Below are 56,628 nucleotides of genomic sequence, written 5' to 3'. Positions count from 1 at the left end.
GTCGACGGGCTCGCCCCCGGCTCGGTGCCCGGCTGGGCCGGCTACCCGGCCGGGGTGGTGTGGGCGCTGCGCGAGGCCGGGCACCCGGTCGGCGGGGCCGACCTCCGGCTGGACAGCGACGTGCCCAGCGGCGCCGGGCTCTCCTCCTCGGCCGCACTGGAGTGCGTCGTCGCCGCCGCCTACAACGACCTGTACGGGCTGGGGCTCCCGGCCGCGGAGCTGGCGGTGCTGGCCCAGCGCGCCGAGAACGCCTTCGTCGGCGTGCCCTGCGGGATCATGGACCAGATGGCCTCGATGTGCTGCCGCCCCGGGGCCGCGCTGTTCCTGGACAGCCGCGATCTGACGATGCGTCAGGTGCCGGTCGACCTCGCGGACGCCGGCCTCGCCCTGCTGGTCCTGGACACCCGGGTGAAGCACGACCTCGGCGACGGCGCCTACGCCGCGCTGCGGGCCGGCTGCGAACGGGCGGCCGCCCTGCTCGGGCTGCCCGCGCTGCGCTCGCTCCAGCCGTCCGCACTGGCCGACGCGCTCACCCGACTGCCCTCGGAGCTGGTTCCGCTGGTACGGCACGTGGTCACCGAGAACACCCGGGTGGAGGCAGCCGTCGCCCGGATGGACGCCGGCGACCTCGCCGCGCTCGGCCCGATCCTCACCGCCGGGCACGCCTCGCTGCGCGACGACTACCGGGTCTCCTGTCCGGAGACCGACCTCGCCGTCGAGGCCGCCCTGGCCGCCGGAGCCCACGGCGCGCGGATGACCGGCGGCGGCTTCGGCGGCTCGGTCATCGCCCTGGTGGACGCCGCCGCGGCGGAGCGCGTCGCCGCCGAGGTCACCGCCGCGTTCCGCGACGCCGGGTACGCCGAGCCGCGCACCCTCACCGCCGTCCCGGCGGAGGGGGCACGCCGGCTCGGCTGAGCCAGGCCCGGTGGGCGGGCGGGCTCGGCTGAATCAGGCCCGGTGGGCGCGACGGTTCGGCCGGGTCAGGCCCGGTGGGCGGCCGGGCGCTCCGGGGAGGCCTCCGCGAGCGCCCGGGTGACGGCGTCGACGCCCGCGCGCAGCCCGTACACCGGGGTGGCCGGCTGCTGCCGCCAGGACTCGTCGATCCCGCCCGCGTCCACGGTGTCGAAGCCCAACTCGTCGACCAGCGCCCGGACCACCCGCTTGGCCGCCTCGTCGTCCGACGCGACCGGCACGGCGAGCCGCTCGGGGTCGCCCGCCGGGCGCGGGCGCTCCAGCAGGTCCTGGGCGTAGGTGCCGTTGAACACCTTCACCACCCGGTGCCCGAGGTGCTGCTCCGTCCAGCGGCTCTCGGTCAGCCCGCCGTCCTCGATCGCGTCGATCCGGCCGTCGCGCTCCTTCGGGTAGTAGTTGCCGGTGTCGATCACCGCGACGCCCTCGGCAGCGCCGTCCAGCAGCCCGGCGGGCAGGTCCGGCACGCTCTTCAGCGGCACCGTCACCACCACGACCTGGGCGCCCCGCGCGGCCTCGGAGACCGTCACCGCCTTCGCCCCGGTCTCCTCGACCAGCGCCTTGAGCGTCTCCGGGCCGCGCGAGTTGGCCACCGAGACCTCGTGCCCCAGCGTCGTCAGCCGCCGCGTCAGGTTGCCGCCGATGTTGCCCGCGCCGATAATGCCGATCTTCATGGGAAGTCCTTCTTCGCGAGTGCTGTTGGGGACCGTCGCCTTGGCCCAACCACCCGGAGACCGCCCCGGATTCCCGATCGGCAGGGTGGTTTTCCCGGACCCACGGTAGAGGCGGGCCTGGTGCCGCCCCGGCGCCCGTCGCGAGGGTGGACGGCATGAACCACACTTCCTCCGACACCACCGTCTCCTCCGACAGCACCGTCCTCGTCACCGGCGGCACCAGCGGCATGGGCTTCGCCACCGCCCGCCACCTCCTCGCCGCCGGCGCCCGGGTCGTCATCACCGGCCGTGACGACACCCGGCTCGCCCGCGCCGCGGCGCGGCTCGACGCCGGCGACCGCCTGCTCACCGTCCGCGCCGACGCCTCCGTCCCCGCGGACCTCGCCCGGCTGGCCGACACCGTGCGGGAGCGCTACGGCCGGCTCGACGGCGTGTTCGCCAACGCCGGCGTGGCCGGCTTCCAGCCGGCCGGCGAGGTGACGGAGGCCGAGTTCGACCGGATGGTCGCCACCAACCTCAAGGGCGTCTTCTTCACCGTCCAGCACGCCCTGCCGCTGCTGGACGCCGCCGGCGGCGGATCCGTCGTCCTGAACGCCTCCTGGACCCCGCACCGAGGCCTGCCCGGCGCCGCCGTCTACGCCGCCACCAAGGCCGCCGTCCTCAGCCTCGCCCGCACCCTCGGCAGCGAACTCGCCGGGCGCGGCATCCGGGTCAACTCGGTCAGCCCCGGCTTCATCGTCACCGAGATGTTCCACGCCGCCGTCCCGGACCCGGCCGACCACGAGCCGATCCGCGGCCAGGTCCCGCTCGGGCGGCTGGGCACCGCCGAGGACATCGTCGAGACCGTCGCCTTCCTGCTCTCCGACCGCTCCTCGTACATCACCGGGCAGGACATCGTGATCGACGGCGGCCTCGTCCCGGCCTTCCCGTCGCTGACCGGCTGACCGGCTGACTGCCCCGGATCCGCCGTGCCTGGTCCTGACAGGGCCAGGCACGGCGGCACCCGTCCGGGTGAGAATCCATGACGTGAACCCGAGCAGCGCCCTGAGCGAATTCCTCCGCACCCGCCGGGCCGGCCTGCGGCCCGAGGACGTCGACCTCCCCGACTACGGCGGCCGCCGCCGCGTCGCCGGACTGCGCCGCGAGGAACTCGCCCACCTCGCCGGAGTCAGCGTCGACTACTACACCCGCCTCGAACAGGGCCGCGTCGGCAACCCGTCCGACGCCGTCCTCGACGCCGTCGCCCGCGCCCTGCGCCTGGCCCCCGACGAGTCCGGCCACCTCCACCGCCTCGCCCGCCCCACGGCCCGGCCCCGCCGCCCCGTCGTCCGCCAGCAGCCGCGCCCCTCACTGCTGAACCTGCTGCGGCAGCTCCACGACACCCCGGCCGTGGTGATGGGCCACCGGATGGACGTCCTGGCCTGGAACCCCGCCGCCGTCGCCCTGTTCGGCGACTACGGCGCCCTGCCCGTCGAGGACCGCAACATCGCCCGCATCACCTTCCTCGACCCGGCCTCCCGCGAGCTCTACGCCGACTGGGCCGCCTGCGCCCGCGAGAACGTCGCCTTCCTCCACCTGGAGGCCGGCCGCCGCCCCGACGACCCGCTGCTCGCCGAACTGGTCGGCCGACTCTGCCTGGGCAGCGAGGAGTTCCAGCGGATGTGGGCCGAACACCCGGTCGCCGACAAGACCTCGGGCCGCAAGTCCTTCCGCCACCCGTTCGCGGGGACCCTGGACCTCGCCTACGACACCCTCCGGCCGGCCGACGACCCGGGCCAGGCCCTGGTCACCTACACGGCCGACCCGGGCGCGGCCTCGGACGACGGGCTGCGGCTGCTGCTGTCCTGGGCGGCGTCGGACTGAGGGCAATGGATCAGATCACGCAGGTTGCCCATGGCCAGTACGGTGTCCGGATGGTCCGGTCCGAGGACCCGGGCCAGATCCTTCGCCGCCTGAAGGAGCATATCCAGCGCCTGGTCCCGGAGTCCGACCTCCCAGTACATGACGGCGAGGTTGTTGCGGGACATGAGCGTGTCGGGGTCGTCCACGTCGAGGACGCGTCGGCGGTCTGCGACGACCTGTTCCATGAGGTTGACGGCCTCGTTGATGCGTTTGGTCTCCGACATGGCGACGGCGAGGTTGTGGCGGGCGGTGAGGGTGTCGGGATGGTCGTCATCGAGGACGCGCCGGCGGTCCGCGAGGACCTGCTCCATGAGGTTGACGGCGTCGTCGGTACGTCCGGCATCCCGGTAGGTAGAGGCAAGGTTGTTGCGGGCGGTGAGCGTGGCGGAGTGGTCGCGGCCGAGGACGCGTTGGCGGTCCGCGAGGACCTCCTCCTGGAGTCGCAAGGCGTCGTCGGTGTAGCCGGCGTTCGAGTAGGTGGCGGCGAGGTTGTTACGGGAGGTGAGGGTGTCCGGGTGGTCGCTGCCGAGGACCCGCTCGCTCGCGGCGGCGAGACTGCTCCAGTACTGAATGCCGGTGGTGTACAGGCCCGCCTCGATCAGGCTGATTCCGCAGCTGAACAGGACCTGGTGAAGTCCCGTCAACGGCCGGACCAGGTCGGCGGTACCGTGCCCGGCGAGGACGTCGGTGTTGGCCCGGAGCGTCGCGGCCAAGTCCGGCGCAGTGTAATCCGCACTCGGCCACAGTTCGACGAGGGCGTCGGCAGCCGCGAGGCCGGCTTCCGGCGTATCAGGACTGATGTCCAGAGCGGCACGCGCCGTGAGCGCGTGCAGTGTCACCTCCCGGTCGGCCGTCTCCGTGAGCGTGACGAGGCTGTAGTTGTGCAGCACGGCGAGCGCGTCCAGCGCGTCGTCGGCCGTGACCGGCCCGCCGCGAACCCTGCCGAGGTGCTCCAGCACCGCCTCCGTGCCCCACAGTTCCTGTGGATGCCCGGCCGGGTCGAGCAGCGCCGCCAACCCGAGGACCGGCCCCGCGAGCCCGACCGGCTCCTCCTGCCGCGCCGCGTCGAGGGCCAGCAGCAGCGCCGCCGTCACCGGGCCCCGGTAGCCGTCCGCGCCGGCCCGGGCAGGGAGGACGGCGTCCAGGCTGCGCGAGCGGTCGCGGAACAGCTCCAGGTAACGGCCGCAGCTGCGCCGGGTGTTGACCATGTAGGCGGCCGCGTGGGCCAGCGCCAGCGGCAGGTGGCCCAGCTCCTCGGCGAGCTCGCCCGTGTGCTCGTCCAGGAACCGGGCGCACTTCGCGCGCTCCAGCCGCTCGCTCAGGTAGGCGAGGGACTCGGCTTCGGAGTACGTGCTGACGTCGACGAGCCGACGGTCACCGCCGGTACTGGCGGCGCCCCGGTGCCGGGTGGTCGCGATGACCCGTCCGCGCCCGCCCCGGCTGGTGACGGGCCACAGCTCCTCGGGCGTGTGCTCCGTGGTGTTGTCGAGGACGACCAGCCAGCCCCGCTCGGTGGCCGCGAGCCAGGCCAGGAAGCGCTCCGCGTCCTGCTCCGCCGCCTCCCCACTCGCCCCGGGAGCCTGAACCGCCACGGCGGCCCGCGCGTACAGGTCGGTCACGGCGGACGGCTCCGCGGCGTCGGCCCACAGCACCAGATCGGTGCCCGCCTCGACGGCCTCCCGCGCGTAGTGCGCCGCGAGCTGCGACTTCCCGACGCCGCCACCGCCCGCCAGCACCTGGCTGAGCACGACCGTCCCGTACTCCCCGCGCGCCTCGTCGATCGCCTGCCGCAGCTCCGCCCGCGGCTGGAAGGCGGTCGCCTTCGGCGGGATCCGCCCGACCACCACCGGCCACCCCACCCCCGCACCGGCCGGCGCCGCGTACTGGTGGACGGTCATCTCCCCGGCCTGGAAGGCGCCGCCGTGCACGGTGGCACTGCCGTCGATCCCGTTCCTGACCTGCCAGCCCTGCACCCGCTCGCCCCCACTGCCCCGCGTGTTCAACGGACACCATTATGGAAGGCGAAGCCCTGCCGGATCTTTCGCCGTCCATGACAGCGCGACAGCCCTGCCGTACCGTCCCTCCACATGACCCTCGACCAGGCGTACGTGAACCAGCTCTTCCTCCCGGAGACCTACGCCCACGGCGTTCCGTACGGGCTCCTGCGGGAGCTTCGCGAGTCCGCGCCGGTGTGCTGGGTCGAGGAGCCGGCGGTGGGGGAGTGGCCGGCCGGCCCCGGCTACTGGGCGGTGCTGCGGCATGCCGACGTCAAGTACGTGCTGCGCACGCCGGAGCTGTTCTCCTCGCACCTGGGTGCGACCCAGATCCGCGACCCCGACTCCGCGGCCGACCTCGAGTTCGCCCGGGCGATGATGCTCAACCAGGACCCGCCCGACCACTCCCGGCTGCGGCGCGCGGTCGCGGCCGCCTTCACCCCGGCCGTGCTGCGCGAACTCTCGGTCGCCATCGGGGCCCGGGCGGCCGAACTCGTCGCCGCGGTCCGCCCGCTGGGTGAGGCCGACTTCGTGCCGCTGGCCGCCGAACTGCCCGTGTGGACACTGGCCCGGATCCTGGGCGTCCCGGAGCAGGACCGACAGTTGCTGGTCGACTGGTCGAACCGCGTGATCGGCTACCAGGACCCCGACTACGCGCGGTCCAGCACCGCGGACCCGTCCGGGCTCACCGACCTGGGGCGCGCCGCACTGGCTCGCCGCCCCGAGGTTCTCGTGACCCCTGACGGGCGTCCCGTGAACCCGCGCTCGCGGGCCGCACTCGCGGACATGTTCGCCTACGCGCACGCCCTCGCCGAGCAGCCGCCGCCCGGCAGCGTCGTGGCCCGGATGAGGGAAGCCGGACTGGGCGCCGCCGAGTTCGAGACGATGTTCTTCCTCTTCGCGGTCGCCGGCAACGAGACGCTGCGCAACGGTCTGCCCGGTGGGCTGTACTCCCTGCTCACCCACGCCGATCAGTACCGCCTGCTGCGCAGGCGGCCGGGCCTGACCGCTTCGGCGGTCGACGAGCTGCTCCGGTTCTGGCCGCCCGTGCTGGAGTTCCGGCGCACCGCCACGCGGGACGTCGTCCTGGCCGGGCAGTCGATCCGCGGCGGGGACAAGGTGGTGGTGTACCACGCCTCTGCCAATCGCGACGCGTCGGTCTTCGCCGACCCGGACCGTCCGGACATCACCCGTACGCCGAACGACCACGTCAGCTTCGGCTTCGGCCCGCACTTCTGCGTGGGAGCGCAGCTCGCCAAGATCCAGATGTCGGCGCTGCTCCGGCGGGTCGTCGCCGAGCTGCCCGACCTGGAGATCGTTCCGGGTGAACGGCCGGCGAGGCTGGTCTCCAACTTCCAGAACGGGCTGAAGAGCCTGAGGATCCGCTGGCGTTGAGCAGTCCACCTGGTCAGGGCGTCCGGTGAACGGGCCGGTGGCCCGGGGGAGGAGTTCTCCCGGGCCACCGGACTGTCGTCACCTCGCGTTCGGTCAGGGGGCTGCGGTCCCGGTGCCGCTGGGCGATCCCTGGGCGGACGGTGCGGTCTTGGGAGCGGTGTCGGCGACTGCCTTCACAAAGGCCTCCGCCGAGGAGAGCGGACTGTCGGGGAGCGAGGGGTCGAGTCTGTTCCCGTTGAGGAGCATCGTCGGAGTGCCGACGAACTTGCGGTCGTGGAACTCCTGGGTGACCTCGCGCACCCAGCCGTCGTGGACCCCGTTCCTCACGCACTCCTCGAAGGCGGGCGTACGCAGCCCATCGACCTGTTCGGCCAGTTTGAACAGGGCCTCCCGGTTGCCGAACCCGTCGATGGTCTCTTCGGGCTGATTGGAGAACAGGACGGCGTGGTACTGGCCGAACTTGTTCTGGTCCTGGGCGCAGGCGGCGGCGTTGGCGGCCCGTTTGGACCCGTTGCCGCCTCGTCCGGCGTCGATGAGGGCCGCGGTGTGGTACTGGATCCGCAGCAGGCCGCCCTGGACGAGCTTCTGGAAGGCTTCGCCGAGCCGGGCCTCCGCGCCCTTGCACGCGGGGCAGCGGAAGTCCTCGAAGACGTCCAGCGTCGCGGGGGCCGTCGCGGCCCCCACGGAGATGGACCTGCCGTCGGCCGATGCGCCGAGCGGGGCGAGTACGGGGCCGGACGAACGGTGGTTCTGGACGAGCGCTCCGACGATGCCGGTGGTGGCGAGTACCAGGGGCACCGCTCCGTAGGCGAGGAGCCGGCGTCGTCGTCGGGAGAGTTCGGCGGCCAGCACCCGGTCGTGCCGGGTGCGCTCCCTGGCGTGTTTCTTGCCTTCTCGGTTGGCTCGGCTCACGGCCTGGCTCCCCATGAGGTCGGTGCTGACAGTACTGGGCGTTCAGCGGTCGGGTGAACGGCCGGCGATCGCGGAGCGTCTTTGTCGGTCCGGCTCCTCGCCGGGCGGCTTTCCCCCCGATTTGCGAGCGCCGTGTGCCCACACTCAATCGGCCACGCCAGAGAACCAGGGAAATCCCTCGAATGAAGCACGATCGGGTTTGCCCGATCATTTCGGCCTGGGGGTTGCGGCCCCGGGCCCGCGCCCGTGCCCCGACCGCCGAGGCCTTCGCCCGAACCCTGCGCGCGGTTCGGGCCGGCTCCGGGCCCTCGACCTCCTTCCCCGGCCACGTCCTGACTACCGTTCGCCTTACGGCGGGTGAGTGGGGGTGGGCCGTCGAGGAGGCCTGTCGCCCGGGTGCGTGCCGTTCCGGTCCCGATTCGGCTCACGCGTCCGGCGCTTCACGCGGTGAGCTGCGGCAGCCGTGAATCGGGTGGCTCGTCCACTTGGCGGTGAGCACGGGTGAGTATGGCCCTGATCTCACCTGAAGAGGCCAATTCTCGACTGGTTCGGGGCAACTTCGTGTGGCGAGCCCCGGCGTCGTGGCTCACGGTGTTGATGGGCATCCGAATTCCCTGAAGTCACATCAAATAGCCAAACCGGCAAAGACATCGCGGATGCCGAAAGGAAAATGAAATCATGCCTCGTGTACGCAACTTCGTTGCAGGAGCCACCCTCGTCGCCGCTGGGGCGCTGGCCGTCGGAGGTCAGGTGGCTTATGCCGCCGATGGCCAGCAGCCGAACCCCGCCGCCGCGCAGCAGGCCGTCCAGGCGCCCCAGCCGGTCCCGGACCAGGCGCCGGCCGGAAACCACGACCAGGGTGAGGGCCGGGAGAAGGGTGAGGGCCGGGAGGGCCACGAGAAGGGCGAGGGCCGCGAGGGCCGCGAGGGCCACGAGGGTCGCGAGGGCCACGAGGGTCGCGAGGGCCGTGAGGGCCACGAGGGTCGCGAGGGCCACGAGGGCCGTGAGGGCCGTGAGGGCCACGAGGGCCACGAGGGCCGCGAGGGCCGTGGGGGCCACGAGGGTCGCGAGGGCCGTGAGGGTCGTGAGGGCCACGAGGGCCGCGAGGGTCGCGAGGGCCACGAGAAGGGAAGGGGCCACGAGAAGGGCGAGGGTCGCGAGAAGGGCGAGGGCCGCGAGAACGGCAAGGGGCCGCACGGTGGGCCCCACACCGGTGGCGGTGCCTGGACCCATGAGACGGAGAACCTCGCGACCGGCGCCGCCCTCCTCGCCGCCGGCCTGGGTGCGACCGTCGTCCTGACCCGCCGCCGCAAGGGCGCCGGAAGGTCCTGACGCCTGGCCCACACTTCGCCCCGCCGCAGTCGACCGACCGACATGGCTGCGGCGGGGCGCGTCTCACCAGTACAACCGACGCAACATCCCGGACCCCGGTCCTCTGTCCCGCGCGAAAGGCATCCGCCCATGGGGAGTCACGCATCACCCGACTCGGTATCCTCAACGCTGCCGCGCAGGCGGATGAAGGCCGGCCGCTTCATCGCGGTCGGCGTCGCGATCGGCGTGGCCGCACTCGGCCTCGACACACTGCTGCAGCAGACGATCACGGCGCCGACCGGCCCACCACCCAAGCCGGCCGCTGCCGCGGCCAAGCCGGCGACCGCCGCGGCGTTCCCGGTGGAGGAACAGCCCGCCTCCGCTCCGCATCCCACCCGCATCGCGATCCCGGAGATCAGCGTCGACGCGCCCTTCACGGAGGTGTCGCTGACGCCGTCGGGAGAACTCGATGTTCCCCCGGCGGACGACCCGAACCTGGCCGGCTGGTACAAGGACGGCCCGGTCCCCGGTGACCGCGGCGCAGCCATCGTGCTGGGACACGTCGACACCAAGAAGACCACTGCCGTGTTCTGGGGCCTGGGAGCCCTCAAACCGGGCAACACGGTCTCCGTCACCCGTGACGACCACATGGTGGCCCAGTTCTCCGTCGACTCCGTCGAGGTCTTCACCAAGAAGGACTTCCCGGACGAGCTGGTCTACGGGCAGACCGCCGACGCACGGCTGCGTCTGATCACCTGCGGGGGTTCCTACGACCGGGAACACAATGACTACACCGGCAACGTGGTCGTGTTCGCGCACCTGTTGTCCCTGCAACACGAGTGACCACGGAGGAGCGGCGGCGGGAACTCGGACACCGGGGACCGCCGCACCGCTCTCGGCGCGGCCCGGTGCGTCACTCGAAGCGCGCCGGGTCGCCCGCCCCGTGCCGGACGACCTCCGCCTCGCCGCTGGAGAAGTCCACGACCGTCGTCGGCACCGTGCCGCAGTCGCCCGAGTCCAGCACGGTGTCCAGGACGTGGTCGAGCCGTTCCTTGATCTCCCACCCCTGGGTCATCGGTTCCTCGTCACCGGGGAGGAACAGCGTGCTGGAGACCAGGGGCTCGCCGAGTTCGGCGAGCAGGGCCCGGGTGACGACGTGGTCCGGGATCCTGACCCCGACGGTCTTCTTCTTCGGGTGCAGCAGACGGCGCGGCACCTCCTTGGTGGCGGGGAGGATGAAGGTGTAGCTGCCCGGGGTCGCGGCCTTGACGGCGCGGAAGACGTTGTTGTCGATGTGGACGAACTGGCCCAACTGGGCGAAGTCCATGCACATCAGGGTGAAGTGGTGGCGGTCGTCGAGCCGCCGGATCGACCGGATCCGGTCGAGGCCGTCGCGGTTGTCCAACCGGCAGCCCAGGGCGAAACAGGAGTCGGTCGGGTACGCGATGAGGTCCCCGGACCGGAGGCCGGCGGCCACCGTACTGATGGTGCGGGGCTGGGGGGATTCTGGATGCACGTCGAAGTACTTCGCCATTGGGCGACCCTAAGGGATCCCGCCTTTCGATCGGCGGAGCGGTCCCGGTGTGTGCAGCCGCCGGCCAGGCCGGTGCCATGAGCGCCGCCGCCGTCGCGGCGTACCCGGCGATCAGCCCGCGCAGTTCGGGCACAGCCCCCGGTAGGTGACCTCCGCCTGCGACACGGCGAAGCCGAAGCGCTGCTCGGCCGGCAGGTCGGCCAGCGGATTGCCCCGTGGCTGGACGTCGCGGATGGCGCCGCAACCGGTGCAGATCAGGTGCTGGTGCGGGCGGTGCGCGTTCGGGTCGTACCGCTTGGCCCGCCCGTCGGTGGCCACCTCGACGACCTCGCCCAGGGTGACCAGTTCGCCGAGCGTGTTGTAGACCGTCGCCCGGGAGATCTCGGGGAGGCGCTCCGCCGCCCGGGCGTGCACCTCGTCGGCGGTCAGGTGCACGTGCTCGCCGTCCAGGACCTCGGCCACGACACGCCGCTGGGAGGTGAGGCGCCAGCCGCGCCCGCGCAGCCGCTCCAGCAGGTCACTCATATCGGTTCACCTATTCAGGTCAAGGGGAGGACCGGAGTTTACCAATTCACATCCGGTGCCTTCCGGATCCCGATCGGATTTGGCTTTGGTGTCTTTCTTGACTTGGATTCCGTCCATCGTAGGATCGGCTCCGGCGCTAGCCTGGGTAGCAGCAGCACGTGACCACCGTCACTGCCGTGCGCAACGGCGAGCAGTGGCACCACGTGACGCGCCAGGACCAGACAGCAGCAGTAGGTGCCGTAGGTAGCAGAGAAGACACCGTGATCCGCCTTGTGAGGGAAGGATTCCCATGTCTGACAACCACGATGCAACCGGCGTAGAGGCGAACGCGGAGGGCTGCCCGGTGAACCACGGGCGGGCGTCGCACCCCACCCAGGGCGGCGGGAACCGCCAGTGGTGGCCGGAACGGCTCAATCTGAAGATCCTCGCGAAGAACCCCGCCGTGGCCAATCCGCTCGGTGCGGACTTCGACTACGCCGAGGCCTTCAAGACCCTCGACCTCCCGGCCGTCAAGCGGGACATCCAGGAGGCCCTCACCACCTCGCGGGAGTGGTGGCCGGCCGACTTCGGCTACTACGGCCCCTTCATCATCCGGATGGCCTGGCACAGCGCCGGCACCTACCGGATCAGTGACGGCCGCGGCGGCGCCGGCGGCGGCCAGCAGCGCTTCGCCCCGCTGAACAGCTGGCCGGACAACGCCAGCCTGGACAAGGCCCGCCGGCTGCTGTGGCCGGTCAAGAAGAAGTACGGACGCGCCCTGTCCTGGGCCGACCTGATCATCCTGTCCGGCAACGTGGCCCTGGAGGGCATGGGCTTCCGGACCTTCGGCTTCGGCGGCGGCCGGGTCGACGAGTGGGAGCCGGACGAGGACGTCTACTGGGGCCCCGAGACCACCTGGCTCGGTGACGAGCGCTACACCGGCGACCGCGAGCTGGAGAACCCGCTGGCCGCCGTCCAGATGGGCCTGATCTACGTCAACCCCGAGGGTCCCAACGGCAACCCGGACCCGATCGCCGCCGCCCGCGACATCCGCGAGACCTTCTACCGGATGGCGATGAACGACGAGGAGACCGTCGCGCTGATCGCCGGCGGCCACACCTTCGGCAAGACCCACGGCGCCGGCCCGGCCGACAACGTGGGCCCGGCCCCGGAGGACGCCCCGATCGAGCAGCAGGGCCTCGGCTGGAGGAGCACCTTCGGCACCGGCGTCGGCGGCGACGCCATCACCAGCGGCCTGGAGGGCACCTGGACGCCCACCCCGGTCACCTGGGACAACAGCTTCTTCGAGACGCTGTTCGGCTACGAGTGGGAGCTCACCAAGAGCCCCGCCGGCGCGCACCAGTGGAAGCCCAAGGACGGCGGCGGCGAGGGCACCGTCCCCGACGCCCACGACCCGAGCAAGCGGCACGTGCCGATCATGCTCACCACCGACCTCTCGCTGCGCTTCGACCCGGTCTACGAGCCGATCTCCCGGCGCTTCCTGGAGAACCCGGAGGAGTTCGCCGACGCCTTCGCCCGCGCCTGGTTCAAGCTGACCCACCGCGACATGGGCCCGGTGGTCCGCTACCTCGGCCCGGAGGTCCCCGCCGAGCACCTGCTCTGGCAGGACCCGCTGCCGGAGGCCATCCACCAGCAGGTCGGCGCGGCCGACGTCGCCGACCTCAAGCGGCGGATCGCCGCCACCGGCCTGTCGGTGTCCGAGCTGGTCTCCACCGCCTGGGCCGCCGCCTCCTCCTTCCGTTCCAGCGACAAGCGCGGCGGCGCCAACGGCGGCCGCATCCGGCTCCAGCCGCAGGTCGGCTGGGAGGTCAACGAGCCCGACCGGCTCGCCACCGTGCTGCGCGCCCTGGAAGGCGTCCGGCAGGAGTTCAACGCGCAGGCCGGCGCCAAGCAGGTCTCGTTCGCGGACCTGGTGGTGCTGGCCGGCGGCGTCGGCGTCGAGCAGGCCGCCAAGGCGGCCGGCCTGGCCGTCGAGGTGCCGTTCGCGCCCGGCCGGGTGGACGCGACGCAGGAACTCACCGACACCGAGTCCTTCGCCGCGCTGGAGCCCAAGGCGGACGGCTTCCGCAACTGGGTCGGCAAGGGCAACCGGCTGCCGGCCGAGTACCTGCTGCTCGACAAGGCCAACCTGCTGGGCGTCAGCGCGCCCGAACTGACCGTGCTGGTCGGCGGCCTGCGCGTGCTGGGCGCCAACCACGGCAAGTCCGCGCACGGCGTGCTCACCTCCACCCCGGGCGTGCTGACGAACGACTTCTTCGTCAACCTGCTGGACCTGGGCATCAGTTGGAAGGCCACCTCGGAGGACGCGCACACCTTCGAGGGCCGGGACGACTCGGGCCGGGTGCGGTGGACCGGCACCCGCGCCGACCTGGTGTTCGGCTCCAACGCCGAACTGCGGGCCGTCGCCGAGGTGTACGCGGCCGACGACGCCAAGGAGAAGTTCGTCGAGGACTTCGTCGCGGCCTGGGTCAAGGTCATGAACGCGGACCGCTTCGACCTCGCGTGATGCCGGTCGGCTGACGGCGACGGCGGGAACCCGGGGATGCCATCCCCGGGTTCCCGCCGTCGTCACGGGGACTCGCCGTCGCTATGAGGACTCCTCATCAGGCCTCTGACGAGCCCACGCTCACCAGCCCGGTCTCGTACGCGCACCAAGGCGCTCGGCATGACCCCGGTGCCGCCCGTGTCGCGCGGTCCTGCCCGTTCCTGGTGGGCTCAGGAGGTGTCCTCGTCCGCGCTCTGCTGCTCCGCCCGCTTCTCGGCGGCCCGGACCTGCTCGGTGAAGTCGTGGGCGTCGATCCGCTCGACCGAGGCCCCGTGCCGGGCGGCCAGCTCGTCGGCCGGGCCCGGCGCGGACTCCCTGACCTCCAGGGCGAGCAGCGCGCCGCCGTCCGGCACCCGGGGCGAGAGCAGGATCAGCCCGGCGCCGCCCTCGCTCGCCTGGTGTTCCTCGGCCGCGTTGCCGATCACCGCACCCGCCGCGAAGCCCAGCAGCACGCCGACCGGCCCGCCGAGCAGTCCGATCAGGCCGCCCAGCGCGCCGGAGCCGACGGTGGTCAGGCCGGCGCCCCGGGTGAAGGTGTCCTTGACCTCCAGCAGGCCGTCGGCGCTGCGCTCCATCGCGGCCACCATCCGCAGGCCCGGCAGGCGCTGCGCCTCGTCGAAGGCGGGGCGCCAGGCACCGGCGTCCGGGAAGGTCAGCAGGACGACGTTGTGCTGCTCGCTCATCGCGCTCCGATCGGGGCCGGGGCCGGCGGAGGCCGGGCCTCCATCGTGGCCCGGGGTGCGGGGCGCTGCCACCCCGGTCGACTCAGCGCCGCTCGTCGGCGGAGCGGTCGAACAGCGGCCCGAGGTCCGCCGGGAGGCGTTCGACCAGCAGGGCGACGGCCTCCTCCGGGGTGCTGGCGGTGACGCGCTCGCCGGTTTCGTCCCACCGGTTGACGAGGTGGCCGCCGCCCTCCTGTGGACGGGCGTTCGGCAGGCCCCAGTCGGCCCAGGGTTGCGTGGTCGACCGGCTGAAGTGCAGGTCGTGGTGGCTGGTCCAGGGGAACAGCCGGCGCAGCCGGGGCTCGGAGCGGGCGGCCCTGAGCAGGCGGACCAGGCCGTCGGTGTAGCTGCCCGGGCCGAGATCGCACTCCCGCTCGATTCTTTCCCAGTTCCGGACGATCTTCTCCCAGCGGGCCTCCACCGCGGCCTCGGGCCCGATCGCCCGGGCGGCGGCGATGTCCGGGCGGACGGGTGTGGGCGGCATGTCCAGCTGATCGTCGGATCGCATGTCGGGCAGTCTGCCGTACCGGAGACCGGGCGCGACGACGCCGGGTGCGACGGCCCGTCAGGCCCCCGTGCGGGCCGCGTCGCGCAGCTTGCGCCAGGTGCGGCCGAGGGGGGACGGCCCGGTGCGTCCGGCAGCGGGCGCACCGGACTCCCAGGACCGGGCCGCCTCGGTGAGGGTCTCCGCGGACGGCGGGGTGGCCGGCTGGTCGGACCGGACCGACCGGGCGGCGCGGGCGGCGCGCAGGAGGTCCTCGGGGCCGAGCGCGGCGAGCCGGGCCCGGGCGTGGTCGAGCAGGGTGGCGCAGGCGTCGGTGATCGCGGCCTCGCCGAGCGGGCGGGCCGGGAGGTCGAGGCCCTCGGCCAACACCCTTTCCAGGGCGGCGCGCAGGTCCTGGACGGAGAGGTCGCGGACGGTCAGCGACAGGTGGGCGGAGAGGCCGCCGGCGCCGACCGCCCGGTGGGCGAAGCCGCGCGGGATGTAGAGCACGTCGCCGGGTTCGAGGACGCCGTGCAGTCGCAGCGGGGAGCGCTCGTCGTCCGGGAGTTCGCCGAGCTGCCAGTCGGCCGCCGTCGGTGCGTCGTGGACGTACCAGGTCTTGCGGCCGGCGGCCTGGAGGACGAACACGTCGGCGTCGTCGCGGTGCACCGCGAGGCCCTGGCCGCCGGCCGGGGTGACGAAGAAGAAGGCCTCTATCCGCCGGTCGAGTTCCTCGGAGAGCCGGGCCACCAGGTCGCCGGTCGGGCCGTGCCACTGGTCGACGCAGCGCAGCAGCAGGGTCGCCCCGCGGCGCAGCTGGGCGAGGACCCGCGCCCGGTCGGCGAAGCCGTGGTGGGTGACGCCGTTGACCACGCGGGAGGTGGTGAAGGCCTCGGGCGGGATGGTGACCTTGTCGGAGCGGACCATCTCCAGGTAGGGCGTGCGCAGCAGCCCGCCGTCGAAGGCGGCGTCCAGTTCGTCGAGGTCGAACGGCGAGGCGGGGGCCGCCGGGGCCGCCGGGTCCTTCGGGGCCTTCGGGGCCTTCGTGGCCGCGGGGTTCTCCCGGGGGAAGAGCGCGGGCTCGCGCTGCCACCGGCGCTCGGCGAAGCTCCGGACGTCGCCGACCCAGTCGGCCAGCGTGGGCGATTCCATGGTGTGTCCCGTGGTGTCAGGGGTGTTCCGGGGCGCGGGAGCGCGGGGCCCCAGGGGTCCTCTACGAGCAGGGCGTCAGGCCCCGACCTGCGCCTCGAACCGTACGGAGAGCAGGGAGCGCAGCGGCACCTGCGCCTCCTGCTGCGGGCCGCGGACGGTGAGCCGGCTGTCCAGGGCGACGGTCAGCAGCCGCTCGGCCAGCGGCACGATCAGGTGCTTGGCCCAGCAGCGGGCGCCGTCGAAGCCGAACGGCATGAACGCGGGCGCCTTCTCCGGGTCCGTGACGCCGTCCCAGCGCTCGGGGCGGAACTCCAGCGGGTCGGACCAGTAGTCGGGGTGGCGGTGCATCAGCAGCGGGAAGAGCGCGACGTCGTCCTCGGGGCGGATCTCGGGGTGCAGGGCGGTGTACGCCGCGCCGCCGTTGCGGTACAGCATCCACGCCGGCGGGAGCAGCCGCAGCGTCTCCCAGAGGATGGCGGTGAGGTCGGCGCGCTGCTCCGGCCGGTCCCGTTCCGGGCCCATCAGCCACAGGGCGTTGCCGGTCAGCGCGGCCACGCCGTCGCACAGGGTGGCCGTCGCCCGCCGGTACATCGCGACGGCCTGGCGGCGGTCCAGCGGGTCGTCGGCGTCGCGGATCAGCCCGGCCAGTGCGGTGCGCCCGTCCTGGTCGGCGGAGCCGGGCCAGCGGGTGGCGGCGCGGTCGACGAGCCGGGAGAGGGTGTCGGAGCGGGTCACGCCGCGCTTCGACAGCAGCGAGACGGGCAGCGGGTCGCCGGAGAACAGCCAGCGGCGCAGGTAGGAGGTGCCCGCGTAGGGCCAGGCGCCGGCCATCCCGCGGGCCGGGGGCGGCGGCTTGCGGCTGCCCGCGACGGCGTCCTGCCCGAGCGCCCGGATCGTCCGGGTCGCGCTGTCGTGGGGGATCTCGGCGCCCGCGGCGGGCTTGTAGACCGATCGCTCGGTGGAAAGCACGGGGCGGGCCGCGACGATTTCGGCCATCAGTCGGGAGTCCGAGACGCCCACCTTGGCCGGGTCGATCCGGAAGACCTTCTCGTCCCTGGCCAGCAGGTCCCGAATCGTCGGGGCGAACACGACGGTACGGCTGCGCGTGGTGGCCGTCGCCATTTCTTCCATGGGAATTCGGCCTCCAATGCGAAATGTCCGGGTAATTTCTGGGACGTGCGTTCGGTGCGGCGCGCGGTGAATTCCGGACGCGCCGCGGCGCCGGCGGGAGACGTGGCCGACCCTCGCTCCCGCCGACGGCCGACCACGTCAGATGACGTGCAGCACCCACGCGTGGTTCGCGAGGTCCTCGTTCTTCTTGAACTTCTTGACGAGCGTCATGATCATCTTCATGGCTGTCTCCATTCCGGTGATTGCGGGTGCGGCGAGAATGCCGCACCCGGGCCGTCCGAGTTATTCGGCATTCCGTTGCCGGGTGCCGAACTGGTTGATCTGTCATGGACCCTAACCGAAAGATCGCCGCTCGGACACCCCTTCGGCAGAGGATTATGCGATCTCTGCGCCTTGTTAGCGGTCTATTCGATGGTCGAATCGTTATAACCCGTGGAAATCAAGGTGGGGCGCGGAGCGGGAACGCGAAAGGGCCCCGCGAAGCCGCGGGGCCCTGCTGCGCGTACGACGGGTACGGCGCGGTCGGTCAGGTGTCGAGCACGGTGATCAGTTGTAGGTCGTGGTGACGGTCACGCCGCCGAAGCCCTGCTGGCCGTAGAGGCTGAAGTACACCCAGCCGGACGGCGGGTTGGCGATGGTCAGGGTCTCGCCGTTGTCGCCGTTGGTGGACTTGGCCTTGTACGAGCCGGTGGTGGCCCAGGCGCCGCCGTTGTAGTACAGGTCGGCGTTGCCGGTGCCGCCGCTGGTGGTGATGGTCAGCTGCTGCACGCCGGCCGGCAGGTACAGGAAGCTGTAGCTGTAGTTCCCGGTGGTGGCGGCCACGCCGTCGCGGCGGCAGTTCTTGTCGAACTGCCGGGTGTCGGCGGCGGTGCAGAGCGGGGCCTTGGGCTGCTCGGTGGGCAGCGTGCCGCAGTTGTCGGCGGCGCAGGCCTTGAGCCAGGTGGCGAAGTCGGCGTCGTACTTGGTGCCGATGGTGGTCTTCAGGATGGTGCGGGCGCCGTTCCAGTCACCGGCCCGGTACTTGGCGAGCACCGCGGTGACGTCGTCCGGGTGCGACTGGAGCATGTAACGGACGGCCAGGTAGCCCCAGTTGTAGGTCCGGGTGGAGTCCGAGTTGTCGTAGGTGGTGTCGAACAGGGTGCTCAGCGCGTAGGTGCCCTTGCCGGCCTGGGCGACCGCGGCGTCGTAGTGCTCGCCGCGGTAGCTGTAGGAGACGTACTCGGCGAGGCCCTCGACCCACCAGATGGTCGGGGTGGTCATGCCGGCCTCGAAGTCGCCGTACATGTCGTAGCGGCCGTCGAGGTAGTGGGTGTACTCGTGGTTGAGGTTCCAGATCTGGAACTGGGGGCGCAGCCAGGAGGCCTCGTGGGCGATGAAGCGGGCCTGGTTGCCGGCCTTGGCCGGGTTGCCCTCCTCGTACATGCCGCCGTTGTCGACGTCGATCTTGTACATCTCCCAGGCGTACAGGCTGTAGTTGTAGTAGTCGTCGAAGACGACGACCTCGAGGTTGGTGTTGTTGTCGTTGGCGACCGGGCCGTTGTCCTTGGCGATCTTGTGGAAGAACGCGTCCTGGTTGACCAGGCTGGTGCAGGTGTCGGCGAGCTGCTGCGCGGTCATCTCCTGGGCACGGATGCGCAGGTTGGCGTTGCAGGTGTGGTCGACGGTGAGCACCAGCGGGACGAGCTTGGCCGGGACGTCACAGGTGCCGTAGAGGGAGCAGTTGCCCTCGTCCTTCTTCTCCGCGAACCAGAGCAGGTTCATGGTGAGCGGACCGGTGTTGCCGACCAGCGGGTAGCGGTTGATCAGGTCCTTGAGGATCGGCCGGCCCTGGGCGCGCAGCTCGTTGTGGGCGACCAGGTTGCCGAGCTGGATGCCGATCTTGGTCACCAGGTCGCCACCGTTGAGCAGGCTGCTGTTGCGGGTGACGAAGGACGCCGCGGTGGTGGCGAAGGACGGGTCGGCCTGGAGGGCGGAGACGAACTCCGGCAGGTCGAAGCCGCGCTCGATGACGGTCTCGGTGTTGGCGACGGCGGTGGTCATCGCCGCCGGCCAGCTGCCGGTGTAGTCGTTCAGCAGCCGCTTGACGACGCCGGTGTAGCGGGCGTTCTCCTGGGCGCTGTCGATCAGGGTGACGGCCTCGGCGAGGGTCGCGCCGTTGGCGTCGGTGACGTCCTTGCTGTGCGGGGCGGCGTAGAAGGCGTCCAGCGCGCCGCGGATGGCGGTCTTGAGGCTGTCGCCGTACGGGCCCACGGCGTCCTTGTTGTACCACTGGACGTAGTACCCGGCCCGCAGGAAGAGCACCAACTGCCCGGCCGAGGTGGAGTTGTCGCCGGGGTAGCTGGCGGCGCTGTCGCGCAGGGCGTTGGCGACGGTGACCATCTGGGCCTCGTTGAAGGCGCCCTTGGCGTCGTTGCCGGTGAGCTGGAACAGCGTGTTGACGCAGTCGAGCCCCGAGCCCTTGACCTGCTGGACCAGCGCGGCACCGGACTTGCCGGTGAAGGCGGAGATGTCGCAGGCGGCGGCGGCCGAGAACGACCGGGCCGACTTGGCGGCGCCGACGGTGCTGCCCGCCGTCGGGGCGGTCGCCTTGGCCTGCGGGTCCGAGGCGAGCGGACGGTCGTCCTGCGGGGTGTCGGGCGACTTGGGTACGGGGATCGTGCGCGGCGCGGCCTTCCCGGCCGAAGTGGCGGGCTTGCCGGTCGGGGTGGCCGAGGGGGCTCCGGCGGCGTGGGCCGCCGGTGCGAACAGGCCGAGTGAGAGGAGGAGGGCGGTGCCGAGCGCGGGGAGCCTGCGCACGCCGTCCTTCGCCATCGAGGAGGGACGCATCTGTGGGGGCCTCCGGGGCCGTTGAGGGTGGGGGCGGCCGTGCTGCGTGGGGCGCACAAGCCTTGCCGTGTGACATGTAAAATGGCACAAGCTTGAACGCGAAGGGAAGCCCCCAAGAACGGATTGCCGGTCGGCGAGACCGAAACGTTGCCGGAACGTGTCGTCGGGCGCGTCGTCGGGGCGGACGGACGGTCAGTTCGCCGACCGCGCCGACGGTGTGAGCGCCGCGAACTCCAGCGGTGCCGACGGATCCACCGACAGGTCCGCCGGGGCCGGCTCCGCGCCCGCGCGGACCAGCAGGTCCCCGACCGCCGCCACCATCGCGCCGTTGTCGGTGCACAGCCGCAGCGGCGGCACCCGCAGGGTGATCCCCGCCGCCGCGCACCGCCGCTCGGCCAGCTCCCGCACCCGGGAGTTGGCCGCGACCCCGCCGACCACCACCAGGGTGGCGATGCCGTGGTCCACGCAGGCCCGCACCGCCTTGCGGGTCAGCACGTCCGCGATCGCCTCCTGCAGCGCGGCCGCCGCGTCCGGCACCCTGGGCTCGCGCTGCGCCTCGACCCAGCGGGCGGCCGCGGTCTTCAGTCCGGAGAAGGAGAACGCGTACGGGTCGTCATGCGGCCCGGTCAGCGGGCGCGGCAGCCGGACGGCCGTCGGATCGCCCTCGCGCGCGACGCGGTCGATCGCCGGTCCGCCCGGGTAGGGAAGTCCGAGGATCCGGGCGACCTTGTCGAAGCACTCGCCGGCCGCGTCGTCCAGGGTGTCGCCGAGGTGGACGATCGGATCCCGGGCCAGGTCGCGCACCAGCAGCAGCGAGGTGTGGCCGCCCGAGACGATGAGCACCACGCTGGGGTCGGGCAGCGGCCCGCCGTCCAGGGCGGCGGCGGCGACGTGCCCGGCGAGGTGGTGCACGCCGTACAGCGGGACGCCCAGCGAGAAGGCGTACCCCTTGGCGGCGGCCACGCCCACCTGGAGCGCCCCGGCCAGTCCGGGGCCGGCGGTCACCGCGACCGCGCCGACGTCCGCCAGGGTGAGCCCGGCCCGGTCCAGCGCCTCCCGGACCACCGGCGCCATCGCGTGCACGTGCGCCCGGGCGGCGATCTCCGGCACCACTCCGCCGTAGCGGGCGTGCTCGTCCATCGACGAGGCCACCGCCTGTCCGAGCAGCACGCCGTCGCGCACCAGGCCCGCGCCGGTCTCGTCGCAGGAGGACTCGATGCCCAGTACCACCGGCGACCCTGTCACAGTCACTCACCCTCGTCGGTCATTACGCGGAACGACGACCATTGTGCCCGACGGGATGTGAGGAATAAGCAGGAGCCCATGCTTCGTTCTTGCAACTCATACGCAATAGTGTTGTCCCGGCACGATCACCACCTCCACCGCCGTCCAACGCGGTTCAACCCGCCGAAAGGGGCCGTGTCCTGATGGGCACCTACACGCTTCCCGACCTCCCGTACGACTACTCCGCGCTGGAGCGGGCGATGTCGGCCGAGATCCTGGAGCTGCACCACTCCAAGCACCACGCCGCGTACGTCAAGGGCGCCAACGACACCCTGGACCAGCTGGCCGAGGCCCGCGACAAGGAGCAGTTCGGCGGTCTGGTCGGCCTGCAGAAGACCTTCGCCTTCCACCTGTCGGGCCACGTGCTGCACTCGCTGTTCTGGCAGAACCTCTCGCCCGAGGGCGGCGAGCGCCCCGAGGGCGAGCTGGCCGACGCCATCACCGAGCACTTCGGCAGCTTCGAGGCCTTCAAGAAGCAGCTCACCAACGCCACCACCGGCGTCCAGGGCTCCGGCTGGGGCATCCTGTCCTGGGAGCCGCTCGGGCAGCGCCTGATCGTCGAGCAGGTCTACGACCACCACGGCAACGTCGGCCAGAACACCACCCCGCTGCTGGCCTTCGACGCCTGGGAGCACGCCTACTACCTGCAGTACCGCAACGTCCGCCCGGACTACGTCACCCGCCTGTGGGACGTCGTCAACTGGCAGGACGTGTCGGACCGCTTCGCGGCCGTCAAGAGCGCCTGATCCGCGCCAGGTGACAGTCGGCCCCGGACCGGTCGGGCGGTCCGGGGCCGTCCCCTGTCGTGCGTGGCCCGTACGGGAGTTGACGCCCGACACAGCCGGTGCACCGCTCCGCAGGCCGGACGCCACCCACCGTTCGCCCACCGGTCGTGTGCCCTCCCTACGCTCGCTCGGACCACCGCCGGTGACCGGCCGGCAACGGCCTCCCGGCCCTGTCCGCTGCTGTCGCCGCTGCTGAGGCCGCCACCGCCGTCGCCGCAGCCGCTGCCGCCGCCGAGCGAAAGGGCGCCCGATGGCCCCGCGTCTCTCCCTCGTCGTCCCGATCTACAACGTCGAGCGCTACCTCCAGGAGTGCCTGGACTCCATCGCGGCGCAGACCTTCGAGGACTTCGAGTGCGTCATGGTCGACGACGGCTCGACCGACGACGGCCCGGCCATCGCCAAGGCCCACGCCGGGCGGGACCCGCGCTTCCGGCTGGTCGGCCAGGAGAACCAGGGCCTGGGTGCCGCCCGCAACACCGGCTGGCGCCACCTCACCCCCGGCACCGAGTACCTGGCCTTCGTCGACAGTGACGACACCCTGCCGCCGCACGCCTACCAGCTGATGATCGACACCCTGGACGGGACCGGCTCCGACTTCGCCGCCGGCAACGCCCTGCGGCTGCGCACCACCGGCCTCACCCCCTCGCACGGCCACCGCCGCCCGTTCCGCGAGACCCGGTTGCGCACCCATGTCAGCGAACTGCCCGCCCTGGTCACCGACCGCACGGCCTGGAACAAGGTCTACCGGCGCTCCTTCTTCGACGGCGCGGGCCTGCTCTACCCCGAGGGCATCCTGTACGAGGACGCCCCGGTCAGCGTGCCCCACCACTTCCTCGCCGAGACGGTCGACGTGCTCGCCGACCCGATCTACCACTGGCGCGTGCGCGAGGACGGCGACCTCTCCATCACCCAGAAGAAGACCGACCCGCGCGGCCTGGTCGACCGGGTCCGCTCCATGGAACTCGTCCGCGCATGGCTGCTCGCCCGCCCCGAGCCGGTCTTCGCCGACCACCTTCGCGCCTACGACCGCAACTGCCTGGTCGAGGAGATCCCGATGTTCTTCTGGACCGTCCCCGACGGCGACCACGCCTACCGCGCCGCCTACCAGCGGCACGTCAGCCGCCTCCTGCGGGCCATCGGCCCCGGGCAGGTGGCCGGACTCAGCCCCCAGCTGCGCCTCAAGTACCGCCTCACCCTGGCCGGCGCCATGCAGGGCTTCGTCGCCGTCCAGCGCCTCCACGGCGCCGTGCGCCGCACCCGCCAGGCCGTCGCCGCCCGCCGCTGAGCCGCCGCCGCTGGGCCGCCGATCGCAGCGCATTCGGAAATCCGACCCTGCTGATCCAGCCGGATCCGCGTGTCGGCATCCAGTCGGAGCACATCACGAGCGCACTGGAGTGGGCTGCCGCTCTTCGTGCGAATGAGAGGGCGGTCTGATGTCTGGGAAGGCGGGATGCCTGACGTCCATGGTCGTCAGTCCCTTGAGCAACGTCCGGTTCCCGGTTCCGTTGGAACGGGAGGAGCCACCGGGAGCCGGCGCCGTTCCGGCGGCGCGGCGGGTGGTGATGGCGATCGTGCGGGGGTGGGGGGTGCCGCTCTCCGAAACCGCCCTTGAGGAGTTGGAGTTGTGTGCGAGCGAAGTCATCGCCAATGCGCTGGTGCACACGGGGGAGCGGTGTGTCGTCACGGTCAGCTGGTGCAGCGGTCGGGTGCGGGTGGAGGTGGCGGACCAAGGGGCCGAACCGCGGGTCAAGGTGTGCGAGGAAGAAGCGACCAGCGGGCGCGGCCTGCTGCTCGTGGAGGCGCTCGCACAGGCCTGGGGGTGGTATCCGACCCAGGCGGGCAAGGTGGTGTGGTTCGAGTACCCCGAAACCACCGAAGCGCCGTGCCCCACGCGTGGGTGGGGCACGGCGGTCGTAGCGGCCACCGTCAGGTGGTTCGCTGTTCCAGCGTCTCCTTCATGACCTGAGCTCCCCTGACGACCCGGAGCCGGACCTGCTCGGCCATCTCGTGAGGCAGGACATCCGTCGTCCACACGAGGCGGCACCGCCCCAGGCCCTCGGGGAGGACCTGGAAAGAGGCGTGGTGATGGGTGAGCGGGATCTTGAAGCCCTCGACGGCCGAGTACGCGAGTCGGCGCAGGTCGTCGTCGATGCTGACGATCAGCTCGCGGATGACCGCGCCGCCGGGCATGGTCAGGTGGCGGACGTCCCCGTCGACCCGGGTGTCGAGGACGTAGCCGGGGATGAGGCGCCGGTGGACGGCGCCCACATCCCGTACGGCGTCCCACACTTCGTCCGCGTCGGCCTCGATCGCGATGTCCTGCACGATGGTGGAGATGGTCCTTCGCTCCTGTCAGGAAGTGCCGAAGAAGGCGTCCAGCAAACGCTGTGCCGCCAACCCCGCCGGGAGGGTTCCGGCGCGCACCTGGGTCTCCAACTCGGGCGCCAACCTCAGCACTTCACTGTTCTCGTGCAGCCGCGCGTACACCTGGTCGTGGACCATCGCCCACGTCCACTCGACCTGCTGCTCGCGGCGCTTGGCGGCCAACGCGCCTGTCGCGTCCAGCACCTTGCGGTGCTGTTGCAGCCGCTCCCACAGTACGTCCAGGCCCGCCCCGTCGCGCCCGCTGCAGGTCAGCACCGGCGGCGTCCACGCCGCGTCGGGCGCCTGCAACAGCCTTAGCGCGCCAGCGAGTTCGCGCGCCGCCGCCTTCGCGTCCCGCTCGTGCGGTCCGTCGGCCTTGTTGACGGCGATGACGTCCGCGAGTTCCAGGACGCCCTTCTTGATGCCCTGCAGCTGGTCGCCGGTCCGGGCGAGGCTGAGCAGCAGGAAGGTGTCCACCATCCCGGCCACCGCCGTCTCGGACTGCCCGACGCCCACCGTCTCGATGAGCACCACGTCGTACCCGGCGGCCTCCATCACCACCATGGACTCCCGGGTGGCCTTGGCGACGCCGCCCAGCGTCCCCGAGGTCGGCGAGGGCCGGACGAAGGCGGCGGGGTCGACGGCGAGCCGCTCCATCCGGGTCTTGTCGCCCAGGATGGAGCCGCCCGTCCGGCTGGAGGTCGGGTCGACGGCGAGCACCGCGACCCGGTGGCCCCGGCCGGTCAGCATCGTCCCGAAGGAGTCGATGAAGGTCGATTTGCCGACACCTGGCACGCCCGTGATGCCCACCCGGACCGCGCCGCCCGCGTGCGGCAGCAGCCGCTGGAGCAGCTGCTGCGCGAGCGCGCGGTGGTCGGGCCGGGTGGACTCGACGAGGGTGACGGCGCGCGCGATCCAGGCGCGCGAGCCGTCCAGTACGCCCGTCACGTAGCTGTCGAGGTCGATCGTCCGCGGAGGCATGGGATCAGGCGATCACAGCTCGTGGCCGAGGTCGGCCGCCAGGGACTTCAGCAGGTCGTACGCCGCGTCCGGGATGACCGTGCCCGGGGGGAAGACCGCGGCGGCGCCCGCCTCGTAGAGGGCGTCGAAGTCCTGCGGCGGGATCACCCCGCCGACCACGATGGTGATGTCCTCCCGGCCGGCCTCGGCGAGTTCGGCGCGCAGCGCGGGCACCAGCGTCAGGTGGCCGGCGGCCAGCGAGGACACGCCGACGATGTGGACGTCCGCCTCGACGGCCTGGCGGGCGACCTCGGCCGGGGTCTGGAACAGCGGGCCGACGTCGACGGTGAAGCCGAGGTCGGCGAAGGCGGTGGCGATCACCTTCTGGCCGCGGTCGTGGCCGTCCTGGCCCATCTTGGCGACCAGGATGCGCGGGCGGCGGCCCTCGGCCTGCTCGAACCGCTCGACCAGGTCGCGGGTGCGCTGGAGGGAGGCCGACGGGCCCGCTTCGTCTCGGTACACACCGGAGATGGTACGGATCTGGCCGGAGTGGCGGCCGTACACCTTCTCCAGGGCGTCCGAGATCTCGCCGACGGTGGCCTTGGCCCGGGCCGCGTTGACGGCCAGGTGCAGCAGGTTGCCGTCCAGCGAGCCGCCGCGCTGCGAACCGGCCTCGGCGGCCCGGGTGAGGGCGTGCAGCGCGTCGCGGCACGCGGCCTCGTCGCGCTCCTCGCGCAGCCGGCGCAGCTTCTCGATCTGCCGGGCCCGCACCGAGGAGTTGTCGACCTTGAGCACGTCGATCTGCTCGTCGCTGTCCACCCGGTACTTGTTGACGCCGATCACCGGCTGGCGGCCGGAGTCGATCCGGGCCTGGGTGCGGGCGGCGGCCTCCTCGACGCGCAGCTTGGGGATGCCGGCGTCGATGGCCTTCGCCATGCCGCCGGCCGCCTCGACCTCCTGGATGTGCTCCCAGGCCCGCGCGGCGAGGTCGTGCGTCAGCTTCTCGACGTACGCGGAGCCGCCCCACGGGTCGATCACCCGGCAGGTGCCCGACTCCTGCTGGAGCAGCAGCTGGGTGTTGCGGGCGATCCGCGCGGAGAAGTCGGTGGGCAGGGCGAGCGCCTCGTCGAGGGCGTTGGTGTGCAGCGACTGGGTGTGGCCCTGGGTCGCCGCCATCGCCTCCACGCAGGTGCGCGTCACGTTGTTGAACACGTCCTGGGCGGTGAGCGACCAGCCCGAGGTCTGCGAATGGGTGCGCAGCGACAGGGACTTGGGGTTCTTCGGGTCGAACTGCTTGACCAGCTTGGCCCACAGCAGCCGGGCCGCGCGCAGCTTGGCGACCTCCATGAAGAAGTTCATGCCGATCGCCCAGAAGAACGACAGCCGCGGCGCGAAGGCGTCCACGTCCAGGCCCACGTCCAGGCCCGCGCGCAGGTACTCCACCCCGTCGGCGAGGGTGTAGGCCAGCTCCAGGTCGGCCGTCGCACCCGCCTCCTGGATGTGGTAGCCGGAGATGGAGATCGAGTTGTACCGGGGCATCTTCTGCGAGGTGTACGCGAAGATGTCCGAGATGACCCGCATCGACGGCTGCGGTGGGTAGATGTAGGTGTTGCGGACCATGAACTCCTTGAGGATGTCGTTCTGGATGGTCCCCGCGAGCTTCTCCGGCGGTACGCCCTGTTCCTCGGCCGCGACGATGTACAGCGCGAGGATCGGCAGCACGGCGCCGTTCATGGTCATCGACACCGACATCTTGTCCAGCGGGATGCCGTCGAACAGCTGGCGCATGTCGTAGATCGAGTCGATGGCGACACCCGCCATGCCGACGTCGCCGGTGACCCGCGGGTGGTCGCTGTCGTAGCCGCGGTGGGTCGGCAGGTCGAAGGCGACCGACAGCCCCTTCTGGCCGGCCGCGAGGTTGCGGCGGTAGAAGGCGTTGGACTCCTCGGCGGTGGAGAAGCCCGCGTACTGGCGGACGGTCCAGGGCTGGTTGACGTACATGGTCGGGTACGGCCCGCGCAGGTACGGGGCGACGCCCGGGTACGTCTCCAGGAAGTCCAGGCCGGCCAGGTCGGCGCCGGTGTACAGCGGCTTGACGCCGATGCCCTCGGGGGTGTCCCAGAGCAGTTCCTCGACGTCCTTGCCGGTGGACCGGCGCCAGGCGGCCCGCCACTGGTCCTCGGTGACGCCCGCGTTGCCGGTGGCGCCTGCGTTGCCGGTGGCGCCGGCGGCGCCGCCGTCCAGCCCGATTCCGGTGAAGTCGGGGATCATCGAGCGGCTCCGATCTGGTCCAGCAGGGAGGTCAGGACGGCGACGGCGTCGCCTCCCGCGAAGATGAACTCGTCCACTCCGGCGGGTACTTCGCCGAGCCGTCCGGCCAGCAGCACCCTGGTGGCGCCGGCCGCCTTCAGGGCCTCGGCGACGGGCGAGGCGTGCTCGGCGTACAGGGCGTCGCTGGAGCAGAGGCAGGCGACGGTCGCGCCGGAGGCGCGGAACGCCTCGGCGAAGGCCACTGGGTCGACGGACTCGGCCGAGACCGTCGCGATGCCGCCGGCCTGGAAGAGGTTGGCGGCGAAGGTGGTGCGCGCGGTGTGCGCGGAGGCGGTGCCGATCGAGGCGAGGAACAGGCTCGGTCGGGCGCCGTGCGCGGCGGCGTGGGCGTCCGAGCGGTCCCGCAGCGCCTCGAAGGCCTCGGCGCGGCGGACCTGCGGCAGCCCGCCGCCGAACCCGGCCGGGGCCGGTTCGCGGACCAGCGGCTGCTCGTCCAGGTGCGGGAACTCGCTGACGCCGGTGACGGGTTCGCGCCGCTTGGCGAGCCGAACGGACCGCTCCGCCCAGGTCGCGGCGATCCGTTCCTCGACCAGTCCGGAGGCGAGGGCGGTGCCCAGGCCGCCGGCCCGCTCGATCTCCTGGAACCAGGCCCAGGCGGCCCGGGCCAGCTCCTCGCTCAGCTGCTCGACGTACCAGGAGCCGCCGGCCGGGTCGATCACCCGGGCCAGGTGGGACTCCTCCAGCAGGATCGCCTGGGTGTTGCGGGCGATCCGGCGGGCGAAGGCGTCCGGCAGGCCGAGCGCGGTGTCGAAGGGCAGCACGGTGACGGAGTCGGCGCCGCCGACGCCGGCGGCCAGGCAGGCGACGGTGGTGCGCAGCATGTTCACCCACGGGTCGCGGGCGGTCATCATCACCCGCGAGGTGACGGCGTGCTGGCGCTGCGCCGGGGCGGCCGCGCCGGCCCCCGAGACCTCGGCGACCCGGGCCCAGAGTCGGCGCGCGGCACGGAACTTGGCGATGGTGAGGAACTGGTCGGCGTCCGCGGCGTAGCGGAACTCCAGCTGGCCGAGCGCGTCGTCCACCGACAGTCCGGCGGCGGTCAGCGCGCGCAGGTAGGCGACGCCGGTGGCCAGCGAGCAGCCCAGCTCCTGGGCGGGGGAGGCGCCGGCCTCGTGGTACGGCAGGGCGTCCACCGTGAGCGCCCGCAGGCCCGGGTACCCGGCGACGCAGCGGGCGGCCAGCGCGGTGGCCTCGGCGAGCAGCGCGTCGGTGCGGGCGCCGTCGCCGGTGCGGGCCTGGAGGCCGAGCGGGTCGGCGCCGAGGTTGCCGGCGGCGGAGCCGGGGGAGACCTCGCGCTCCTCGTACAGCTTGAACAACTGCTCGGCGGCGTCGGTGAATTCCGGCCCGGCGTCGAGTGCCACGGCGGCCAGGTCCAGGTACACCCCGGCCAGTGCCTCGGGCAGGGCCGCCACCGGCAGGCCCGCACCGCCCAGCTCCAGCCAGAGCGAGCTCACGCCGTGCTCCAGGTCGGCCAGGACGGCCTCGTTGGTGCGCCGGCGGTCCGGGTCGGCGTGCCGCTGGCGGACGTCCCACCCGGCCACGGCGGAGCCCTGTGCCCGGCCGCCGCGCACGAACGGCGGGAAGCCGGGGTAGCCCGGGTCCGCGTCGGTGTCCTCGGCGGTGTACAGCGGGCGGGCGCTCAGCCCGTCCTGGAGCCGCGTGGTGAGCGCCTGCTCGGCGGCGGCGCCGTCCTCGGGCTGGGCACCGGACTTGCGCAGCACGCCCTGGACGAGCTGCTGCCACTGCTCGCGGTGCGCGGCCGGGAACTCGGAGGCAAGGGGGAGCCCTTCGGGCGGGACCTTCATGTGCGCAGGTTAGCGTCCGTTCGCGGGGCCGCAGGAGGGGGATTCCGTGTGACCTTGCCCTCGATCGCGCCGGGATCCGAGCACTCTCCCAGGTGGGGAGTGCCACGGCTGCCCGGGGCGGCGGGCACCAGGGGTGGGAAAGGGTGCCGTACGGGGGAGCCGAGGGGAGTGGACGGGGGCCGGGGGAAGCCGAGGGAGCGGGTGAGGGGCGGGTGCGGGTGGGCGGGGGCGGCGGCGGCGGGCGCGATGTCCGGGGTCAACACCGATGGCAGGGAACGTGATCGATGTCCCGTCATGCTGCCAAAACGTCATGATCAGGGGGATTGCGGAACCCGGGCCCTCATCTATTAAGTTACTTCGAAGAAGGTGGGCGGGGCGGCACCCCCCCGTTGCTCGCCCTGCCTGCCTTCGTCGTCCCCGGCCCCGGCCGAGCCGTCCCCCGGCTCCGTCCGGACCCTCCCCAGATTCCCCCGAAGGAGAGCGACCGCCATGGGAAAGCGTCGCAAGCCCAGCCCGCCGAGCCGGGCCCGCATGGCGGTCGTCACCACGGCCATGGCGGCCGGCGGCGCGGTCCTCGCCTCCGGTACCGCCCACGCCGAGCCGACCCCGAGCCTGGCCTCCGTCAAGGAGCAGGTCGACCAGCTCAACGAGGCGGCCGAACAGGCGATCGAGAAGCACAACGGCTTCCAGGCGAAGCAGCAGCAGCTCCAGGCCGACGCCAACGTGATCCAGGAGAAGGTCGCCCGCGGCCAGGAGGCGATGAACGAGCTGCGGACCCGGCTCGGCGCGGTCGCCGCCGACCAGTACCGCACCAACGGCATAGACCCGTCGGTCCAGCTGATGCTCGACTCCGACCCGTCCGCCTACCTGGAGCGCGCCGCGGTGCAGAACCAGGTCTCCGACTCCCAGGCGAACCTGCTCAAGCAGGCCCAGGACGAGCAGCGAAAGCTCGACCAGGACCGCGCCGAGGCCACCGCCACCCTGGCCGCCCTCGACTCGGTGGGCACCCAGCTGGCGGAGCAGAAGAAGGACATCCAGACCAAGCTGGCCCAGGCCCAGGAGACGCTGAACAAGCTCAGTGCCGAGGACCGCGCCAAGATCAACGCCCAGCAGAGCGCCGAGAAGGCCAAGGCCGAGGCCCAGCAGGCGGCGGCTGCCGCCGCTGCCGCCGCCAAGGACCGGGCCTCCCGCTCCGCCGACCGCCCGGACATGAACGCCCCGGTTCCGTCGGCCAGCGGCCGGGCCGGCGCCATCATCGGCTTCGCCCAGGCCCAGCTCGGCAAGCCCTACGGCTGGGGCAAGAACGGCCCCGCCAGCTTCGACTGCTCGGGCCTCACCAGCCAGGCCTACCGCGCCGCGGGCGTCACGATCTCCCGGACGTCCGAGGAGCAGTGGAAGGACGGCCCGCACGTCGACCGCGCCAACCTCCAGCCCGGTGACCTGGTCTTCTTCTACAACGACCTGCACCACGTCGGCCTGTACATCGGCGACGGCAAGATGATCCACGCCCCGCGCACGGGCAAGAACATCGAGGTCCTGCCGATCTCCGCGATGCCCTACATGGGCGCCGTCCGCCCGGCCTGACCGCCCGGCTGAGGGCCCACGGCAGAGGACCGACGGCAGAGGACCGACAGCAGAAGACCGACAGCAGTGGACCCGAGGGCATCAGCCCTCGGGTCCACTGCTGTCCGGGCACCCGGCGGCCGAGCGCTCGTCGAGCCCTCCCGGGTCCGGATCGTCGAGCGCCGTGTGAACCGTGGGGGACAGCCCGGTTCCGCGCTCGTGAAGTCGCGGTGATCCGGTTCCGGTACTGCGCGAACCATTCAGAAGTACTGCCGGTCACTGCTAAGTTACCCGTCGGTCAGGGCCAGTGCGACTGCTCTCCGGGCAATGGGCCCAGCCACAAGTCACCATCGCTCCCGCATCGTTGACCCGAAGGGACCCTCCACGTGACCGTGCGCAAGCTGACGTCGTCAGCCGCCGCGACAACGACCGTGCTCCTCCTCTGCGGCGCCATCCTGAACGGAGCGGCGTTACCGGCCGCTGCGACCACGACCACCACGACCACCACGGCGGCCGTGTCGGCCACCGGCCCCAGCGCCCCGGCAACGCTGGCGCCCCCGGCGTCCGGCACGGCCGCGGCCGTCGTGGCGACACCGGCGCAGGGCAGCGCGCCGGCCACCGCCGCCGCCCCCGGCCTCGCGCTCTCCTCCTACGACGCGGCCACCGGCACCGCCGTGCTCGCGCCGGCCACCACCGGTCCGCAGACGCCGTCCGCCCGGGCCGCGGCCCCCGACGACGCCGCGGCCGCCGTCCGGCCCGGGCAGCTGATCGACAGCCCGCCCACCCCGGCCGCCCCGCACGGCGCGCTGGTCGCCGTCACCGGCGTGCAGCCGACCGCCGACGGAAAGGTCGCCGTCACCACCCGCCCGGCCACCCTCCCCGAGCTGCTCGGCGCGACCAGCACCAGCCTGCGCAGCGCCGTCAGCCCGAGCGCGTTCGAGGTCCAGCCCCAGATCGGCGGCATCGAGGTCACCACCGACCTCGGCGCGACCTCGGGCCAGGGCTCCGTCTCCGGGAGCCTGGGGCTCAGCGCCCACGCCACCGTCCCGCTGCCGAACGGCTCCTCGGCGACGCTCTCCGGCTCGGTCTCGCTCACCCCGTCCGTGGACTTCTCCTACCAGGGCGCCCTCGGCCTGCTCGACCCCCAGCAGGCCCGGATCGGCTTCACCCTGGGTGCGCACGCCGACTGGCACGTCAGCGCGGACCTCACCGCGAGCACCGGGTCCGTCCGGATACCGCTGGCCAAGTACAGCGCCAACCCCGTGGTGATGGTGGGCCCCCTGCCCGTCGTCATCAACCTGAACTTCACCCTCTCCGCCGACATCGGCGCCGACGGCACCGTCACGCTCGACGCCGAGCAGTCGTACGACGGCCAGTGGGGCGTCCACTCCGACTACGTCAAGGGTCCGGGCTGGACCACCACGACCGAGCCCGGGACCTCCACCGTCGCCCCGCTGCGCCTCAACCTCAAGGGTTCCGCCTCGGCGAAGGCCGGCCTGCTCGCCGAAGGCTCGATCGCCCTGTACGACACGGTCGGCGTGAAGGCGTCGATCGAGCCGTACCTGCGGGCCGCCGTCAACGGCTCGATCGTGCTCGACGGCGCGAGCAGCACGCCGGACATCAACGGCACGGCCGCACTCTACGGTGGACTCGACATCAACGGGGCGCTGATGGCGCAGCTCGCCATCCTCGGCACCCCGATCCTCTCGGCCGACCTGCCCTTCCTCGCGTTCCACCGCGAATGGCTGCTCGCCTCGGTGAGCACCGGCCCGAACCCGCCGCGCCTGGTGGACTGGACCTCGCTCAGCTCCGGCCTGTCCGACGACGCCCACTCCGCCTACCTGAAGACCCGGCCGGACTGGGACCCGTCGGCCCTCAAGGCGTCCTGCCCGGACGGCAGCCGACTGATCGGGCTCAGCCACGGCGGTGACGACGGCCTGTGCACGGACGTCACCAAGGCGGACCTGTGGGACGCCGGCCGTGGGTACGTCGTCGACCACGGCGGCACCTATGTGACCACCGACTGGGCGCCGGGCTACGCCAAGGCCCAGTGCCCCGCCGGCTCCTTCGTCTCCGGATACGGCCGCAACGGCCGGACGATGAGCGTGCTGTGCGCCAAGTCGGCCTCCCCACTGGGGACTTCGGCCCGCACGCTCTGGTTCGACAAGGGTGACAACCGGCCCGCCGTGGCCTCGGGCGGCGACTTCGCGTACGGCTTCGCCAAGGGCCAGTGCGCGAACGACGAGTTCGTCGCCGGCGTGGCCTACAGCCAGCCCTGGTGGCAGCTGTGGGCGGCGCGGCCGTACGCGCTGCTCTGCCAGAAGCTCGCCTGACCGACGGGCGGGTCCGACCGGCGGCGGGCCGGGCGTCGCTCCTCGGGGGTGGCGCCCGGCCCGCCCGCACCCGGCGAAGGGCCTGCCCGCCCGCGGCGGTGGGTCGCTTGCGCGCGGCGGCGGTCCTGCCCCCGCCCGCGGCGGCCGACGGATCAGAGCGCGGCGAGCCGTTGCAGCAGGTGCGCGGGGTCGGTGAGGCCGCAGGCGCGGCGGACGGCGGCGTCGTGGGCGGCGGCGAGGGCGTCGAGGCGGGTCAGCCGGGTGCGGCCCTGGCGGGAGAGGTGGGCGGTGATCCGGCGGCGGTCCTGCTCGTCCTGGCGCCGGTAGACCCAGCCGGAGTCGGCCAGCGAGTCCACCAGCCGGCTCAGGCTCGCCTGCGGGATCAGCAGCGCCTGGGCCAGCTCGCCCATCGCGTGCCCCCGGCCGTCCGCGAGGACGCGCAGCAGCCGCCACTGGTCGACGGTGCAGTCCTCCTCGGCCAGGGCGGCGGCGAGGCCGCCGGAGAGCCTGCGGTGGGCCAGGGTGACCAGCTCGACCAGCAGCGGCTCCGCGGTGGCCGATGCTCCGGCGGTGTCGGGGGAGCGGCCCTCGATCTGCGGTGCGGCACCAACTGCGGTCATCGGACCCTCCCGTTTCCGGCCTTTCCCGATATCGGCAGTACGACGATACTCGCACTGTGAGCGCCGAGGTGAGGTTGATCGATCCGCTCGACGCGCTGCACTCCGTGCGGGAGGAGTCGGCGTTTCGGGTGGGCCTCGTCGTGCCCCAGTCCGGCCCGCTCGGGCTCACCGGCCCGTCCGCACTGGACGGCGCACTGCTCGCCGCGCACGAGGTCAACGCGGGTGGCGGGGTCCTCGGCCGCGCCCTGGAGCTGGTGCTGGTGGACGGCGGTGGTGCGCCGGGCCCGGTCGCCGGCGAGGTGCGGCGCCTGCTGGACGCCGGGGCGCTGGACGCGCTCGCCGGGTGCCACACCAGCGATGTGCACCGGGCGGTCGAGACCGTCGCCGCGGGCCGCGTCGCGTACGTCTTCACCCCGCCGCACGAGGGTGGCTCCCGACTGCCCGGGGTGCTCTGCACCGGCACCGACCCGTCCCGTCAACTCGGTCCCGCCATTGCCGAACTGACGGAACGTCATCGCATCTCCCGCTGGGCGCTGATCGGCAACGACTACATCTGGCCGCGCTCCGTCCACCGGGCCGCCGAGGGGCTGGCGGCACGGGCCGGCGCCCGGGTGGTGCTGGAGCGGCGGATCGCCTTCGGGGCGGTCGAGGAGGCGCTCGAACCGCTGCTGGACGCGCTGCGCGCCGCCCGCGCGGACGCCCTGCTGCTCAGTCTGATCGGGCGGGACCAGGTGCACTTCAACCGGGCCCTGCGGCGCAGCGGGCTGGACCGCGGGCTGGTGCGGCTCTCCGGCGCCCTGGAGGAGAACGGCCTGCTCGCGCTCGGCGGCGACGACACCGGGACGCTGTACGCCGCGATGCCCTCCTTCGCGACGCTGCCCGAGGAGCGCCGGCAGAGCCTCGCCGAGCGGCACCGGGCGCTGTGCGGCCCGTGGGCGCCCGTCCTGGACGCCTACGCGGTGGGGCTGTACGAGGGCCTGCGCCTGCTCGCCGACCTGGCGGCCCGTCGGGCCCTGGCCCCGGACGGCCTGCGGGCGGCCGCGGGCCGGTTGCTGCGCCGTGAAGGTGCGGGCCGGACGCCGGTCCACCTCGCCCGGGCCGAGGGCCTCGGCTTCGCCGTCCTGTCGCGGTAGTCGCCAGGCCGCTCGCCGCGGCGACTGCGGCCGTCCTGTCGCGGTGACCCGGGCCGCTCCTTCTCGCCAGTCGGAATGGCGCGACAAAACCCTTCCATCTGGAAATACTTGCCCCTACAGTCTCTCCACACACCCCCGCAGGGTCGTCACGGAGAGAGAGCACCATGGCCGACACACCCGCACCCCAGGGCATCGAGAGCTACGGCTACCAGCAGGAACTGCGCCGTTCGCTCGGCTTCACCGACCTGCTCGTCTACGGGCTGGTGTTCATGGTGCCGATCGCACCCTTCGGCATCTTCGGCGGCGTCTTCCAGGGCTCCGGCGGCATGGTCGCCCTGGCCTACGTCCTCGGCATGGTCGCGATGATGTTCACCGCCCTGTCGTACGCCCAGATGTCCCGGGCCTTCCCGATGGCCGGCTCGGTCTACACCTACGCCGGCCGCGGCATCGCCGCCCCGGTCGGCTTCCTGTCCGGCTGGATGATCCTGCTCGACTACGTGCTGGTGCCCGGACTGCTGTACCTGATCGCCGGCGTCGCGATGAACTCGCTGGTGCCGTCCGTCCCGGTCTGGCTCTGGCTGATCGGCTTCGTGCTGCTCAACACCGTGGTCAACTACCTCGGCATCGAGACCACCAACCGGGTCAACAAGGCGATGCTGATCGGCGAACTCGTCGTGCTGGCCCTGTTCGTGGTGGTCGGCGTGATCGCCCTGGCCAACGGCAAGGGCCGGGGCTTCGACTTCACCCCGCTGTACGACTCGCACACCTTCTCGTGGAGCCTGGCCTTCGGGGCGGTCTCGATCGCGGTGCTCAGCTTCCTGGGCTTCGACGGCATCTCCACCCTCTCGGAGGAGAACCGGGACTCCGCCAAGGCCATCGGCCGGTCCATGGTGGCCGCGCTGCTGCTCGCGGGCACACTGTTCATCGTGCAGACCTGGGTCGCCTCGCTGCTGGTCGCCGACCCCGACGCGCTGATCCGGGACGGTGACCCGAACGGCACCGCCTTCTACGACGCGGCCCGCACCGCCGCCGGCGGCTGGCTCGCCACGCTGACCGCCGCCTCCACCGCCGTGGCCTGGGGCTTCGCCAACTCGCTGGTCGCCCAGGCGGCCACCTCCCGGCTGCTGTACGCGATGGCCCGCGACCGCCAGCTGCCCGCCTTCCTGTCCCGGATCCACCCCACCCGCCGGGTGCCGGTCAACGCGACCCTGCTGACCGCCGGGATCTCGCTGGTGCTCGGCCTCTACACGGCCTCGCGCGAGGACGGCATCACCCTGCTGAGCACCCTGGTCAACTTCGGTGCGCTGACCACCTTCCTGGTCCTGCACGTCGCCGTGGTCGTCCACTACCTGGTCCGCAAGCGCAGCAAGGACTACTGGCGGCACCTGATCGCCCCGGCGCTCGGCTTCGCGATCCTCGCGTACGTGGTGGTCAACGCCAACATCGCGGCCCAGCGGCTCGGCTTCGTCTGGCTGCTCGTCGGCGGGATCGTGCTCGCCGGGCTGATGGCGACCGGGCGCAAGCCCCGACTGGCCGTCGCCGAGGCCGAGTCGGGCCCCGAAGCCTCCACCGCGAACACCGCCAACGCCGCCACCACCCCCTCCGAGGAGAACCAGTGAGCCTGCCCGAGATCGTCAAGCTGAGCCCGACCCCGGAGGACTACGCCTACACCTTCGGCGGCCGCGCCCCGCTCGTCACCGTCCAGCCCGGCACCGTCATCGAGCTGACCACCGAGGACTGCTTCGGCGGCAAGGTGCGCGGTACCGGTGACCTGCCCAGCCAGGTGTGCGTCTTCCCCTACCTCAACCCGGTCACCGGCCCGATCGCGGTGGCGGGCGCCGAGCCGGGGGACGTCCTCGCGGTGCACTTCGTGGAGATCACCCCGGCCCGGGAGTACGGGATCTCCAGCACCTTCCCGCACTTCGGCGCGCTGACCGCGACCCACACCACCGCGATGCTGCACCCGGCGCTGGAGGAGCGGGTCTGGGTCTACGACCTGGACGTCAAGGCGGGCGTCTGCCGGTTCCGGGCCCGCAACAGCGAGTTCACGGCGGAGCTGCCGCTGGACCCGATGCACGGCACGGTCGGCGTCGCCCCGGCGGCCGGCGAGGTGCTGGCCTCGATCACCCCGGGCGCGCACGGCGGCAACCTGGACACCCCCGAGATGCGGGCCGGCACGACCGCCTACTTCGGGGTCAACGTCGAGGGCGGCCTGGTCGCCATCGGTGACGGCCACGCCCGCCAGGGCGAGGGCGAGGTGTGCGGCACGGCGGTGGAGGCGGCGATGCGCACCACCGTGATCGTCGACCTGGTCAAGGGCGGCGGCCCGGCCTGGCCCCGGCTGGAGAACGACGACTTCCTGATCAGCACCGGCTCCGCCCGTCCGCTGGAGGACGCGTTCCGGATCAGCCAGCACGACCTGGTCGGCTGGACCGGCGGACTGCTCGGCCTGGACCAGCTCGACGCCTACCAGCTGGTCAGCCAGGCCGGGTTGGCGCCGGCGGCGAACGTCTGCGACACCAACTACACGATGGTCGCCAAGCTGCCGAAGAGCCTGCTGGGCCGGGCCCGCGCCTACGACGGGCTGCACGACCGGCTGCGCGAGACCGCCGGGGCGTACCTGCGGCACCGGTGACACCGCGGGCCCCCGGTGACCACGCGACTGGTGGCCACGCGACGCCGGTGACCACGCGACTGGTGACCACGCGACTGGTGACCACGCGACGCCGGTGACAACGCGGCCCCGGGCCCGCTCGTTCAGGCGCACGGGTCAAGGCTCCGGCAAATCTCACAGACCCCCACCCCACCCCCACGGCGGGCCCGTCGGCACCCCCACGCCGACGGGCCCGCGGGCGTCCCGGTGGGCGTCCCGGCAGGTGTCCGGGCGTGGTGTCCCGCCGGGCGCCTCACGGGTGCGGCGCGCAGACCAGCAGGTAGGGGAGCAGCGGCAGCACCGACACCCCGAAGCGCCAGGCCGGCCGGAGCCGTCCGCTCGCCGGGCGAGCCAGCCGCCGCACCCGGGCGAGCACCCCGGTGGACGTCGCCCCCAGCCCGGCGCCGTCCGCCGGGGTTCTCCGGCCGGTAGCGCCGCCGGTCGCCAACGCGCAGAGCGCGGAGGCCAGTTCACCCCGCGACACCTGCTCCAGCGCCGAGTCGTCGGCCGCCATCTCCAGCAGCAGCCCCACCTCGGAGCGCCCCAGCCGGGCCAGCGGCAGCGGCCCGAGCAGCAGCGCGAAGGTGTCGGCCGGCAGCCGGAACAGGTGGTGGCGGCCGCGGATGTGGCCGTGCTCGTGCGCGACGGCCGCGGCGAGCTGCCGCTCGTCCAGCAGCCGCAGCGCCCCGCGCGACAGCACCACCCGGGACCGGCGCCCGGGCAGGCAGTAGACGGTCGGATGCGCGTGCTCCAGCACCAGCGCGTCCCAGCGCCGGTCCCGTACGGCGACCACGTCCAGCACCGCCCGGTGCCGCCGCCTGGCCCGCCCGGCGCGCAGGCCGACGGCCGTCACCAGGGCGCCGAGCAGCGCCCCGCCGGCGGTGAGCAGCCACCAGTCGTGGGTGTGCGGCGGCACCGGGCCCGCCGGTCCGGCGCCCGGGAGGAGACCGGAGCGGCCGAGCAGACCGGACAGGTCGAGCAGGCCGAGCAGCCCGGCGGGGCGGTGGGCGAAGGGTTCGACCGCGTGGTGGGCGGTGAGCAGCAGGCCCACCGTGAACGAGGCCATCAACGCGAGCCACAGCGCCGCGCCCGCCAGCGGGCGCGCCTGGAGCCGGGTGGAGCCGGCCAGTCGGCGGGGCAGCAGGACGCCGGTCACCACCAGGTGGAGGCAGAGCAGCGCGAGGGTCACTCGGCGCCCCGGGACTTCACCTGCTCCAGGGCCCTGAGCAGGGCCGATGCCTCGTCCCCGCTGATCCGGTCGACGAAGTGGAGCAGCGCGCCCGCCCGGTCGGGGGTGGTCTCCAGCGCCTGGTGCATCAGCTGGGCGGTGTACTCCTCGCGGGTGCAGGTCGGCTCGTACACCCAGGCGCGGCCGACCTTGTCGCGGCGCAGCCAGCCCTTGGTGTGCAGGATGTCCGCGACCGTGGTGACGGTGGTGTACGCGACCGCCCGCTCCCGCTGGAGGTCGTCCACCACCTCGCGCACCGTGGCGGGCCGGCCCCAGGACCAGAAGCGGTCCATGATCTCGGCCTCCAGATCGCCGAACCCCCGTAGCACCGCCCTCTTCTCCCTCGCCGAGCCGACCGCCGGCGTCGTTCGCCCGCCGGAGCGCGGCCCATGGTACGGCGAGCGCCGGGCGCCCGCCCCCGGGTGAAGGGGGGCGGACGCCCGGCGGGTTCCGGCTGGTGCCCGGGTGGTGGTCGGCCGGTGTCCAAGCCGTGTCGGACGCCGGCCACCGGTGCCCGGGGCAGGTGTCGCCACTGCTCGGGGGCAGGTGCCGCCGGTGCCCGGGGCACGCGCTGCCGGTGGCCGGGGCGCGCGCCGCGCTCAGGACAGCCGCCGCCCGAGCGGGACGCGGGAGCGGGTGAGCAGCGCCGCGAGCAGCCCCGCGACCAGCGGCAGCACCAGCACGATCAGCAGCAGCTCGCCCCACGGTGCGGTGATCAGCGCCGGCTCGGCCCCGAACCCGCCGGCCCGGGACTTCAGCAGCCCCACCGCCGGTACGAACCCGTTGACCGCCCCGAGCAGCGCGCCCAGCAGGGCGATCAGCGTGCACTGGAGGCCCGCCATGGTCCGCCGGATCCGCGGCGGTGCGCCGACGGCGGCCAGGGTGGCCTGGTCCTGCCGGGAGTCGGCGGCCGCCAGGCCGGTGGCGATGCCGGCCGCGCCGAGCACGACCAGCCCGGCGAAGCCGGTGAGCGCCAGGGTGAGCGCGTCGCCCTTCGGCTGGTAGCCGCGCTCCACGGTGAGCTGGGCGAGGCGGTCCAGCCGGATGGCGGCCGCCTCGGCGCGCTGCTGCGCCTTGCGGTCGGGCGGGGTGGCGGGCAGCCAGACCGAGCCGGTCGGCCGGGCGGCGAGCCCGAGTCCGGGCAGCGCGGAGGGAAGCACCAGGCCCTGGGCGAAGTCGGCGGCGGCCGGGTCGTCCACCAGCACCGCGTCGACCGGGACCTCCTGGAGCTCCGGCTTGGGCACCTGGCCCGGCTCCAGCGGCGCGCCGCCCCCGCCGCGCAGCAGCAGCACGGCCTTGCCGTCGGCGCCCACCAGGGTCCGGTCGAAGACCAGCAGCTTCCCGGCGGCCAGCGCTTGCTCCGCGCCCTGGTCGTGGACCGCGAACAGGTTGTGCAGCACGGTCACGTCACCGGCGGCCACCCGCGGCGGCGCACCGAGGCCGCGCCGCTCGACCGGGCCCTTGAGCTGGACGGTGCTGGAGCAGTTCTCGCACCAGCGGTACTCCACCTGGCCGAGGTCGCCGCGCGGACCGAGCCCGCTCAGCTGCCCCTCCAGCTCGGTGCGTTCGTCGGCGAGCCGGGGCCCGTCGATGTGGCTGATCAACTGGACGGCGCCGTACGGGGCCTGCGGCCGGTAGTCGCGCCGGTTCTCGGCGTCGGTGCTGGTGGTGTAGACGCCGATGGCGACGGCGCCGGCCACCGCGGCCATCACCGCGGCCACCGCCGGGGCGGTGCGCGAGCGGTGCCGGGCGGAGTCGCGCAGGGCGAGCCGGGGCCCGAGCGGCAGCCGGCCGGCGGCCCGGCCGATCAGGGCGACCAGCATCGGGGTGCACAGCAGCAGGCCGAGTTCGGCGACCACCGAGCCGCCGAGCACGGTCAGCGTTCGGGTGTCGTAGCCGCCCACGCCCGGCTGGTCGCGCCGCACCGCGCCCGCCCCGTACATCGCGAGCACGGCGCCGAGGGCGAGCAGCGCCACGCCGGCGACGGTAACCCAGCGGCTGGGCCCGCGGACGGTGTCCCGGCCGGTGAGCCCGGCGGTGACGCTGCGCCGGGCGGCCTGCAGCGCGGGCAGCGCGGCCGCGAGCAGCGCGGTGAGCAGGCCGATCCCGGCGATCGCGAGCAGGTCCAGTGGCGGCACGGCGAAGTGGCCGAAGCGCGCCCCGCCGAACTGCTCGATCCACGGCCGCAGCACCGCGACCGCCGCGGTGCCGAGCACCACGCCGACCACCGCCCCGGTCGCGCCGAGGACCACGCCGCCGCCGAGCACCACCGCGCCGACGTGGGCACGGCTGCCGCCGGCCGCGCCGAGCAGGGCGAGCTGGCGGCGCGAGCGGCGGGCGCCGACCGCGAAGGCGGGCCCGGCGAGCAGGGCGACCTCCAGCAGTGCCATGCCGCTGACGGTCGCGACGACCATCCTGGTGTTGTTGGCGGCCGTCGGGTCGCTGTAGCGGTACGCGTCGCGGTAGTAGGGGACGGCCTGCTCGGGCGGCGGGGCGAGCGCCACCGAACGTGCGGTCAGGGTGTAGCCGTGGGCGTTGAACCGCTGGACCGCGGCCCAGTCGAGGGCGGCCCCGGACGGCAGCCGGACCAGCCAGGCGGACCGGACGGCCGCGGGCTTCGCCGCCGCCGGCCCGCCGGCCGCCAGGGCGGTGCTCAGCGGGTCGATCAACTCGCCCGGCCGGGCGACGAGTTCGACCCTGCCCAGCTCGCCCGGGCGCTCCACCATGCCGGTGATGGTGTAGGTGGTCTGCTCCAGGCCCTGGAGGGTCGTGGTGGCGCCGGGCGCGAGTCCGGAGCGGTCCAGGAAGGCCCGGGTGACGGCGACTTCGTGCGGGGCGGCCGGGGCGCGGCCCTCGACCAGGTCGAGCCGGCCGCGCCAGACCGGGTCGGCGAGGTCGGCCTCGGTGGTGAGGGTGCGGACCAGGCCCTCGGGCGAGGTCGCGCCGGCCTCCGGCCCGGGCCGGGCCGGGGTGAGCGAGCTGCCGGGCGGCAGCAGCGAGGCGACCAGGATGGCCGGATCGGTGCTCGCGCCCTTCTGCTGTTCGGCGGTGGGCTGGTCCCCGGGGCGGGGCTGGACGGAGAAGGCGCCGTCCTCGGCGATCGGGGCCTGTTCGACCGGCCGGCCCGGATCGAGCGAGGTGACCAGGGCGTCCGCGCCGCCGACCACCCGCTCGACCCGTTCGGCCGGGGTCAGTTGGCCGCTACGGTGGACCACGTCGGCGCCGGTGACGCCGAGGACGGGCAGCGCGATCATGGCGGCGATCAGCGCGCTGCGGCCCTTGGCGCGCAGTGCGTCACGGCGGGCGATGCGCAGGGCGACCCGCCAGGCTCCGAGCCTCACCGCGCCACCTCGCCGGCCGGGCCCGACGGGAACGCCGCGCCGGACCTGTGCGGCGCGGCGTTCGGCTGCACGGCCGCGAGGCGGGCGGAGGTGCGGCGGCCGGGGGTCTCCGAGGCGATCGCACCGTCCCGCAGGTGGACCACCCGGTCCGCCCAACTGGCGTGGGCCGCCTCGTGGGTGACCATCATGGCGGCGGCGCCGGCGTCGCAGCGGGCGCGCAGGACGGCGAGGACGGCTTCGCCGGTGGTGGAGTCGAGGGCGCCGGTGGGTTCGTCGGCGAGGACGAGGCGGCGGTCGCCGATCAGGGCGCGGGCGATGGCGACGCGCTGCTGCTGGCCGCCGGACATGTCGTCGGGGAAGCGGTCGGCGAGCTCGCCGATGCCCAGCTCCTCCAGTGCGGCCAGCGCCTCCCGGCGGGCCCGGCGCCCCGGGACGCCGTCGAGTTCGCGCGGCAGGGCGATGTTCTCGGCGGCGGTGAGGGCCGGGATCAGGTTGTAGTCCTGGAAGACGTACCCGATCGAGCGCCGCCGCAGGTCGGCGAGCTTTCCGCGGCCGAGACCGCCGAGCGCGACCCCTTCCACCAGCACCTCGCCGTCGCTGGGCTGGTCCAGCCCGCCGGCCAGGGTCAGCAGGGTGGACTTCCCGGAGCCGGACGGGCCCATGACGGCGACGAACTCGCCGGGGTGGACGGCCAGGTCGACGCCGCGCAGGGCGTGCACCTCGGCGGCGCCCCGCCCGTGCACCCGGGTGACGTCGGTCAGGCGCAGGACGGGTGCGGGCCGGGTCGGATCGGTGTGGGACACACTTCCCCCTCGTGAGCTGCTCAACTGCATATGTCGGTGAACTATATATGCCGGAGGGCGTGACGCAAGGCGGGATGGTTCCCGGGTGCCCGCGGGTGTCCTCAGGTGCTCACGGGTGTTCGCGGGGCTGGGCGGTCGGATTCGGTCAAACTTCTACAAAGCTGTCGAGGATGTGGGCGGAAACCCGGGCCGGATCGTTCGGGGGCGGTCTATGCTCGGGAAGGTTCACGGCCCCGGGGGCTGGCCTCCCACCGTGCCGGAAGGCCCGGCACCCGACGTGCGGTCAGATCCGGAGCGCGGCAGGCCTCGGGGCCCGTGCGGCCGTCGCGCGCGCCTACCCGTCAGTCGCGGCGGCGATGGCCATCATCGAGGTCGTCAGACCGACCGCCACCTGTTCGTACCCTCCTCCCGCGAAGGAGGTGCCGTCGTGCACACCCTGACCACCGTCGAGTTCCTGGTCCGACTCGCCACCGGCGTCGCCTGCGGCGCACTGATCGGCGTCGAACGCCAGTGGCGGGCCAGGATGGCCGGCCTGCGCACCAACGCGCTGGTCGCCGCCGGCGCCACCCTGTTCGTGCTGTACAGCGAGGCCGTCGGCGACACCGGCAGCCCCACCCGGGTCGCCTCGTACGTCGTCTCCGGCATCGGCTTCCTCGGCGGTGGCGTCATCCTGCGCGACGGCGCCGGCGTGCGCGGTCTCAACACCGCGGCCACGCTGTGGTGTTCGGCCGCCGTCGGGGTGCTGGCCGCCTCCGGCAACCTGGAGTTCGCCGTCCTCGGCACGCTCGCCGTGCTCGGCGTCCACCTGGTGCTGCGCCCGGCCGGCCGGCTCCTCGACCGGGCCCCGCAGTCCGGCAGCGACCCGGACTCCACCAGCCGCGCCACCGTCCACCTGGAGTGCGACCGCAAGTCCGAGACCCACAGCCGGGCCCTGCTGCTCCAGGCCCTCGCCGCCTCCGGCCTCGCCCCGACCGGCCTGCGCGCCCGCCGCACCGACAGCGGGGGCGCCACCAGCCTGCGGGCCACCGTCGCGATCACCGGCCGGGTGACCCCGGCGCTCGAACAGGTCGTCACCCGGCTGTCGTTGGAGCCCGGCGTGCGCGATCTGCACTGGCACCTGGACGACGAGCCGGAGGAACCCGGCAACCCGGCGCTCGCCTGAGCGCGAGGGCCGTCACCGGCCGCGGCCGTCGTGCGCGCCCGTCGTCCGAACCCCCGTCCGATCCCTTCCGGAGGCCCGATGCCGACCCCCGACCCCGAACACGGGCCGCTGGTGCCGATGCTGCTGGCGCTGACCGTGGTCACCGGAGTGGTGGACGCGGTCAGTTACCTCGAACTCGGCCACGTCTTCGTCGCCAACATGACCGGCAACGTGGTGTTCCTCGGCTTCGCCCTGGCCGGTGCGGCCAACCTCTCCGCCACCGCCTCGCTGGCCGCCCTCGTCGCCTTCCTGCTCGGCGCCCTGGCCGGCGGCCACCTCGCCCGCCGGCTGCCCGGCCACCGCGGGCACCTGTTGACCGTCGCCGTCGCCGCCCAGTCGGCGCTGGTCGCGGCGGCCACCGTGCTGGCGGCCGTGGCCGGCCACACCTCCGACCCGGCCCGCTACACCCTGATCGGGCTGCTCGGCTTCGCCATGGGCGGCCAGAACGCGGTGGTCCGCGCCCTGAAGGTGCCCGACCTCACCACCACCGTGCTCACCATGACCATCACGGCCCTCGCCGCCGACCGCACCGGCCCCCGCCGTCTCGCCTCCGCCGTCTGGATGTTCGCCGGGGCCCTCCTCGGCGCCCTCCTCGTCCTGCGCGCCGGCGTCCCCCTCGCCCTGGCCCTGGCCCTGGCCCTCCTCCTCGCCGTCGCCGCCCTCACCCACCACGCCGCCCGAGCCACCCCCGCCCCCACCTGGACGCACCCCCGCTGAGCCGCCTCGCCGGTGCGCTATCGTCCCCGCGGCCTGCGGATCGTCTTGAAAGGACAGGTGAGTTGTATGGGCGCCGGCGCCTGGTCGTACGCGGTTCCCTACCAGGAGGATCTCCAGGCCGCCCTGGACGCGCTGAGGGAGAAGGTCTTCGAGGAGGACGAGTACTACCGGGAGGAGGGGGTCGAGTCGCTCGCGGAGCTCATGGACTCCGGCTTCCTCGATGAGGAGGGCGGCGCGCACTCCGTGCTCGACGTGGTCACCGTGGTGCACTGCGCCGTCGACGAGGAGGACTACGGCGACGTCCGGGTGGTGGAGGGGGCCGAGGTCGTGGAACTGTTCGGCACCGACCGGCCGTCACTGGACACCGTCCGCGCCGCCGAGGAGAAGGGCGGGGGCGACATCGACTTCCCGCCCTCCTTCCGGGGTTCGGGCTGCTGCACGATCACCTACGGACCGGACGGCGCTCCTGACGGCCTCTACTTCTGGGGCGTCACCGGCGACTGAGGGTCAGGGCCGGGCCCCGTCAGTCCTCCTGGCGGTGGCCGGCGCGGCCGCTCCAGCGGGGTTCGAGGCGCGCCCAGGCGGCGGTCCAGGCGGCCTCGCCGCGGCGGTCGAGGGCGTGGAGGCGCAGGCGGAGGATGAGGGCGAGCAGGGCCAGCAGGGCGAGGAGGGCGCCGGCGCCGGTGCAGGCGGCGGAGACGGCGAGGGCCAGGCGGTCGGCCGGGGGAGCGGAGGAGGCGCCGGCCGGGTCGACCCAGACGGCGACGTGGCTGCCGGGGGTGGCGGAGCGCGGGACCTGAACGGTGCCGAGGTGCTGGGTGCCGTCGGGGGCGGTCCACGTCGCGTCGACGTCCACCCGGCTGCTGTAGCCGCCGGAGAAGCGGCTGCCGGCTGCGGTGGCGGCGGCGCGGTCGGGCAGGCCGCGGACGACGGCGTCGACCTGCTGCAGCCGTCCGCGGTCCGCGCCGGCCCGGTGCTCGGTGCCGCGGTAGAGGAGCAGGGAGCCGCCCGCGGACAGGGCGAGCGCGAGCACCGCGCCGAGGATGACGGAGAGCCAGGCGCGGGCCCGGGAGCGGTCGAGGGGGCGGGCGAGCGGCTCGTGCCGGGTGCCGACGGCCCGCCGCAGCTGTCGGCCGATGCGTCGGGGGAGCGACGCGGGCCGGGCCGGACGGGGGGTGCTGGACACGGTGAGGGCTCCTCAGGGGCGCGGGGTCACGAGGCGGTTACGCCCAATGTCCACCCGGCGAGCCCTCGTGCACAAGACTCGTGCGCGCCCGTAGGACCGCCAGGGCCGCTCGGCCCCGCCACCGGGACGTTCGGCCCTCGGCACCGGTGGCGCGGACCGGGCAGGCTGGAGATCGGCGGCGTCCTCCCGGTGCTTGGGCGCGGCCGTGGCCCGGTTCGGCCGTGGGGGCGCCGGGTCGAGGTATGGGGCAGGGGGTGGTCGTGGGGTCACCCCCTGCCTGTTCCGTCTCGGGCCGCTGTCCGCTCTGCGCCCGTTCCCTGTGGTGGAGCTGACGGAATCCCAGGCGGCCGCTTTCTGCCCAGCTATACACTCGGAGTATACGCCGGGTGTATGTTCCCCCCATGAGTGTTCCCTTGACCCTCCTGGGGCTGCTGGAGCGTGAGCCGAGCCACGGCTACGACCTCAAGCGCGACTACGACGCCCTCTTCGGCCGCGGCAAGCCCCTTCCGTACGGCCAGGTCTACGCGACCCTCGGCCGACTCGCCCGCGACGGCAAGGTGATGGCCGGCGAGGCGGAGCCCGGCGACGGGCCCGAGCGCAAGCGCTACGTCATCACCGAGACCGGGGCTACCGAGTTCGAGACCTGGCTCCAGGAGCCCGTCGCACCCGAGCCCAACCTCCAGTCCGTGCTGTTCACCAAGGTGGTGCTGGCCCTGATGCTGGGCCGCGACGCCGAGCACTATCTGGACACCCAGCGCGCCGCCCACCTGCGCCGGATGCGCGAACTCACCGAACTGCGCCGCACCGGCGCGCTGGTGGACGCCCTGCTCGCCGACCACGGCCTGTTCCACCTGGAGGCCGACCTGCGCTGGATCGACCTCACCGCCGCCCGGCTGGACGCGCTCGCCGCGGAGGTGAAGGCATGACCACGATCCTGGAGGCCCGCGGCGTCGCCCTCTCCTTCGGCGAGACCCCCGCCCTGCGCGGGGCCGACCTGTCCGTGGAGGCCGGCGAGGTGCTCGCCGTCATGGGCCCCAGCGGCTCGGGCAAGTCGACGTTACTCCACTGCCTGGCCGGCATCCTGGTGCCCGACGAGGGAGAGGTGCTGTTCAAGGGCCGGCGCCTGGACACCATGCCGGAGGCCCGGCGCAGCGCTCTGCGCCGGGACCAGTTCGGCTTCGTCTTCCAGTTCGGCCAGCTGGTGCCGGAGTTGACGGCCGAGGAGAACGTCGCCCTGCCGCTGCTGCTGAACGGCGTACGCCGTGCCGCCGCGCTGGCCGAGGCCCGTCCGTGGTTCGCCAGGCTCGGCCTGGACGGCCTGGAGAGGCGCCGCTCCGGCGAGCTGTCGGGCGGTCAGGCCCAGCGGGTCGCCCTGGCCCGCGGCCTGGTGGCCCGTCCGCAGGTGCTGTTCGCCGACGAGCCGACCGGCTCGCTGGACTCGCTGACCGGCGAACAGGTGATGGAGCTGATGGTCGGTTCGGCCAGGGAGCAGGGCACCACCGTCATCGTGGTCACCCACGAGGCCAGGGTCGCCGCCTACGCCGACCGCGAGGCGGTCGTCCGCGACGGCCGGGCCCGCACCCTCTCCGCCGGAACGGTGGCCTCGTGATCCCCTTCTCGCTCCGACTGGCCGTCAGCGGCGGCCGGGAGGCGGTGGCCCGGCTGCTGATGATCGCGGCGGCGGTCGCGATCGGGGTCGGGCTGCTGCTGTCGAGCCTCGCCAGCCTCAACGCGGTCGACCACTCCAACGGGCGGCTGCTCTGGATGAACACCGGCTCCAAGGGCTGGACCGGGACGGCCCGGACGGACCCGCTCTGGTGGTACGGCCACGACCACTACTACCAGGGCAAGCGGATCGTCGAGTTCGACGTCGCCCCGACCGGCCCCACCTCGCCGCTGCCGCCGGGCCTGACCGGGCTGCCGGCCCCCGGCGAGTACTACGCCTCGCCCGCCCTGGCGGAGCTGCTGCGCAGGGCCCCGGCCGTCGAACTGGGCGACCGCTTCGAGGGCCGACAGGTCGGCACCATCGGGCCCGAGGCGCTGACCTCCCCGGACACCCTGGCCATGGTGGCCGGCCGTACCGTGGACGAGCTCAAGGGCATCCCGGAGGCCAGGCCGGTCACCGCGATCGCGACCGCGATGCCGACCGAGTGCGAGGCCGACTGCTTCGGCTTCGGCGTCCACGGCGACGCCGTGACCCTCGTCCTCAGCGTGGTGATCGGTGCGCTGATCTTCCCGGTGCTGGTCTTCATCGGCACCGCGACCCGGCTCTCCGCCGCCACCCGGGAGCAGCGCTTCGCCGCGATGCGGCTGGTGGGGGCGACGCCCCGGCAGGTGTCGGTGATCTCGGCGGTCGAGTCCACGGTCGCCTCGGTGATCGGTACGGTCGCGGGCTTCGGCGTCCACCTCGCGCTGCGCCCGCTGGTCGCCGACATGCGGCTCACCGGGGAACGGTTCTACCTCGCGGACCTGGGCCTGCACCTGGACCAGGCGCTCGTGGTCGCGCTGGGCGTGCCGGTGGCGGCGGCGCTGGCCGCGCGGTTCGCGCTGCGCCGGGTCACCATCTCCCCGCTCGGGGTCAGCCGGAGGGTCACCCCGAAGCCGCCGCGGGCCTGGCGGCTGGTCCCGCTGCTGCTCGGCCTCGCCGAGCTCGGCTACTTCGTCGACAACCGGCCGCCGACCTCCGACGGGCAGGCCGCTGCCTACCTCACCGGGTTCGTACTGGTGATGCTCGGCCTGGTGATCGCCGGGCCCTGGCTGACCATGGCGGCGGCCCGGGCGGTGGCCCGGCGCACCAGCCGGCCGGCCGCGCTGATCGCGGTCCGCCGACTGGCCGACGACCCGAGGGCGGGCTTCCGCGCGGTGGCGGGCCTGGTGGTGGCCCTGTTCGTGACCAGTGCGACCATCGGCATCATCGGGACCATCGACGCCAACCGGGGAGCCCAGCTGAGTGGCGACCCGGAGGTCCGCAAGTCGGTCGTCGACCTCCCGCACCGGCTGGACTCCGCGGAGACGCTCGGCGCCGTACCGGACTCACTGGTGGCCTCCGCCCGGGCCGTCCCGGGCTTCCGCGGGCTGGTGCCGGCGCACGACAACCCGGCGCGGATCGGTGCCGACCCGGCCCGACCCCGTTTCCCCGCACCCGCGTTGGTGCTCTGCTCGGATCTGGCACAGGCGCCGGTGCTGGGGCACTGCGCGCCTGGAGCGGCGGTGGCGACCGTCCCCGTCCGGCAGTTCCTCGACCTCCAGGAGGGCGCGAACCAGGAGTGGCCGGCCGCGCCGCTCCCGGCCACGGAGGCCGCCGCCCTTCCGGTGAAGCTGCTCTACGCGACCACCGACGGCTCCTCCTCGGCCAAGGAGCGGCTGCGGACCCTGTTCGCCGAGGCCTACCCGAGGTACGAGGCCAGGATGGCCGAGGACTGGGGCACCGAGGCCCAGAAGCGGCTTCAGGCCTGGCGCCAGCTGGCGCACGTGGTGCTGCTGACCACCGTGCCGATCGCCGGGTGCAGCCTCGCGGTGAGCGTGGTGGCCGGACTCTCGGACCGCCGCCGCCCGTTCGCGATGCTGCGGCTCACCGGGGCACCGCTGCGGCTGCTCCGGCGGGTGATCGGGCTGGAGAGCGCACTGCCGCTGCTGGTGGTGTCGGCGATCGCGATCGGCACCGGCTTCGCGGCGGCGGCGATGTTCCTCAAGTCGCAGATGCAGTACGACCTGGTGTCCCCGGGCGCGGTGTACTACGGGTTGACCGGTTTCGGGCTGGTCGCCTCGCTCGGGATCATCGCCTCGACGCTGCCGCTGCTGAAGCGGATCACCGGGCCGGAGGCGGCCCGCAACGGCTGATCCCGGCTCCGGCCGGCCCGCTGCCCTCTGCCCGCTGCCCGCTGCCCGTTACCCTGCGCCGACCCGTCGCCCGTCGCCCGTCGCCCGCCGTCAGCGGGCGACGGGGTAGCCGTGCGTCCCGTCCGCCCGCGCCACGTCCAGCCCGGGCAGCCAGCTGCCGAGGACCAGCGCGGACGGGTAGAACATCGGCTCCGGCAGCGTGTCCACCGGGAAGCGCTCCCAGCCGGCGCAGGCGTGCGGCTCGGTGACCACCGCCTCGGCCAGGCTGGGCGGCGCCAGCACGGCGGCGGTCAGCCGGGGCCGGCCGAGCTCGTGGTCGAGGTGGACGGCGAGCACCCGCATCGCCGCGGCGGGCAGCACGATGCCGGTCTCCTCGGCGAGTTCGCGGGCCGCGGTCTGCTCGAAGGACTCGCCGAGGTCGACCTTGCCGCCGGGCAGGCTCCAGGTGGGCGGTTCGCCGGCGGTGATCCGGCGGCCGAGCAGCACCCGGCCGTCCCCGGTGGGCACGACGATCCCGGCGCCGAGCAGCGGCGCGGTCAGCGGGGACGGTGCGGTGGGTACGGTCGGTGCTGTGCTCAACTCGCCGTCTCCTTCAGTCGGTTACCAGTTGGCGCGCTCGTAGTCCTTGAGGAAGCAGCCGTACAGGTCCTCGCCCGCCTCGCCGCGCACGATCGGGTCGTACACCCGGGCCGCGCCGTCGACCAGGTCGAGCGGGGCGTGGAAGCCCTCGTCGGCGAGGCGCATCTTGTCCGGGTGCGGGCGCTCGTCGGTGATCCAGCCGGTGTCGACGGCGGTCATCAGGATGCCGTCGTTCTGGAACATCTCCTGCGCGCTGGTGCGGGTGAGCATGTTGAGCGCGGCCTTGGCCATGTTGGTGTGCGGGTGGCCGGCGCCCTTGTAGCCGCGGGAGAACACGCCCTCCATGGCGGAGACGTTGACGACGTACTTGCGGCGGGAGCGGGAGGCGGCCATCGCCGGACGCAGCCTGCTGATCAGGATGAACGGCGCGGTGGAGTTGCAGAGCTGGACCTCCAGCAGCTCCATCGGGCCGACCTCCGAGACGGTCTGCACCCAGCTGTTGGTGTCGGCGAGGTCGGGCACCAGGCCGCCGGCGTCGATCGCGGTGCCGGCCGCGATCCGGGCGGGCGTGGCGGAGCCGGTGACCAGGGCGAGCGAGGTGACGTCCTCGGCGGCCATCCGCTGCGGGTCGCCGCTCGCCTGGTGGGGGAGGGCGGGCAGGTCGACGCTGCCGCTGCCGAAGCGGCCGATCGTGGTGGCCTGCGGCAGCTCGCCGGCCGGCAGCGGCGCGGACTCGGCGTTGACCAGCTCGCGGTAGGACTCCGGCGGGCGGCGCACGGTCTGCGCGGCGTTGTTGATCAGGATGTCCAGCGGGCCGTCGGCGGCGACCTCGTCGGCCAGCGCCATCACCTGGGCCGGGTCGCGCAGGTCGATGCCGACGATCTTGAGGCGGTGGATCCACTCGGCGCTGTCCGGCATCGCCTTGAAGCGGCGGATCGCGTCGTTGGGGAAGCGGGTGGTGATGGTGGTGTGGGCGCCGTCGCGCAGCAGCATCAGCGCGATGTACATCCCGATCTTGGCGCGGCCGCCGGTGAGCAGCGCGCGCTTGCCGGTGAGGTCGGCGCGGGCGTCCCGGCGGGAGCGGTTCTTGACCGCGCAGTCCTGGCAGAGGTTGTGGTAGAAGGCGTCGACCTCGACGTACCGCTGCTTGCAGGTGTAGCAGGAGCGCGGGCGCTCCAGGATGCCGGCGATCTCGGTGGTGGTGACGGTGGTCAGGCCGAAGGCGCCGGCCGTCTCGTCGTCGATCCGGGTCGGCGCGCCGGTGGCGGTGCGGGCGGTGACCTCGCGGTCGTTGGCGGACTTGCGGGCCCGGGTCTCCTGGCGGCGGCGCTGCTTGAGGGTGCGGAATATGCCGCCGACGGCCTGGCGGACGGTGATCGCGTCCGGGTGGTCCACGTGCAGCTCGTCGAGTTCCGCGAGCACCTCCAGGCAGAGCTTCAGCCGCTCGGGGTCGAGGCCGGGACCGAAGTCGACCTCCTCCTCGGTGCCCTCGACCTGGTCCTGCTCGATGTCCGTCTGCCCGATGCCCACGCTTGCTGTCGCTTTCCCGTTCGCCACGCCCACACGCGTGAAGCCATGCCCGTTACCGCGTGAATGCTACGGGAGCGCTCCGGACCGGGGCGAAAACCGGACGTCGGAGGGGGTCTTTGGATGATCCTCCATGTCTACGCGCGGAGCATTGATCACGGTTTGTGGACAGCCCCAGCAATGCCGCTCGAACTGGCTTTTGCCCCCACCCTCGCGGAGAATCGAACGCTGGGTGCCGGGCGCCCGAGTGCGCTCCGGCGGCATCGCCGCAACCGCACCCGAGGTGTATCCCCCCAGCCAGAGAGCCCTTCTTCATGCGCTTCCTGAACGACCTCAAGCCCTCGTACGACCTCACGTACGACGACGTCTTCATGGTCCCCAGCCGTTCCGCCGTGGGCTCCCGGCAGGGCGTCGACCTCTCCTCCAACGACGGCACCGGCACCACCATCCCGCTCGTCGTGGCCAACATGACCGCCATCGCCGGCCGCAGGATGGCCGAGACCGTGGCCCGCCGCGGCGGCCTGGTCGCCATCCCGCAGGACATCCCCACCGAGGTCATCGCCGAGGTCGTCTCCTGGGTCAAGCAGCGCCACCTCGTCTTCGACACCCCCCTCACGCTCGCCCCCGGCGCCACCGTGGCCGAGGCGCTGTCGCTGCTGCCCAAGCGCGCGCACGGCGCCCTCGTGGTGGTCGAGGACGGCAGGCCGGTCGGCGTGGTCACCGACTCCGACTGCCAGGGCGTGGACCGCTTCACCAGCCTGGCCGACATCATGTCCCGCGAGCTGCTGGTGCTGGACGAGGGCATCGACCCGCGGACCGCCTTCGACAAGCTCACCGAGGCGCACCGCAAGCTCGCCCCCGTCGTGGACGGCGAGGGCCGGCTGGTCGGCATCCTCACCCGCAAGGGCGCGCTGCGCGCCACCCTGTACACCCCGGCCGTGGACGCGGCCGGCAAGCTGCGGATCGCCGCCACCGTCGGCATCAACGGCGATGTCGCGGGCAAGGCCAAGGCGCTGATCGACGCGGGTGCCGACGTGCTGGTCGTCGACACCGCGCACGGCCACCAGGAGTCCATGATCAGCGCGCTGCGCGCGGTGCGCGGTCTGGACCCGCAGATCCCGATCGTGGCCGGCAACGTGGTCTCCGCCGCCGGCGTCCGCGACCTGGTCGAGGCGGGTGCCGACATCCTCAAGGTCGGCGTCGGCCCCGGCGCCATGTGCACCACCCGGATGATGACCGGCGTCGGCCGGCCGCAGTTCTCCGCCGTCCTGGAGTGCGCCGCCGAGGCCCGACGGCTCGGCAAGCACGTCTGGGCCGACGGCGGCGTGCGCCACCCGCGCGACGTCGCGATGGCGCTGGCCGCCGGCGCCTCCAACGTGATGATCGGCTCCTGGTTCGCCGGGACCTACGAGTCCCCGGGCGACCTCCAGACCGCCGCCGACGGCCGCCAGTACAAGGAGAGCTTCGGCATGGCCTCGGCCCGCGCGGTGAGCAACCGCACCGCCCAGGACTCCTCGTACGACCGGGCCCGCAAGGCGCTGTTCGAGGAGGGCATCTCGCACTCCCGGATGTTCCTCGACCCGACCCGGCCGGGCGTCGAGGACCTGATCGACTCGATCATCGCGGGCGTCCGCAGCTCCTGCACCTATGCGGGCGCCGGCAGCCTGGAGGAGTTCCACGAGAAGGCCATCGTGGGCATCCAGAGCGCGGCGGGCTACGCCGAGGGCAAGCCGCTGCACTCCAGCTGGGCCTGATCGCCGTGGGCCGTCCGGTTCCTCGCCTCGGGGAGCCGGACGGCTGCGGCTGCGACTGCGACTGCGGTCGGTGCGGGGGAGGGGCACCCGGTGTCCGGGCCGTCGTGCGGGCCGTCCTCCGGCCCGTTGCCCCCGTTGCCCCTGGTGTCCCCGTTGTCCCTGGTGTCCCCGGTGTCCGGCTCGGGCGGGAACAGGGCCCCGAGCGGGAGCAGCAGGGCTCGGCCGAGCAGCCCGACCGAACCGTTCAGCGCGGCGGCGAAGGCCCGGGCGGCGCCCGGCAGGTGCCGCAGGCCCCACAGGGCCTCGACGGCGCCCCAGGCGCTCTCGCGGGCGGCCCCGACCGACCAGGCGCCGAGCAGGTGGGTGAGCGGCTCGGCGAGCTCCAGCAGGTCGGGCCCGGGCATCAGCTGCTCCCGGACGGCCGTCTCCGCCTCGGCCAGCACCCGGTTGATCCGGCGGTAGTCCTCCTCGACGTCGGCCGGCCCGCAGCCCCGACGGCGGCAGGTGTCCACGACGGCCAGCGGCAGGTCGTGCTGGATGTGGGCGGTCATCCCGGCCAGCGCGAACTGCAGCGGGTGCACGCCCGGGTGGGCGCGCAGCGCGAACAGCGGCCGCCAGCAGGCGGGCGGCTCCTGCCCGGCCGCGTCGGCGGCCACGGCCCGCAGGTACCGCCCGGCGAACGCCACGTCCAGCTCGGCCACCGCCGACGGGTCGGCGAAGTACCCGGCGCCCAGCCGTTCGAGGACCGCCTCCGTCACGGTGAGGTAGAGCCGGTCGAAGACCGCCACTCCGTCGGCCGGGGGCAGCCCCGCCCCGATCTCCCGCAGCCGGCCGATCACCTGCTCGACCGTCTCCGCCTCCGCGTTCACCGCCGTCGTACGATCCACCGCCGTGCCGGGCATGTGCCACCCTCCGATGTCGATCGTGCACTGATCGCATCATCGTGACAGCGTGGGCCGGCGCTCCAGTGGACGCGGCCCGCGTCCGTCGAGCCGGTGTCGCACCGTCGGGCCGATCCCGCCGTGACATGGCGTCGACTTGGTGACGGCGTTACGGGGTCTTTGCCTATCGCCCACCTCCTGTCATGATCCCTGACCGTGATCAATCGTCGAACCCTGATCGCCGCGCTCGCCGCGGCCCCGGCCCTCAGCACCCTCGGCGCCGCCGTGGGAAGCACCCCCGCGAGCGCCGCCACCGACCTCTACCCCTCCAACACGGCCCTCTACGCCAGCTCGACCGTGGTCGAGGGCGTGGACTACGGCCGCCGCTACCGCAGGCACCTGATCGACGACCAGAGCCTGCAGAGCCGTGCGCCGTTCGTCCGGACCACCGTCATCGCCCCGCACGGCGGCGGCATCGAGGTCGGCACCTCCGAACTGTGCCTGGCCATCGCCGGCTACCACCCGGCCGACCTCACCCCGACCCCGGCCGCCGGGCCGGTGCACGACTTCTGGATGTTCGAGGGCCTGCGCTCCTCCAACAACAGCGAACTGCACGTCACCTCGACCCACTGCGACGACGCGGTGGCCCGCGCGATGTGCGCCGGCAGCCGCAACGTGGTGTCGCTGCACGGCTGCACCGCCGCCCAGGCCGGCCTGGAGGCCGGCGCCCAGGCCGTGCTCGTCGGCGGCCTGAACTCCACCCTCCGGCAGTACCTGATGGAGGAGTTCGCGGCGGCGGGCATCCGGGCCGTGACCGCCTCCGGCGAGGAGGAGATCGCGGGCATCTCCCCGGACAACATCTGCAACCGCAGCCTGCTCGGGATGGGCGCCCAGCTGGAGATGACCACCGACCTGCGGGCCGCGATGTTCGCGCCGGGCAAGAACACCCGCGCCGAGCGGGCGGCCAACACGCTGCCGCTGTTCTGGAGCTTCACGAACGCCGTCCGGACAGCGGTCCAGCGGCTGGAGGCGGGCCAGCCCGTCCTCTGACGGCTCGGGCAGCCGGCTGCGCGCGCCGCAGCCGGCGTCAGCCCAGCTCGTACTCCAGGACGTAGGTGTGGGTGCCGGACTCGTCGACGGTGAGCAGGAACTCCCCGGTGATCCCGGTCAGCTCGCCCGTGCCCGTGCCCGGCACCACGCGTATCGTCGTGCCGGTCGTGTCCCAGGCCGCGTGCTGGAGCACGAACGAGCCCTTGCGTCCGCCCAGTTCACCCGTCACGTGCTCCACCGCGACGTACGAGGCCGGGCTGCCGGTGGGGCCCGCGACCGAGAGCATCCGCACCTCGCTCGCCCCGCTCAGCCCGCCGGTGAAGGTCTTGGCGATGCCGACCCGCCCGAAGGACGCGCCCTCCCGCTCCTCCGTCTCCACCGGCTCGAACGCGGTCAGCTCGAACGACCCGCTCGCCGTGGCACCCATGGCACGCTCCCCTCGTCGGTCGTCTCCCCGGCCGACGGGCGCGCCGACCGTGGCGGCCGGGCACCACCCGACCGTGCACGAAGCCTTGCACGCGCCACTGACACTGATACTGCTAACCGGTCCCCGGTGGTCGTGGCTCTGCCACTGACTGACGCCCTGCTGGGCTGTCCTCCGGTTGTTCTGTCCG

General features: G+C 73.3%; 48 protein-coding genes (1 of these 48 only partly in view). 23 read left to right on the top strand and 25 right to left on the bottom strand.

Annotated features, from left to right (window positions below; all coding sequences use genetic code 11):
• Positions 1-915: the 3' portion of a galactokinase gene (gene galK / locus ACIQ87_RS30295; protein ID WP_402412751.1), read on the top strand. Its footprint begins 213 nt before the window's first position; 915 of the gene's 1,128 nt are visible here — the last part of the coding sequence; its start codon lies off the left edge, out of view; it ends in the stop codon at positions 913-915.
• A gap of 65 nt (positions 916-980) precedes the next feature.
• On the opposite strand, the gene ACIQ87_RS30290 is transcribed toward galK, so the two are convergent.
• The gene (locus ACIQ87_RS30290; protein WP_402412748.1) at positions 981-1,643 is read right to left on the bottom strand and encodes an NADPH-dependent F420 reductase; all 663 of its coding nucleotides are present in this window, start codon (positions 1,641-1,643) and stop codon (positions 981-983) included.
• 155 nt (positions 1,644-1,798) lie between these two features.
• Here ACIQ87_RS30290 and ACIQ87_RS30285 point away from each other — a divergent pair, with 155 nt between their 5' ends.
• The gene (locus tag ACIQ87_RS30285; protein WP_402412745.1) at positions 1,799-2,587 is read left to right on the top strand and encodes an SDR family NAD(P)-dependent oxidoreductase; all 789 of its coding nucleotides are present in this window, start codon (positions 1,799-1,801) and stop codon (positions 2,585-2,587) included.
• 82 nt (positions 2,588-2,669) lie between these two features.
• Positions 2,670-3,506, top strand: a complete 837-nt coding sequence (locus ACIQ87_RS30280; RefSeq protein ID WP_402412742.1) for a helix-turn-helix domain-containing protein — start codon at positions 2,670-2,672, stop codon at positions 3,504-3,506.
• On the opposite strand, the gene ACIQ87_RS30275 is transcribed toward ACIQ87_RS30280, so the two are convergent.
• Entirely contained in the window at positions 3,434-5,548 is a 2,115-nt protein-coding gene (locus ACIQ87_RS30275; RefSeq protein WP_402412738.1) for a tetratricopeptide repeat protein, read from the bottom strand. The genes ACIQ87_RS30280 and ACIQ87_RS30275 overlap by 73 nt on opposite strands.
• An 84-nt stretch (positions 5,549-5,632) precedes the next feature.
• Between ACIQ87_RS30275 and ACIQ87_RS30270 the strand changes: the two genes are divergently transcribed.
• A complete protein-coding gene (locus tag ACIQ87_RS30270) occupies positions 5,633-6,934 on the top strand; it encodes a cytochrome P450 (RefSeq protein WP_402412735.1) in 1,302 nt (433 codons plus the stop codon).
• A 93-nt stretch (positions 6,935-7,027) separates the two neighbouring features.
• Here the strand turns inward: ACIQ87_RS30270 and ACIQ87_RS30265 are convergent, their stop codons facing one another.
• Positions 7,028-7,846, bottom strand: coding sequence for a DsbA family protein (locus ACIQ87_RS30265; RefSeq protein WP_402412732.1), 819 nt, complete (start codon positions 7,844-7,846; stop codon positions 7,028-7,030).
• 678 nt (positions 7,847-8,524) lie between these two features.
• On the opposite strand from ACIQ87_RS30265, the gene ACIQ87_RS30260 reads away from it, so the two are divergent.
• The gene (locus tag ACIQ87_RS30260) at positions 8,525-9,178 is read left to right on the top strand and encodes a hypothetical protein (protein ID WP_402412729.1); all 654 of its coding nucleotides are present in this window, start codon (positions 8,525-8,527) and stop codon (positions 9,176-9,178) included.
• 183 nt (positions 9,179-9,361) lie between these two features.
• A complete protein-coding gene (locus tag ACIQ87_RS30255; protein WP_402412726.1) occupies positions 9,362-10,000 on the top strand; it encodes a class F sortase in 639 nt (212 codons plus the stop codon).
• 70 nt (positions 10,001-10,070) lie between these two features.
• On the opposite strand, the gene ACIQ87_RS30250 is transcribed toward ACIQ87_RS30255, so the two are convergent.
• Together ACIQ87_RS30250 and ACIQ87_RS30245 are read right to left on the bottom strand one after the other, a co-directional pair.
• Positions 10,071-10,691 (bottom strand): L-threonylcarbamoyladenylate synthase, encoded by a 621-nt coding sequence (locus ACIQ87_RS30250; RefSeq protein WP_402412724.1) that lies wholly within the window; start codon positions 10,689-10,691, stop codon positions 10,071-10,073.
• A gap of 111 nt (positions 10,692-10,802) precedes the next feature.
• Entirely contained in the window at positions 10,803-11,216 is a 414-nt protein-coding gene (locus ACIQ87_RS30245; protein WP_402412722.1) for a Fur family transcriptional regulator, read from the bottom strand.
• A gap of 289 nt (positions 11,217-11,505) precedes the next feature.
• Here ACIQ87_RS30245 and katG point away from each other — a divergent pair, with 289 nt between their 5' ends.
• Entirely contained in the window at positions 11,506-13,722 is a 2,217-nt protein-coding gene (gene katG, locus ACIQ87_RS30240) for a catalase/peroxidase HPI (protein WP_402412719.1), read from the top strand.
• A 209-nt stretch (positions 13,723-13,931) separates the two neighbouring features.
• Here the strand turns inward: katG and ACIQ87_RS30235 are convergent, their stop codons facing one another.
• The 6 genes from ACIQ87_RS30235 to tsaD all read right to left on the bottom strand — a co-directional run bounded on the left by ACIQ87_RS30235 (position 13,932) and on the right by tsaD (position 21,321).
• Positions 13,932-14,444, bottom strand: a complete 513-nt coding sequence (locus tag ACIQ87_RS30235; protein ID WP_402412716.1) for a histidine kinase — start codon at positions 14,442-14,444, stop codon at positions 13,932-13,934.
• 82 nt (positions 14,445-14,526) lie between these two features.
• On the bottom strand, positions 14,527-14,991 hold the full coding sequence (locus ACIQ87_RS30230; protein WP_402412713.1) for a DUF6193 family natural product biosynthesis protein: 465 nt from the start codon (positions 14,989-14,991) through the stop codon (positions 14,527-14,529).
• 57 nt (positions 14,992-15,048) lie between these two features.
• A complete protein-coding gene (locus tag ACIQ87_RS30225) occupies positions 15,049-16,119 on the bottom strand; it encodes a JmjC domain-containing protein (protein ID WP_402412710.1) in 1,071 nt (356 codons plus the stop codon).
• A 75-nt stretch (positions 16,120-16,194) separates the two neighbouring features.
• Entirely contained in the window at positions 16,195-17,241 is a 1,047-nt protein-coding gene (locus tag ACIQ87_RS30220) for a cytochrome P450 (protein ID WP_402412707.1), read from the bottom strand.
• A 555-nt stretch (positions 17,242-17,796) separates the two neighbouring features.
• Positions 17,797-20,076, bottom strand: a complete 2,280-nt coding sequence (locus ACIQ87_RS30215; RefSeq protein ID WP_402412704.1) for a M9 family metallopeptidase — start codon at positions 20,074-20,076, stop codon at positions 17,797-17,799.
• Positions 20,077-20,268: 192 nt separating this feature from the next.
• On the bottom strand, positions 20,269-21,321 hold the full coding sequence (tsaD, locus tag ACIQ87_RS30210; protein ID WP_402412701.1) for a tRNA (adenosine(37)-N6)-threonylcarbamoyltransferase complex transferase subunit TsaD: 1,053 nt from the start codon (positions 21,319-21,321) through the stop codon (positions 20,269-20,271).
• Positions 21,322-21,503: 182 nt separating this feature from the next.
• On the opposite strand from tsaD, the gene ACIQ87_RS30205 reads away from it, so the two are divergent.
• From ACIQ87_RS30205 to ACIQ87_RS30195, 3 genes are all read left to right on the top strand, one after another.
• Entirely contained in the window at positions 21,504-22,106 is a 603-nt protein-coding gene (locus ACIQ87_RS30205) for a superoxide dismutase (RefSeq protein WP_392880054.1), read from the top strand.
• 289 nt (positions 22,107-22,395) lie between these two features.
• Complete coding sequence (locus tag ACIQ87_RS30200; protein WP_402412698.1) at positions 22,396-23,430, top strand: glycosyltransferase family 2 protein; 1,035 nt, start codon at positions 22,396-22,398, stop codon at positions 23,428-23,430.
• Positions 23,431-23,623: 193 nt separating this feature from the next.
• Entirely contained in the window at positions 23,624-24,106 is a 483-nt protein-coding gene (locus ACIQ87_RS30195; RefSeq protein WP_402412696.1) for an ATP-binding protein, read from the top strand.
• On the opposite strand, the gene ACIQ87_RS30190 is transcribed toward ACIQ87_RS30195, so the two are convergent.
• The 4 genes from ACIQ87_RS30190 to ACIQ87_RS30175 are packed head-to-tail and all read right to left on the bottom strand — an operon-like array spanning position 24,072 to position 29,605.
• The gene (locus ACIQ87_RS30190; protein WP_402412693.1) at positions 24,072-24,470 is read right to left on the bottom strand and encodes an SRPBCC family protein; all 399 of its coding nucleotides are present in this window, start codon (positions 24,468-24,470) and stop codon (positions 24,072-24,074) included. The two genes, ACIQ87_RS30195 and ACIQ87_RS30190, sit on opposite strands and share 35 nt — an antisense overlap.
• Before the next feature lie 27 nt (positions 24,471-24,497).
• Positions 24,498-25,490, bottom strand: coding sequence for a methylmalonyl Co-A mutase-associated GTPase MeaB (gene meaB / locus ACIQ87_RS30185; RefSeq protein ID WP_402412690.1), 993 nt, complete (start codon positions 25,488-25,490; stop codon positions 24,498-24,500).
• 12 nt (positions 25,491-25,502) lie between these two features.
• The gene (gene scpA, locus ACIQ87_RS30180) at positions 25,503-27,740 is read right to left on the bottom strand and encodes a methylmalonyl-CoA mutase (RefSeq protein WP_402412687.1); all 2,238 of its coding nucleotides are present in this window, start codon (positions 27,738-27,740) and stop codon (positions 25,503-25,505) included.
• Positions 27,737-29,605, bottom strand: coding sequence for a methylmalonyl-CoA mutase family protein (locus tag ACIQ87_RS30175; RefSeq protein WP_402412685.1), 1,869 nt, complete (start codon positions 29,603-29,605; stop codon positions 27,737-27,739). The genes scpA and ACIQ87_RS30175 overlap by 4 nt, the downstream gene beginning before the upstream one ends.
• Before the next feature lie 489 nt (positions 29,606-30,094).
• Here ACIQ87_RS30175 and ACIQ87_RS30170 point away from each other — a divergent pair, with 489 nt between their 5' ends.
• Together ACIQ87_RS30170 and ACIQ87_RS30165 are read left to right on the top strand one after the other, a co-directional pair.
• The gene (locus ACIQ87_RS30170; protein ID WP_402412683.1) at positions 30,095-31,189 is read left to right on the top strand and encodes an NlpC/P60 family protein; all 1,095 of its coding nucleotides are present in this window, start codon (positions 30,095-30,097) and stop codon (positions 31,187-31,189) included.
• Between the two features lie 365 nt (positions 31,190-31,554).
• Positions 31,555-33,501, top strand: a complete 1,947-nt coding sequence (locus ACIQ87_RS30165; protein WP_402412680.1) for a hypothetical protein — start codon at positions 31,555-31,557, stop codon at positions 33,499-33,501.
• Positions 33,502-33,653: 152 nt separating this feature from the next.
• Here the strand turns inward: ACIQ87_RS30165 and ACIQ87_RS30160 are convergent, their stop codons facing one another.
• A complete protein-coding gene (locus ACIQ87_RS30160; RefSeq protein ID WP_402412677.1) occupies positions 33,654-34,121 on the bottom strand; it encodes a MarR family winged helix-turn-helix transcriptional regulator in 468 nt (155 codons plus the stop codon).
• A gap of 56 nt (positions 34,122-34,177) precedes the next feature.
• Here ACIQ87_RS30160 and ACIQ87_RS30155 point away from each other — a divergent pair, with 56 nt between their 5' ends.
• The 3 genes from ACIQ87_RS30155 (at position 34,178) to ACIQ87_RS30145 (ending at position 37,889) form a co-directional block, all read left to right on the top strand.
• Positions 34,178-35,254: an ABC transporter substrate-binding protein gene (locus tag ACIQ87_RS30155; protein WP_402412674.1), complete on the top strand. Its 1,077-nt coding sequence runs from the start codon at positions 34,178-34,180 to the stop codon at positions 35,252-35,254.
• Between the two features lie 164 nt (positions 35,255-35,418).
• Positions 35,419-36,873: an APC family permease gene (locus tag ACIQ87_RS30150; RefSeq protein WP_402412672.1), complete on the top strand. Its 1,455-nt coding sequence runs from the start codon at positions 35,419-35,421 to the stop codon at positions 36,871-36,873.
• Positions 36,870-37,889 (top strand): acetamidase/formamidase family protein, encoded by a 1,020-nt coding sequence (locus ACIQ87_RS30145; protein ID WP_402412669.1) that lies wholly within the window; start codon positions 36,870-36,872, stop codon positions 37,887-37,889. Before ACIQ87_RS30150 ends, ACIQ87_RS30145 begins: the two co-directional genes overlap by 4 nt.
• Positions 37,890-38,160: 271 nt before the next feature.
• Here the strand turns inward: ACIQ87_RS30145 and ACIQ87_RS30140 are convergent, their stop codons facing one another.
• From ACIQ87_RS30140 to ACIQ87_RS30125, 4 genes are all read right to left on the bottom strand, one after another.
• Positions 38,161-39,096 carry a M56 family metallopeptidase gene (locus ACIQ87_RS30140; RefSeq protein ID WP_402412667.1) on the bottom strand — a complete coding sequence of 312 codons (936 nt, stop codon included), beginning with the start codon at positions 39,094-39,096 and terminating at the stop codon, positions 38,161-38,163.
• Complete coding sequence (locus tag ACIQ87_RS30135; protein WP_402412663.1) at positions 39,093-39,464, bottom strand: BlaI/MecI/CopY family transcriptional regulator; 372 nt, start codon at positions 39,462-39,464, stop codon at positions 39,093-39,095. The genes ACIQ87_RS30140 and ACIQ87_RS30135 overlap by 4 nt, the downstream gene beginning before the upstream one ends.
• Positions 39,465-39,734: 270 nt before the next feature.
• Positions 39,735-42,476, bottom strand: coding sequence for an FtsX-like permease family protein (locus ACIQ87_RS30130; protein ID WP_402412661.1), 2,742 nt, complete (start codon positions 42,474-42,476; stop codon positions 39,735-39,737).
• Entirely contained in the window at positions 42,473-43,309 is an 837-nt protein-coding gene (locus tag ACIQ87_RS30125) for an ABC transporter ATP-binding protein (RefSeq protein WP_402412658.1), read from the bottom strand. Before ACIQ87_RS30125 ends, ACIQ87_RS30130 begins: the two co-directional genes overlap by 4 nt.
• Before the next feature lie 397 nt (positions 43,310-43,706).
• On the opposite strand from ACIQ87_RS30125, the gene ACIQ87_RS30120 reads away from it, so the two are divergent.
• The 3 genes from ACIQ87_RS30120 to ACIQ87_RS30110 all read left to right on the top strand — a co-directional run bounded on the left by ACIQ87_RS30120 (position 43,707) and on the right by ACIQ87_RS30110 (position 45,701).
• On the top strand, positions 43,707-44,441 hold the full coding sequence (locus tag ACIQ87_RS30120; RefSeq protein WP_402412655.1) for an MgtC/SapB family protein: 735 nt from the start codon (positions 43,707-43,709) through the stop codon (positions 44,439-44,441).
• A 78-nt stretch (positions 44,442-44,519) separates the two neighbouring features.
• The gene (locus ACIQ87_RS30115; protein WP_402412652.1) at positions 44,520-45,197 is read left to right on the top strand and encodes a YoaK family protein; all 678 of its coding nucleotides are present in this window, start codon (positions 44,520-44,522) and stop codon (positions 45,195-45,197) included.
• Positions 45,198-45,263: 66 nt separating this feature from the next.
• Positions 45,264-45,701: a hypothetical protein gene (locus ACIQ87_RS30110; RefSeq protein ID WP_402412649.1), complete on the top strand. Its 438-nt coding sequence runs from the start codon at positions 45,264-45,266 to the stop codon at positions 45,699-45,701.
• Between the two features lie 19 nt (positions 45,702-45,720).
• Here the strand turns inward: ACIQ87_RS30110 and ACIQ87_RS30105 are convergent, their stop codons facing one another.
• The gene (locus tag ACIQ87_RS30105) at positions 45,721-46,383 is read right to left on the bottom strand and encodes a DUF3592 domain-containing protein (protein ID WP_402412646.1); all 663 of its coding nucleotides are present in this window, start codon (positions 46,381-46,383) and stop codon (positions 45,721-45,723) included.
• Positions 46,384-46,784: 401 nt separating this feature from the next.
• Between ACIQ87_RS30105 and ACIQ87_RS30100 the strand changes: the two genes are divergently transcribed.
• From ACIQ87_RS30100 to ACIQ87_RS30090, 3 genes are read left to right on the top strand one after another with little or no spacing between them, the layout of a single operon-like run.
• Entirely contained in the window at positions 46,785-47,309 is a 525-nt protein-coding gene (locus ACIQ87_RS30100; protein WP_402412643.1) for a PadR family transcriptional regulator, read from the top strand.
• The gene (locus ACIQ87_RS30095) at positions 47,306-47,992 is read left to right on the top strand and encodes an ABC transporter ATP-binding protein (protein ID WP_402412641.1); all 687 of its coding nucleotides are present in this window, start codon (positions 47,306-47,308) and stop codon (positions 47,990-47,992) included. The genes ACIQ87_RS30100 and ACIQ87_RS30095 overlap by 4 nt, the downstream gene beginning before the upstream one ends.
• Positions 47,989-50,223, top strand: coding sequence for an FtsX-like permease family protein (locus tag ACIQ87_RS30090; protein ID WP_402412638.1), 2,235 nt, complete (start codon positions 47,989-47,991; stop codon positions 50,221-50,223). The genes ACIQ87_RS30095 and ACIQ87_RS30090 overlap by 4 nt, the downstream gene beginning before the upstream one ends.
• Positions 50,224-50,313: 90 nt before the next feature.
• Here the strand turns inward: ACIQ87_RS30090 and ACIQ87_RS30085 are convergent, their stop codons facing one another.
• Both ACIQ87_RS30085 and ACIQ87_RS30080 read right to left on the bottom strand, forming a co-directional pair.
• The gene (locus tag ACIQ87_RS30085) at positions 50,314-50,802 is read right to left on the bottom strand and encodes an NUDIX hydrolase (RefSeq protein WP_402412635.1); all 489 of its coding nucleotides are present in this window, start codon (positions 50,800-50,802) and stop codon (positions 50,314-50,316) included.
• Positions 50,803-50,823: 21 nt separating this feature from the next.
• A complete protein-coding gene (locus ACIQ87_RS30080) occupies positions 50,824-52,311 on the bottom strand; it encodes an SDR family NAD(P)-dependent oxidoreductase (RefSeq protein ID WP_402412882.1) in 1,488 nt (495 codons plus the stop codon).
• Positions 52,312-52,643: 332 nt separating this feature from the next.
• Here ACIQ87_RS30080 and ACIQ87_RS30075 point away from each other — a divergent pair, with 332 nt between their 5' ends.
• A complete protein-coding gene (locus ACIQ87_RS30075) occupies positions 52,644-54,083 on the top strand; it encodes a GuaB1 family IMP dehydrogenase-related protein (RefSeq protein ID WP_402412632.1) in 1,440 nt (479 codons plus the stop codon).
• Here ACIQ87_RS30075 and ACIQ87_RS30070 read toward each other — a convergent pair.
• Positions 54,044-54,985: a DUF5995 family protein gene (locus tag ACIQ87_RS30070; protein WP_402412629.1), complete on the bottom strand. Its 942-nt coding sequence runs from the start codon at positions 54,983-54,985 to the stop codon at positions 54,044-54,046. The two genes, ACIQ87_RS30075 and ACIQ87_RS30070, sit on opposite strands and share 40 nt — an antisense overlap.
• A 189-nt stretch (positions 54,986-55,174) precedes the next feature.
• Here ACIQ87_RS30070 and ACIQ87_RS30065 point away from each other — a divergent pair, with 189 nt between their 5' ends.
• On the top strand, positions 55,175-56,014 hold the full coding sequence (locus ACIQ87_RS30065; RefSeq protein ID WP_402412879.1) for a poly-gamma-glutamate hydrolase family protein: 840 nt from the start codon (positions 55,175-55,177) through the stop codon (positions 56,012-56,014).
• A gap of 37 nt (positions 56,015-56,051) precedes the next feature.
• Here ACIQ87_RS30065 and ACIQ87_RS30060 read toward each other — a convergent pair whose 3' ends face one another.
• Positions 56,052-56,441, bottom strand: coding sequence for a DUF3224 domain-containing protein (locus ACIQ87_RS30060; protein ID WP_402412626.1), 390 nt, complete (start codon positions 56,439-56,441; stop codon positions 56,052-56,054).
• Between the last annotated feature and the right edge of the window lie 187 nt (positions 56,442-56,628).

The organism is Kitasatospora sp. NPDC096204, from assembly GCF_044763205.1.
GTDB lineage: Bacteria > Actinomycetota > Actinomycetes > Streptomycetales > Streptomycetaceae > Kitasatospora.
The sequence above is the reverse complement of the archived record's forward strand: the minus strand, read 5'-3'. Positions and strand labels throughout refer to the sequence as shown.

Coding starts and splice junctions, on each gene's coding strand:
- ACIQ87_RS30290 (WP_402412748.1), bottom strand. CDS start 1,643: ATGAAGATCGGCATTATCGGCGCGGGCAACATCGGCGGCAACCTGACG.
- ACIQ87_RS30285 (WP_402412745.1), top strand. CDS start 1,799: ATGAACCACACTTCCTCCGACACCACCGTCTCCTCCGACAGCACCGTC.
- ACIQ87_RS30270 (WP_402412735.1), top strand. CDS start 5,633: ATGACCCTCGACCAGGCGTACGTGAACCAGCTCTTCCTCCCGGAGACC.
- ACIQ87_RS30260 (WP_402412729.1), top strand. CDS start 8,525: ATGCCTCGTGTACGCAACTTCGTTGCAGGAGCCACCCTCGTCGCCGCT.
- ACIQ87_RS30255 (WP_402412726.1), top strand. CDS start 9,362: ATGAAGGCCGGCCGCTTCATCGCGGTCGGCGTCGCGATCGGCGTGGCC.
- ACIQ87_RS30250 (WP_402412724.1), bottom strand. CDS start 10,691: ATGGCGAAGTACTTCGACGTGCATCCAGAATCCCCCCAGCCCCGCACC.
- ACIQ87_RS30245 (WP_402412722.1), bottom strand. CDS start 11,216: ATGAGTGACCTGCTGGAGCGGCTGCGCGGGCGCGGCTGGCGCCTCACC.
- katG (WP_402412719.1), top strand. CDS start 11,506: ATGTCTGACAACCACGATGCAACCGGCGTAGAGGCGAACGCGGAGGGC.
- ACIQ87_RS30235 (WP_402412716.1), bottom strand. CDS start 14,444: ATGAGCGAGCAGCACAACGTCGTCCTGCTGACCTTCCCGGACGCCGGT.
- ACIQ87_RS30230 (WP_402412713.1), bottom strand. CDS start 14,991: ATGCGATCCGACGATCAGCTGGACATGCCGCCCACACCCGTCCGCCCG.
- ACIQ87_RS30225 (WP_402412710.1), bottom strand. CDS start 16,119: ATGGAATCGCCCACGCTGGCCGACTGGGTCGGCGACGTCCGGAGCTTC.
- ACIQ87_RS30220 (WP_402412707.1), bottom strand. CDS start 17,241: ATGGCGACGGCCACCACGCGCAGCCGTACCGTCGTGTTCGCCCCGACG.
- ACIQ87_RS30215 (WP_402412704.1), bottom strand. CDS start 20,076: ATGCGTCCCTCCTCGATGGCGAAGGACGGCGTGCGCAGGCTCCCCGCG.
- ACIQ87_RS30205 (WP_392880054.1), top strand. CDS start 21,504: ATGGGCACCTACACGCTTCCCGACCTCCCGTACGACTACTCCGCGCTG.
- ACIQ87_RS30200 (WP_402412698.1), top strand. CDS start 22,396: ATGGCCCCGCGTCTCTCCCTCGTCGTCCCGATCTACAACGTCGAGCGC.
- meaB (WP_402412690.1), bottom strand. CDS start 25,490: ATGCCTCCGCGGACGATCGACCTCGACAGCTACGTGACGGGCGTACTG.
- scpA (WP_402412687.1), bottom strand. CDS start 27,740: ATGATCCCCGACTTCACCGGAATCGGGCTGGACGGCGGCGCCGCCGGC.
- ACIQ87_RS30175 (WP_402412685.1), bottom strand. CDS start 29,605: ATGAAGGTCCCGCCCGAAGGGCTCCCCCTTGCCTCCGAGTTCCCGGCC.
- ACIQ87_RS30170 (WP_402412683.1), top strand. CDS start 30,095: ATGGGAAAGCGTCGCAAGCCCAGCCCGCCGAGCCGGGCCCGCATGGCG.
- ACIQ87_RS30160 (WP_402412677.1), bottom strand. CDS start 34,121: ATGACCGCAGTTGGTGCCGCACCGCAGATCGAGGGCCGCTCCCCCGAC.
- ACIQ87_RS30150 (WP_402412672.1), top strand. CDS start 35,419: ATGGCCGACACACCCGCACCCCAGGGCATCGAGAGCTACGGCTACCAG.
- ACIQ87_RS30125 (WP_402412658.1), bottom strand. CDS start 43,309: ATGCAGTTGAGCAGCTCACGAGGGGGAAGTGTGTCCCACACCGATCCG.
- ACIQ87_RS30115 (WP_402412652.1), top strand. CDS start 44,520: ATGCCGACCCCCGACCCCGAACACGGGCCGCTGGTGCCGATGCTGCTG.
- ACIQ87_RS30110 (WP_402412649.1), top strand. CDS start 45,264: ATGGGCGCCGGCGCCTGGTCGTACGCGGTTCCCTACCAGGAGGATCTC.
- ACIQ87_RS30100 (WP_402412643.1), top strand. CDS start 46,785: ATGAGTGTTCCCTTGACCCTCCTGGGGCTGCTGGAGCGTGAGCCGAGC.
- ACIQ87_RS30095 (WP_402412641.1), top strand. CDS start 47,306: ATGACCACGATCCTGGAGGCCCGCGGCGTCGCCCTCTCCTTCGGCGAG.
- ACIQ87_RS30075 (WP_402412632.1), top strand. CDS start 52,644: ATGCGCTTCCTGAACGACCTCAAGCCCTCGTACGACCTCACGTACGAC.
- ACIQ87_RS30070 (WP_402412629.1), bottom strand. CDS start 54,985: ATGCCCGGCACGGCGGTGGATCGTACGACGGCGGTGAACGCGGAGGCG.
- ACIQ87_RS30060 (WP_402412626.1), bottom strand. CDS start 56,441: ATGGGTGCCACGGCGAGCGGGTCGTTCGAGCTGACCGCGTTCGAGCCG.